Origin of the sequence: Lutibacter agarilyticus, from assembly GCF_900188235.1 — a bacterium.
Taxonomy (GTDB): Bacteria; Bacteroidota; Bacteroidia; order Flavobacteriales; family Flavobacteriaceae; genus Lutibacter; species Lutibacter agarilyticus.
Genome location: NZ_FZNT01000003.1, coordinates 288,357 through 346,027 on the forward strand (window position 1 = coordinate 288,357; position 57,671 = coordinate 346,027).

Annotated in this window: 53 protein-coding genes and 2 tRNA genes (1 of these 55 only partly in view); 25 read left to right on the forward strand and 30 right to left on the reverse strand. The window is 30.6% G+C overall.

What is annotated here, in order from left to right; genetic code table 11:
• Positions 1-1,402 precede the first annotated feature (1,402 nt).
• Genes CHB67_RS06280 through CHB67_RS06290 form a run of 3 tightly spaced genes read left to right on the forward strand, consistent with a single transcriptional unit; the run spans position 1,403 to position 3,866 of the window.
• The gene (locus tag CHB67_RS06280) at positions 1,403-1,633 is read left to right on the forward strand and encodes a uroporphyrinogen decarboxylase (RefSeq protein ID WP_089380905.1); all 231 of its coding nucleotides are present in this window, start codon (positions 1,403-1,405) and stop codon (positions 1,631-1,633) included.
• A gap of 33 nt (positions 1,634-1,666) precedes the next feature.
• Positions 1,667-2,764, forward strand: a complete 1,098-nt coding sequence (locus tag CHB67_RS06285; RefSeq protein ID WP_141119685.1) for a glycosyltransferase — start codon at positions 1,667-1,669, stop codon at positions 2,762-2,764.
• Entirely contained in the window at positions 2,757-3,866 is a 1,110-nt protein-coding gene (locus tag CHB67_RS06290) for a glycosyltransferase (RefSeq protein WP_089380907.1), read from the forward strand. The genes CHB67_RS06285 and CHB67_RS06290 overlap by 8 nt, the downstream gene beginning before the upstream one ends.
• Position 3,867: 1 nt before the next feature.
• Here CHB67_RS06290 and CHB67_RS06295 read toward each other — a convergent pair whose 3' ends face one another.
• Entirely contained in the window at positions 3,868-4,551 is a 684-nt protein-coding gene (locus CHB67_RS06295; RefSeq protein WP_089380908.1) for a cell division ATP-binding protein FtsE, read from the reverse strand.
• Positions 4,552-4,755: 204 nt separating this feature from the next.
• On the opposite strand from CHB67_RS06295, the gene CHB67_RS06300 reads away from it, so the two are divergent.
• Positions 4,756-7,773, forward strand: coding sequence for a tetratricopeptide repeat protein (locus tag CHB67_RS06300; RefSeq protein ID WP_089380909.1), 3,018 nt, complete (start codon positions 4,756-4,758; stop codon positions 7,771-7,773).
• Between the two features lie 52 nt (positions 7,774-7,825).
• The gene (locus CHB67_RS06305) at positions 7,826-9,553 is read left to right on the forward strand and encodes a porin family protein (protein ID WP_141119686.1); all 1,728 of its coding nucleotides are present in this window, start codon (positions 7,826-7,828) and stop codon (positions 9,551-9,553) included.
• A 54-nt stretch (positions 9,554-9,607) separates the two neighbouring features.
• Here the strand turns inward: CHB67_RS06305 and CHB67_RS06310 are convergent, their stop codons facing one another.
• Positions 9,608-11,785 carry an FUSC family protein gene (locus CHB67_RS06310; RefSeq protein WP_176461228.1) on the reverse strand — a complete coding sequence of 726 codons (2,178 nt, stop codon included), beginning with the start codon at positions 11,783-11,785 and terminating at the stop codon, positions 9,608-9,610.
• A gap of 124 nt (positions 11,786-11,909) precedes the next feature.
• Between CHB67_RS06310 and CHB67_RS06315 the strand changes: the two genes are divergently transcribed.
• On the forward strand, positions 11,910-12,563 hold the full coding sequence (locus tag CHB67_RS06315; RefSeq protein ID WP_089380912.1) for a uracil-DNA glycosylase family protein: 654 nt from the start codon (positions 11,910-11,912) through the stop codon (positions 12,561-12,563).
• Here CHB67_RS06315 and CHB67_RS06320 read toward each other — a convergent pair whose 3' ends face one another.
• Complete coding sequence (locus CHB67_RS06320; protein WP_089380913.1) at positions 12,564-12,797, reverse strand: CDGSH iron-sulfur domain-containing protein; 234 nt, start codon at positions 12,795-12,797, stop codon at positions 12,564-12,566.
• Positions 12,798-12,981: 184 nt separating this feature from the next.
• Here CHB67_RS06320 and CHB67_RS17195 point away from each other — a divergent pair, with 184 nt between their 5' ends.
• A complete protein-coding gene (locus tag CHB67_RS17195) occupies positions 12,982-13,812 on the forward strand; it encodes an FKBP-type peptidyl-prolyl cis-trans isomerase (protein WP_176461229.1) in 831 nt (276 codons plus the stop codon).
• A gap of 35 nt (positions 13,813-13,847) precedes the next feature.
• Here the strand turns inward: CHB67_RS17195 and trpA are convergent, their stop codons facing one another.
• The 8 genes from trpA to CHB67_RS06365 form a co-directional block, all read right to left on the reverse strand.
• Positions 13,848-14,609: a tryptophan synthase subunit alpha gene (gene trpA / locus CHB67_RS06330; protein WP_089380914.1), complete on the reverse strand. Its 762-nt coding sequence runs from the start codon at positions 14,607-14,609 to the stop codon at positions 13,848-13,850.
• 114 nt (positions 14,610-14,723) lie between these two features.
• On the reverse strand, positions 14,724-15,905 hold the full coding sequence (gene trpB / locus CHB67_RS06335) for a tryptophan synthase subunit beta (protein WP_089380915.1): 1,182 nt from the start codon (positions 15,903-15,905) through the stop codon (positions 14,724-14,726).
• Positions 15,905-16,561, reverse strand: coding sequence for a phosphoribosylanthranilate isomerase (locus CHB67_RS06340; RefSeq protein WP_089380916.1), 657 nt, complete (start codon positions 16,559-16,561; stop codon positions 15,905-15,907). The genes trpB (CHB67_RS06335) and CHB67_RS06340 overlap by 1 nt, the downstream gene beginning before the upstream one ends.
• Positions 16,562-16,606: 45 nt before the next feature.
• Complete coding sequence (trpC, locus tag CHB67_RS06345) at positions 16,607-17,392, reverse strand: indole-3-glycerol phosphate synthase TrpC (RefSeq protein ID WP_089380917.1); 786 nt, start codon at positions 17,390-17,392, stop codon at positions 16,607-16,609.
• A 54-nt stretch (positions 17,393-17,446) separates the two neighbouring features.
• Positions 17,447-17,800, reverse strand: coding sequence for a four helix bundle protein (locus CHB67_RS06350; RefSeq protein ID WP_089380918.1), 354 nt, complete (start codon positions 17,798-17,800; stop codon positions 17,447-17,449).
• A gap of 20 nt (positions 17,801-17,820) precedes the next feature.
• On the reverse strand, positions 17,821-18,810 hold the full coding sequence (gene trpD, locus CHB67_RS06355; RefSeq protein WP_089380919.1) for an anthranilate phosphoribosyltransferase: 990 nt from the start codon (positions 18,808-18,810) through the stop codon (positions 17,821-17,823).
• Positions 18,811-18,949: 139 nt separating this feature from the next.
• Positions 18,950-19,525, reverse strand: coding sequence for an anthranilate synthase component II (locus CHB67_RS06360; protein ID WP_089380920.1), 576 nt, complete (start codon positions 19,523-19,525; stop codon positions 18,950-18,952).
• A gap of 96 nt (positions 19,526-19,621) precedes the next feature.
• A complete protein-coding gene (locus CHB67_RS06365) occupies positions 19,622-21,013 on the reverse strand; it encodes an anthranilate synthase component I family protein (protein ID WP_089380921.1) in 1,392 nt (463 codons plus the stop codon).
• 216 nt (positions 21,014-21,229) lie between these two features.
• On the opposite strand from CHB67_RS06365, the gene CHB67_RS06370 reads away from it, so the two are divergent.
• On the forward strand, positions 21,230-22,066 hold the full coding sequence (locus CHB67_RS06370; RefSeq protein ID WP_089380922.1) for a GIN domain-containing protein: 837 nt from the start codon (positions 21,230-21,232) through the stop codon (positions 22,064-22,066).
• Positions 22,067-22,085: 19 nt separating this feature from the next.
• Here CHB67_RS06370 and CHB67_RS06375 read toward each other — a convergent pair whose 3' ends face one another.
• Both CHB67_RS06375 and trxB read right to left on the reverse strand, forming a co-directional pair.
• Positions 22,086-23,669: an aspartate:alanine exchanger family transporter gene (locus CHB67_RS06375; RefSeq protein ID WP_089380923.1), complete on the reverse strand. Its 1,584-nt coding sequence runs from the start codon at positions 23,667-23,669 to the stop codon at positions 22,086-22,088.
• Between the two features lie 207 nt (positions 23,670-23,876).
• Positions 23,877-24,824, reverse strand: a complete 948-nt coding sequence (gene trxB / locus CHB67_RS06380) for a thioredoxin-disulfide reductase (protein WP_089380924.1) — start codon at positions 24,822-24,824, stop codon at positions 23,877-23,879.
• Between the two features lie 180 nt (positions 24,825-25,004).
• On the opposite strand from trxB, the gene CHB67_RS06385 reads away from it, so the two are divergent.
• The 3 genes from CHB67_RS06385 to CHB67_RS06395 all read left to right on the forward strand — a co-directional run bounded on the left by CHB67_RS06385 (position 25,005) and on the right by CHB67_RS06395 (position 25,602).
• Positions 25,005-25,340 (forward strand): thioredoxin family protein, encoded by a 336-nt coding sequence (locus CHB67_RS06385; RefSeq protein ID WP_089380925.1) that lies wholly within the window; start codon positions 25,005-25,007, stop codon positions 25,338-25,340.
• Positions 25,341-25,390: 50 nt separating this feature from the next.
• Positions 25,391-25,465, forward strand: a tRNA-Pro gene (locus CHB67_RS06390).
• A gap of 63 nt (positions 25,466-25,528) precedes the next feature.
• Positions 25,529-25,602: transfer RNA gene (locus tag CHB67_RS06395), tRNA-Thr, on the forward strand.
• Positions 25,603-25,693: 91 nt separating this feature from the next.
• Here the strand turns inward: CHB67_RS06395 and CHB67_RS06400 are convergent.
• From CHB67_RS06400 to yiaA, 3 genes are all read right to left on the reverse strand, one after another.
• Positions 25,694-27,034, reverse strand: a complete 1,341-nt coding sequence (locus CHB67_RS06400) for a lysophospholipid acyltransferase family protein (RefSeq protein WP_089380926.1) — start codon at positions 27,032-27,034, stop codon at positions 25,694-25,696.
• Positions 27,031-28,323: an MFS transporter gene (locus CHB67_RS06405; RefSeq protein WP_089380927.1), complete on the reverse strand. Its 1,293-nt coding sequence runs from the start codon at positions 28,321-28,323 to the stop codon at positions 27,031-27,033. The genes CHB67_RS06400 and CHB67_RS06405 overlap by 4 nt, the downstream gene beginning before the upstream one ends.
• Positions 28,324-28,451: 128 nt before the next feature.
• Positions 28,452-28,949: an inner membrane protein YiaA gene (gene yiaA / locus CHB67_RS06410; protein WP_089380928.1), complete on the reverse strand. Its 498-nt coding sequence runs from the start codon at positions 28,947-28,949 to the stop codon at positions 28,452-28,454.
• 165 nt (positions 28,950-29,114) lie between these two features.
• Between yiaA and CHB67_RS06415 the strand changes: the two genes are divergently transcribed.
• The 7 genes from CHB67_RS06415 to trpB (CHB67_RS06445) all read left to right on the forward strand — a co-directional run bounded on the left by CHB67_RS06415 (position 29,115) and on the right by trpB (CHB67_RS06445) (position 36,972).
• Positions 29,115-30,602, forward strand: a complete 1,488-nt coding sequence (locus CHB67_RS06415) for a hypothetical protein (RefSeq protein WP_089380929.1) — start codon at positions 29,115-29,117, stop codon at positions 30,600-30,602.
• A gap of 51 nt (positions 30,603-30,653) precedes the next feature.
• Positions 30,654-32,186, forward strand: a complete 1,533-nt coding sequence (locus tag CHB67_RS06420; RefSeq protein WP_089381111.1) for a phospholipase D-like domain-containing protein — start codon at positions 30,654-30,656, stop codon at positions 32,184-32,186.
• A gap of 102 nt (positions 32,187-32,288) precedes the next feature.
• Positions 32,289-32,894, forward strand: coding sequence for a uridine kinase (udk, locus tag CHB67_RS06425; protein WP_089380930.1), 606 nt, complete (start codon positions 32,289-32,291; stop codon positions 32,892-32,894).
• Between the two features lie 3 nt (positions 32,895-32,897).
• Positions 32,898-33,218, forward strand: coding sequence for an FtsB family cell division protein (locus CHB67_RS06430; RefSeq protein WP_089380931.1), 321 nt, complete (start codon positions 32,898-32,900; stop codon positions 33,216-33,218).
• A gap of 68 nt (positions 33,219-33,286) precedes the next feature.
• A complete protein-coding gene (locus CHB67_RS06435) occupies positions 33,287-34,588 on the forward strand; it encodes a methylmalonyl-CoA mutase family protein (RefSeq protein ID WP_089380932.1) in 1,302 nt (433 codons plus the stop codon).
• Positions 34,578-35,579: a methylmalonyl-CoA mutase family protein gene (locus CHB67_RS06440; RefSeq protein WP_089380933.1), complete on the forward strand. Its 1,002-nt coding sequence runs from the start codon at positions 34,578-34,580 to the stop codon at positions 35,577-35,579. The genes CHB67_RS06435 and CHB67_RS06440 overlap by 11 nt, the downstream gene beginning before the upstream one ends.
• Before the next feature lie 187 nt (positions 35,580-35,766).
• The gene (gene trpB / locus CHB67_RS06445; RefSeq protein ID WP_089380934.1) at positions 35,767-36,972 is read left to right on the forward strand and encodes a tryptophan synthase subunit beta; all 1,206 of its coding nucleotides are present in this window, start codon (positions 35,767-35,769) and stop codon (positions 36,970-36,972) included.
• 231 nt (positions 36,973-37,203) lie between these two features.
• On the opposite strand, the gene CHB67_RS06450 is transcribed toward trpB (CHB67_RS06445), so the two are convergent.
• From CHB67_RS06450 to CHB67_RS06465, 4 genes are read right to left on the reverse strand one after another with little or no spacing between them, the layout of a single operon-like run.
• Positions 37,204-37,971: a hypothetical protein gene (locus CHB67_RS06450; protein ID WP_089380935.1), complete on the reverse strand. Its 768-nt coding sequence runs from the start codon at positions 37,969-37,971 to the stop codon at positions 37,204-37,206.
• Between the two features lie 32 nt (positions 37,972-38,003).
• Positions 38,004-38,744, reverse strand: coding sequence for an MIP/aquaporin family protein (locus tag CHB67_RS06455; protein WP_262494280.1), 741 nt, complete (start codon positions 38,742-38,744; stop codon positions 38,004-38,006).
• 27 nt (positions 38,745-38,771) lie between these two features.
• Positions 38,772-40,268, reverse strand: a complete 1,497-nt coding sequence (gene glpK, locus CHB67_RS06460) for a glycerol kinase GlpK (RefSeq protein ID WP_089380937.1) — start codon at positions 40,266-40,268, stop codon at positions 38,772-38,774.
• Positions 40,269-40,310: 42 nt separating this feature from the next.
• A complete protein-coding gene (locus tag CHB67_RS06465; protein WP_089381112.1) occupies positions 40,311-41,870 on the reverse strand; it encodes a glycerol-3-phosphate dehydrogenase/oxidase in 1,560 nt (519 codons plus the stop codon).
• Positions 41,871-42,167: 297 nt separating this feature from the next.
• Between CHB67_RS06465 and CHB67_RS06470 the strand changes: the two genes are divergently transcribed.
• Positions 42,168-42,935 (forward strand): DeoR/GlpR family DNA-binding transcription regulator, encoded by a 768-nt coding sequence (locus CHB67_RS06470; RefSeq protein WP_089380938.1) that lies wholly within the window; start codon positions 42,168-42,170, stop codon positions 42,933-42,935.
• Between the two features lie 53 nt (positions 42,936-42,988).
• Here the strand turns inward: CHB67_RS06470 and CHB67_RS06475 are convergent, their stop codons facing one another.
• Positions 42,989-44,203: an MDR family MFS transporter gene (locus tag CHB67_RS06475; RefSeq protein ID WP_089380939.1), complete on the reverse strand. Its 1,215-nt coding sequence runs from the start codon at positions 44,201-44,203 to the stop codon at positions 42,989-42,991.
• A gap of 250 nt (positions 44,204-44,453) precedes the next feature.
• On the opposite strand from CHB67_RS06475, the gene CHB67_RS06480 reads away from it, so the two are divergent.
• Positions 44,454-45,071 carry a DUF1684 domain-containing protein gene (locus CHB67_RS06480; protein ID WP_089380940.1) on the forward strand — a complete coding sequence of 206 codons (618 nt, stop codon included), beginning with the start codon at positions 44,454-44,456 and terminating at the stop codon, positions 45,069-45,071.
• A 54-nt stretch (positions 45,072-45,125) separates the two neighbouring features.
• On the opposite strand, the gene CHB67_RS06485 is transcribed toward CHB67_RS06480, so the two are convergent.
• The 7 genes from CHB67_RS06485 to CHB67_RS06515 form a co-directional block, all read right to left on the reverse strand.
• A complete protein-coding gene (locus CHB67_RS06485) occupies positions 45,126-46,409 on the reverse strand; it encodes an ammonium transporter (protein ID WP_089380941.1) in 1,284 nt (427 codons plus the stop codon).
• A gap of 26 nt (positions 46,410-46,435) precedes the next feature.
• The gene (locus CHB67_RS06490; RefSeq protein ID WP_089380942.1) at positions 46,436-46,774 is read right to left on the reverse strand and encodes a P-II family nitrogen regulator; all 339 of its coding nucleotides are present in this window, start codon (positions 46,772-46,774) and stop codon (positions 46,436-46,438) included.
• Positions 46,775-47,081: 307 nt separating this feature from the next.
• The gene (locus CHB67_RS06495; protein ID WP_089380943.1) at positions 47,082-48,098 is read right to left on the reverse strand and encodes an outer membrane beta-barrel protein; all 1,017 of its coding nucleotides are present in this window, start codon (positions 48,096-48,098) and stop codon (positions 47,082-47,084) included.
• A gap of 48 nt (positions 48,099-48,146) precedes the next feature.
• Entirely contained in the window at positions 48,147-49,343 is a 1,197-nt protein-coding gene (locus CHB67_RS06500; protein ID WP_089380944.1) for an ammonium transporter, read from the reverse strand.
• A 39-nt stretch (positions 49,344-49,382) separates the two neighbouring features.
• Positions 49,383-49,721 (reverse strand): P-II family nitrogen regulator, encoded by a 339-nt coding sequence (locus tag CHB67_RS06505; protein WP_089380945.1) that lies wholly within the window; start codon positions 49,719-49,721, stop codon positions 49,383-49,385.
• A 505-nt stretch (positions 49,722-50,226) separates the two neighbouring features.
• Positions 50,227-51,189, reverse strand: a complete 963-nt coding sequence (locus tag CHB67_RS06510) for a DoxX family protein (RefSeq protein WP_089380946.1) — start codon at positions 51,187-51,189, stop codon at positions 50,227-50,229.
• A gap of 6 nt (positions 51,190-51,195) precedes the next feature.
• Positions 51,196-51,735, reverse strand: a complete 540-nt coding sequence (locus CHB67_RS06515; protein WP_089380947.1) for a DUF1599 domain-containing protein — start codon at positions 51,733-51,735, stop codon at positions 51,196-51,198.
• A gap of 66 nt (positions 51,736-51,801) precedes the next feature.
• Here CHB67_RS06515 and CHB67_RS06520 point away from each other — a divergent pair, with 66 nt between their 5' ends.
• The 4 genes from CHB67_RS06520 to cdaA are packed head-to-tail and all read left to right on the forward strand — an operon-like array spanning position 51,802 to position 54,745.
• The gene (locus tag CHB67_RS06520; RefSeq protein WP_089380948.1) at positions 51,802-52,383 is read left to right on the forward strand and encodes an LOG family protein; all 582 of its coding nucleotides are present in this window, start codon (positions 51,802-51,804) and stop codon (positions 52,381-52,383) included.
• Positions 52,383-53,210: a dihydropteroate synthase gene (gene folP / locus CHB67_RS06525; RefSeq protein WP_245813439.1), complete on the forward strand. Its 828-nt coding sequence runs from the start codon at positions 52,383-52,385 to the stop codon at positions 53,208-53,210. The genes CHB67_RS06520 and folP overlap by 1 nt, the downstream gene beginning before the upstream one ends.
• Positions 53,211-53,214: 4 nt before the next feature.
• Positions 53,215-53,925 (forward strand): hypothetical protein, encoded by a 711-nt coding sequence (locus CHB67_RS06530; RefSeq protein ID WP_089380949.1) that lies wholly within the window; start codon positions 53,215-53,217, stop codon positions 53,923-53,925.
• Positions 53,926-53,971: 46 nt separating this feature from the next.
• Entirely contained in the window at positions 53,972-54,745 is a 774-nt protein-coding gene (cdaA, locus tag CHB67_RS06535; protein WP_089380950.1) for a diadenylate cyclase CdaA, read from the forward strand.
• A 6-nt stretch (positions 54,746-54,751) separates the two neighbouring features.
• Here cdaA and CHB67_RS06540 read toward each other — a convergent pair whose 3' ends face one another.
• Positions 54,752-56,515 (reverse strand): ABC transporter ATP-binding protein, encoded by a 1,764-nt coding sequence (locus CHB67_RS06540; RefSeq protein WP_089380951.1) that lies wholly within the window; start codon positions 56,513-56,515, stop codon positions 54,752-54,754.
• Positions 56,508-57,260 carry a tRNA pseudouridine(38-40) synthase TruA gene (truA, locus tag CHB67_RS06545; RefSeq protein WP_089380952.1) on the reverse strand — a complete coding sequence of 251 codons (753 nt, stop codon included), beginning with the start codon at positions 57,258-57,260 and terminating at the stop codon, positions 56,508-56,510. Before truA ends, CHB67_RS06540 begins: the two co-directional genes overlap by 8 nt.
• A gap of 67 nt (positions 57,261-57,327) precedes the next feature.
• Between truA and CHB67_RS06550 the strand changes: the two genes are divergently transcribed.
• Positions 57,328-57,671: the 5' portion of a metallophosphoesterase family protein gene (locus tag CHB67_RS06550; protein WP_089380953.1), read on the forward strand. It continues 151 nt past the right edge of the window; only the first 344 of its 495 coding nucleotides appear in the window; the start codon lies at positions 57,328-57,330; its stop codon lies beyond the right edge, outside the window.

The window sequence follows — 57,671 nt, forward strand, 5'->3', positions numbered from 1 at the left end:
AAAGTAAATATTTATAAAATGAGTTAACGTGCGTAAGTTTTGAGCGAACGTAAATATTAGGAATGGTTTCATAACAATTTTTTACAACCTAAAATAGGTGTTAAAATACATAGCTTTTTATATTCCAAATCCATTGTTAAAGTTTATTATTTCAATCAACTTTAAACAATTTTATATTCAGAATATAACAAACTTAGGTACTTATTATCAATAATTTAGTGATAATTATCAGCTAACCTCTTATTATAGATTTTGAATCTTTTTTTATTTAAGGTTAAATTTTTGTTTTAATTAAAAAAAATAATGATTTATTTAATAAAACCAAATGTAGGATTAATAACTAATTATATGTTACGGAAATCCGTAGTGCATTTATAAATTATTAAAATTTAGATATTTTGAAACAAAAAACCACCCCTAAAAAGAGGTGAAAAATTAAAATGCATACCCTATATAAAATCAAAAAACCTAAACTTTATCACTAAAAAACTATTAAGGATTCAAAAATTGGTCTACACAGGACTTGAAGTACGCTTTTTTAAAGGGGTAAATCATAATTAACAAACTATCTACAACGACTGGTATCGTTTGTTAATACCCATTTTTTATTAATCTATTAATTTTGAATACCAAATTAGTACCCATTTAAATTTAAAAACAATCATCTACTTAATTGTCAAGTGATTACGTCTTATGTTTATGGAGCCGGCGTCTCCACTATTTTTATTTGAACTATTACAATTTCTCTTCATCTAAAGATGAAGGTATTTTTAAACTTTATCTTTTGAAATCATCCTATTCCACTTTTCGAATTAAAAATAGCTATTTTATAGTTCTATCTAACAGATTTCATTTTCTAATTAAATATCATTTACCAACAAATAATAACTAGTTCTAAAAATATATTAAAACTAACTTATTGATTTTAAAGCATAAAAAAACCCACCTCTAGGAGATGGGAAAATTGCTATGAAAAAGAATGTTAATAAAACCATTATTGAGGTTAGGTTTTACCAACGGTCAAATTTAAAGTGAAAAAACTATTTATTCTATGATAATTATCAATTAGCAAAAAAAATAATCAAGGTTAGGTAAATTTTAACTATTTAACTTTATAATACTACTTTTAAAAAACTATTTAGAACTTAAGTAAAAGTAATTAGACTATCTATTTTTGAATAATTAACAAAAAAACATCACTAAAAATCTGTTTTTAGAAAAATTTAACATTAAATATCATTTTCACTTTATAAAACTTCATATCTTTGTACCTGATAAGCATATCTTTATGTTTATCAATCTTTTTCATAGCAATTTTCCTCACTCGAAAGAGTGAGGTTTCTTTTTTATAGACCTTACTTCATTCTTTTATACCTATATTTGCCTCCCAAATTTTAACTATATGTTTTTAGGAATAGAAATTACCGAATGGGTTGGCTACTTAGCTTCCGTTGCGCTCATTATTTCATTTATGATGAAAAATGTAAATACTTTAAGAATTATAAACTCGGTTGGAGCTATTTTGTTTATTATTTATGGAGTAATGCTAGCAACATCTTTACCCATAATTATTACTAATGTTTTTATATTGTTAGTAAACATTTATTATTTAACCATTAGGAAAAATAAATAATAGTATTTTAGTAGTCTAAAAAAATAATTTCTTTTGAAACAAGTAATAGTTTCAGTTACTAACGACATTACTACCGATCAACGGGTACACAAAGTATGCACTAGTTTAACTGAAATGAATTTTAATGTTACTGTTATTGGTCGAAAGCTAAAAAACAGCATTCCTATAAATAGAAAGTATAGCACTTTAAGATTCAAATTGCTTTTTAACAAAGGTGTTTTATTTTATGCGGAATATAATTTGAGGTTATTTTTAAAACTACTTTTTACTAAAAAAGATATTTTATTAGCCAATGATTTAGATACTTTATTGCCAAATTATTTTGCAAGCAAAATATTTAAAACTAAATTAGTATATGATAGTCACGAACTGTTTACAGAAGTTCCAGAACTAATTGATAGAACTTTTGTTAAAAATACTTGGCTGCGAATTGAAAAATTTATTGTACCAAAACTAAAACACAATTACACCGTTTGTAATTCTATTGCTAATTATTACAATTCTAAATATAATACAAACTTTAAAACGCTTAGAAATTTACCTTTTAAAACAACTAATAATTTAAATGGCACATTTCCTTTTAACACTAACAATCAAAAAATAATTTTATACCAAGGAGCTTTAAATAAAGGAAGAGGGCTAGAATTAATGATTGAAACAATGAAGCGCATAGATAACGCTATTTTTGTTATTATTGGAAGTGGAGATGTTGAAAAACAATTAGTTCTACAAGTAAAAAAGTTAAACCTTCAAGAGAAAGTAAAATTCATTTCAAAAATTACACCTAAAGCATTACAAAAACTAACCCCATTGGCTGATTTAGGGTTAAGCATTGAAGAAGATTTAGGTTTAAACTACAGGTTTGCACTTCCAAATAAAGTGTTTGATTATATACAAGCTCAAGTTCCTATTTTAGTTTCAGATTTGATTGAAATGAAACAAATTGTAGAACAATACAATGTTGGTGAAATTATTTTAGACAGAAGTCCAACAGCATTGGCCAACCAAATTACAGCAATGCTACAAAAAGGTAAAAGTTTATATAGTAAACAACTTATAAAAGCCAGTAATGAGTTAATTTGGGAGAAAGAATCTAAAAAACTAATTGAAATTATAAATAATCTTGAATAAATATTTAAATATTATTTCTTTTGATGTGCCTTACCCACCAAATTACGGTGGAGTAATTGATGTTTTTTATAAGCTAAAAGCATTACACAAATTAGGTGTTAAAATTATTTTACACACTTTTGAATATGGAAGAGGCGAAAACAAAGAGCTAAATAAATATTGTGATAAAATTTATTATTACAAAAGAAACTCTAAAATTAAAAGTTCAATATCTAAAATTCCTTTTATTGTTAAAACCAGAGCTAATAAAAGTTTAATTGAAAACCTGAAATTGAATGATTTCACAATTTTATTTGAAGGCTTACACACCACATACCCTTTAGTTATTTCTGAATTTAAAGACCGAACTAAACTAATAAGAATGCATAATATTGAGCATAATTATTACAAAGGACTATCTAAAAGTGAAGAAAACAGTTTCAAAAAAATATATTTCACTTTTGAAGCTGCTAAACTTAAAAATTATGAAAGTATTTTAGATAAAGCTAATTATATTCTTTCTATATCTCCATTAGAACATCTTTATTTTTCAACTAAATTCCCTTCAAAAACAAAATACATTCCTGCTTTTCACCAACATAATTTCATCAAATCATCAGAAGGCATTGGTGATTATGCCCTGTACCATGGTGATTTACGTATTGCTGATAACTTAAAATCCTGTTCCTTTTTAATTGATGTTTTTTCTGAAATTGATTACCCTTTGATTATTGCTAGTAGCACTATTAACAAAAAAATGTCAACACGTATTAAAAAGCATACAAACATTAACTTTATAGATATTACTAATAACAATCAACTAGAAGAGTTACTTAACAACGCCCATATTAATGTACTTCCAACATTTCAAAATACTGGAATTAAGTTAAAATTATTAAATGCATTATACAGTGGTAGATTTTGCATTGTAAACAATGAAATGATTCTTAAAACAGGATTAGAGGATTTGTGTATTATTGCAAATACAAAAAAAGAATTTCAAGAAAAAATTAAAGAATATTCTCTCATAAATTTCAAAAAAGAAGATATTATTAAACGCGAAAAAATTCTTAAAAATCTCAATACAAATACAAGTGCATTAGAAATTTTAAAACTTATTTAGATTAACTTTTCTGCTGTACAACCTCAAATAATTCTCCGCCTTCACACTTTATTGTTTTATAGGGGAATTTTAAAATTAAAGCGTAATCATGTGTAGCCATTAATATGGTTTTTCCACTATTATGAATATCTTGAAGCACTTTCATAACATCAACTGAAGTTGCAGGGTCAAGGTTTCCAGTTGGCTCATCAGCTAATATTAAATCGGGGTCGTTTAACAACGCTCGCGCTATGGCAACACGTTGCTGCTCACCACCTGAAAGTTGAAAAGGCATTTTAAAATCTTTGGTTTGCATTTCAACCTTTGTTAAAACCTCCATTATTTTAGTTTTAATTTGCTGCTCATCTTTCCAACCAGTTGCTTTCAATACAAATTTTAAATTTTCAAAAACATTGCGATCATTCAACAGTTTAAAATCCTGAAATACAATTCCTAATTTTCGTCTTAAAAAAGGAATTTCTTTTTCTTTTAGTGTATTTAAATTAAAGCCTACAATACTTCCCGTTCCTTTTTCTAGCGGTAAATCGCCATACAAAGTTTTCATTAAACTACTTTTACCACTCCCCGTTTTACCAATTAAATACACAAAATCACCTTCATTTAAAGATAAGTCTACTTGAGACAATACTAAATTTTCACGCTGAAATATTTCTGCATTTTGTAATGATAGAACCGTTTTTGACATTGACACCTTGATTTTCAACAAATCTAAATATTTAAAAGTAAAATTTCAACATAAACATAGTTTATAATAGAATCTGATACCGGAAACTCATTTTTTCAACAAAAATTGTTGAAATCCTTTCATAAAAAAAGTACATTATGAAGGCAATTTCAAAAAAATATCACGTTATTAGATTATACAATTAAACTTACAATTTTAAAAAATATGCAGTATAAAAAAATTGTTTTACTTATTTTTTTGTTTTTGATAACCCTTTCTATATCAGCACAAAAAACAGCAATTTACACCAACAACCTTAAAGATTACAATCACGCACTTGAATTGTATCAAAATAACTCTTTTGTAGCAGCTCAAGAAAAATTCAATACCGTTAAAATTCAATTTGAAGATACTTCTGAATTAAAAGCTAACTGTGAGTATTATGCAGCAAACTGTGCTGTTAAGTTAGGTCAACCTAATTCTGATAAATTGATGCAACAATTTGTTGATAATTTTCCAACAAGCACCAAAAGAAATAGCGCTTTTATTGATGTTGCAGATTATTATTTTAAAGTAGGAAAATACTCTTATGCAGCAAAATGGTATTCAAAAGTAACTACCACCAATTTAAGTTTAAATAAAGAAGAAGAATTCAATTTTAATTACGGCTATTCATTATTTGCTTCAAAGAGTTATGCAACTGCTAAAGAATATTTTTTAACACTTTTAGACTCTCAAAAATATGGAGCGCAAGCAAAATATTATTACGGCTTTATAGCTTACAATCAAGATGATTTTGATACTGCAGGAAAATATCTAGGTGAAGTTGAAAACAACACAGCTTTTAAAACTAATGTTTCTTATTACTTGGCCGATATGAACTTTAAGCTGGGTAATTTTCAAAAAGCAATTGATTACGGACTGCCTTTGTTAGAAAAAGCAAAAAAATTGGAGCATTCTGAAATTTCAAAAATTGTTGGTGAGAGTTATTTCAACCAACAAAAATATGAAGAAGCAATACCTCATTTACAGAATTACAAAGGTAAAAACAGTAAATGGAATAATACCGATTATTACTTATTAGGGTATGCTTTTTTTAAACAGCATGATTTTGAAAGCGCCATTAACAATTTCAATAAAATTATTGATGGAAAAAACGCTGTTTCGCAAAATGCCTTTTACCATTTAGCCGAATGTTACTTAAAATTAGATGAAAAACAAGCTGCACTAAATGCTTTTAAAAATGCTTCAGAAATGGAATTTAGCCCAGAAATAAAAAAGGATGCTTGGTTAAATTATGCTAAATTAAGTTATGACATTGGAAATCCGTATAAGAGCGTTCCCGAAGTTTTAAAAGAATATTTAGCATTGTATCCAAGTTCTAAACCTGTTGCAGAAATAAACGATTTAATTATTAGCGCCTATGTTTCTTCTAAAGATTACACAGGGGCTTTGGATCATTTAACCAGTAAAAAAACTACTAAAGAACAGGCAACTTACCAAAAAGTGGCATTTTATTATGGAACAGAACTTTTCAACAACAATTCCTACGAACAAGCCAAGGAAAATCTTGAAAAATCCTTAACAGTTTCAGCCGATAAAAAAATTAAAGCACAAGCAACATTTTGGAAAGGTGAAACAAATTACCGATTAAATAATTTTGCCGCTGCCATAGAAGATTTCAACAAATTTACTGCAATGCCTGAAGCTTCACAAACTGCTGAATTTGAAAATCTAAATTACCATAAAGCTTATGCTTATTTCAAACAAAAAGACTACTCAAATGCTACTAAGGAGTTTTTAAAATTCATTGATAAAAATACTGACAACGATTTAAAAAGAAATGATAGTTATTTACGCTTAGGTGACGGCTATTTTGTTACTTCAAACTATGCTAAAGCAATTGATTACTATTCAAAAGCTTTAAAAACGGGTGAAGTTGAAAGTGATTATGCACAATTTCAAAAAGCCATTAGTTTTGGATTAACTGGAGATGAAGATGCTAAAATTAATGAACTAAACATCTTTTTAAGAAAACAACAAAAATCTATTTACACCGACGATGCGTATTATGTTTTAGGAAATTCTTACTTAAAAAAAGGCAACAATAAATTAGCCATAGAAAATTACGACCACCTAATTTCAAAATTAAAAAGAAGTCCGCTTATTTCAAAAGCACTGCTTAAAAAAGGGATTATTTATTACAATTCCGACAAAAACGAACAAGCCTTAGCAACCTATAAAAATGTGGTTACTCGTTTTCCAAATACTGCAGAAGCAATGCAAGCTGTAAAAAATATTCGTCAAATTTATGTTGATTTAGGGCGTGTAGATGAATATGCAAACTGGGTAAAAACTATTGATTTTGTAAATGTATCAGATGCTGAATTAGACAATGATATGTATGAATCTGCTGAAAAGCAATACCTACAAAACAATCATAAAAAAGCAATTCAAAGTTTTGAAAAATACTTGCTGCGGTTTCCTAAAGGACTACACACAATAGCTGCTCACTTTTATTTAGCACAATCCTTGTTTTCTGAAAACAAACACACTAAAACAATTCCGCATTATAAATTTGTAATTGATCAAGAACAAACTGAATTTACAGAAGATGCATTGTCTAAATTAGCATTGGTTTATTTAGAAGCAACTCAATGGAACGAAGCAGTTAAAACCTTGGAAAGGTTAGAAACTGAAGTAAATTTACCGCAAAACATTACGTTTGCGCAAACCAACTTAATGAAAGGTTATTATGCTGAAAAAAAATACACGAAAGCGGTTGAATATGCCGAAAATGTTTTAAAAAACAACAAACTTGAAGATCGCATAAAATCTGATGCTTATACTATTATTGCACGTTCAGCCATAAAAAATGGCAGTGAAAACAAAGCCCGTGATGCGTACAAAAAAGTTGAAACAATTGCTTCAGGAGAACTTATGGCGGAAGCTCTTTTTTATAGTGCGTATTTTGAAAATTTAGACGGAAGCTATCGCGTTTCAAATGAAATAGTTCAAAAAATAGCTGCCGATTATGCTGCTTATAAATATTGGGCTGCCAAAGGTTTAATTGTAATGGCTAAAAACTATTATGAATTAAATGATGCCTACCAAGCCTCTTATATTTTAGAAAGTGTTATAAAAAACTTTGAACAATTTAACGATGTTGTTGAAGAAGCTACTACTGAATTGAACCGAGTAAAAACTGAACAAGCAAAAACAAACGAATCAATTAAAAATTAAAATGAATACAAGTTTATACCTTTTAATTATTCAAATTCTAAAAAAACACCACATGCGAAAGCTATTTATAACTTCAATATTACTTTTATTCACAATTGTTTCAATTGCTCAGAAAACAAAAAAAGACACCTTAAAAACAGAGGAAATAACGGTGGTAAAACCATACACTCCAACTATTTCAGAAGCGTTTAAAGTAAAATCAAACCCCACTATTAACGATCAGAATTTTCAAAAAGAAACCGTGAATTACAGTATTTTCTCTGTTCCTGTCGCTAGTACATTTACACCTTCAAAAGGAAAAGCACAAGGGTTAAAAAGAGCTCCAAAAGAGCGTTTGTACGAAAATTATGTTTCTGCCGGATTTGGAAATTACACAACACCTTTGTTTGAAGCTTTTTTACATTCAGGAGATAAACGTTACAATGATTATGGAGTATTTTTAAAATACCAATCTTCACAAGGAGGAATTAAAGATGTTTTATTAGACGACAATTATTCAGATATACAAGTAGATTTATTTTACAAACAGTTTGAACGCGATTTTGATTGGAAAATTAACGCTGGTTACAACCGCGAACTTTATAATTATTATGGCTTACCAACTTCTATTACTTTTGATGACAACGTACTTGATAATATAGATGAAAAACAAGTATACAACAGTATTTATTTAGGAGGTTCAATTAATTTTGAGGATGCTATTTTTAATAGTGGAACTATTGAAATTATCAACTTTTTTGACGCATACAACTCTAATGAATTACGATTTTTAGCAAAACCTACTTTTGAATTCCCTCTTTCAACTGAAGCTATCCATGCTGAAGTTTTAGTAGATTACATCAATGGAAAATTTGATCAAAGTTATGCGTCTTCTAATGAACTTACTTATAGTTTTTTGAACTTGGGAGTTACTCCTAATTTTGAAATTTTAAAAGACGATTTAAGCATCAATTTAGGTGTAAAACTATATTACACATTCGATTTAGAAAATAGCAGCAATCAATTTAAAGCTTATCCAAATGTTACTGCTTCATACAAAGTGGTAAATGATATTTTTATTCTTACAGCAGGTGTTACTGGAGATTTAATTCAGAATTCTTATCGTAATTTCACGCAGGAAAATCCGTTTGTTTCACCAACATTAAACATACAACAAACCGATCAACAATACAACGCTTTTATAGGAGCAAAAGGAAAATTAGCTTCAAATATTGGGTACAATGTAAACGTTAATTATATGAACGAAAAAGACAAAGCCTTGTTTACTCAAAACCAAACTTTAACAGATGGAACTATTTTAGCAATCAACGCTTATGAAGCTGGAAACTCTTTTAAAGTAGTTTATGACGATGTAAGCACCATTAACGCTTCCGCAGAAGTAAACGTGGAAGTTTCTAAAGAATTTCAACTTAATGTTGGACTAAATTATTCAAACTATACAATTACAAATGAATTAGAGGCATGGAATTTACCTGAATTTACAGCTAGGCTTTCTGCAGCTTATAAAACTGAAAAATGGCATGTTGGCACTCTATTATTTTTTAGGGGAACTACTAAAGATTTTGTAATTTCTTATGGCGATTTACCTGTAAACGGAAGCATCGTAAAAAACGAATCTTATGTAGATTTGAATTTTAACGGAGGTTATATTTTTTCAGACAGACTTTCAGTATTTGGAAAAATTAACAACGCTGTTAGTAAAAGTTACGAACGTTTTGTAAATTATCCTGTGCAATCCATTCAATTGCTTGCAGGTGTTACTTATAAATTCGATTTATAATTTAAGCCCTTTTATTTATGAACTTTTAAATTTTCATTTTTACTCTTGATATTGCTAAAATTTTACCACCCTAATGGCTGCTAGCATTTTCTCAGACAAGTTATACAGCCATTTTACCTGCTCAGAAACTAGGTGAGTTTCTTTTAACTGCTCTGCCATTTCAGTAGACACTTCAATACCTTGAGCTATCTCTTCATCTCTTTTATTCGATAATTTTTCAAAAGAGTTTTCATATAAAAGATGTGCTTTTTTAATATTTGAACTTTTAACTTTTTCACTTTCATTTTCTTCTAAGAGTTCTATTGAAAGTTGTAAATTCAGTTTTATATTTTCAATAAACACCTCAAAATACACAGGAACTTCAGAAGTTTTATTATGTCTTATAAAAGTTCCTAAGGATGATAATGATGACAAAAAAGTGTTGTTTACAACAACTAATTTATAAATAGTTCCAACATCCTTTTGTTTAGACTTCGGATCTTGATTCATTCGTTCAAAAGCCGCATTTAAATTCCCAATTGCTAAAAAAGCTGCTTTTCTAGATAATTTATATGTTGTTGTAACATCTCCCTTTTCATGATAAAAAATCGAAATTTGCTCTAAAAACTTCTTATTATTTTTTAACGCATCAGTAATATATTCACCTACATTTTGAAATTCCCAAGAAGGCCACAAAAAATAGATGGAAGCAAATGATAAAAACGCACCTATAAGCGTATCAAAAATTCTAAACTTAATAACAGATAAAATATTTGGCTCTAACAAGGCAAAAACAAAAATTACATTTAAGGTTATAAAAATGGCCGCGTTTCGGTAATTTTTCTGCATAATTGAAAGCGCTATAGGCAATGAAATTATTGAAATTACAGCATAAATTATGGTGTTTTGTGTTACTAAAATAATGGCTATTGCAATTGCAGCACCTATTAAAGTACCTATAACTCTGTTTATTGAACGCTGTTTTGTAAGACCGTAACTTGGTCTCATAATGACAATAATTGTTAACATAATCCAGTACGGATTTTGCATTTCAAAAATCTTACCTATTAAAAACCCAATTAAAAAAACAATTGCCAAACGCAATGAATGCTTAAAAATAGGCGATTTAAAACTGAAATTTTCTTGTAATTTTTTTAAATCGTAATCTTGTGGTGTTATAAATTTATCTGAATCACGGCTAATTGTAATTTTATTATTATATGAATAATTTCCTAAAATTCGTTTAAGACCTGTTATATTTTGAACCTGTTTTTCTTGATATTTTTTTAAATTTGAAAGCATTAAAGTACCTATTCTAGACTTAGGTAAACCTACTAAAATTCGGTAATAATCAATTTCTCTTCCAATGTCACTTAACTGTTGATCTAACTTTTCAGAAATTGTTAGTTTCTCTTCTTTTCGTATAACTTTTGAAATATGATCTAGCTCATTGGCCATTTCAAAAATAAGATCTTTAAAAATCGCTACTTTATCTTGGTGCTTTTCAAAAACCACATCAAAATTTTCATAATCAACTGGATTAGAAATTGCCAACTCCAAAATATCAACCAATTCTGAAAAGAATAATTGCTGCCTTCTAATTCTATTTGAAAACTCCGACTCTTTACGACTTTGTAAAATAATAGTTCTTAAAATTTCTAATAAATCTGTTATTTCAGTTTGAAGTTGAAATAGTTTTTTATACAATTCAGTTCTGTTAGAAGTGCGCATCAATAATTCACCTCGTACTCTTAAAAATTCTGCTGTTTTTTCTGTTACTTCACCAAATAAAAAATCGGTTTGTGCCCTTGGAAACAAAAACAATCGTACCATTGAAAGCGACACATACCACAAACCACCTAAACCAACTAACAATGCATGTGTTACTACACTCGTTTCATTATAATCATGTGAAAAACTTAAAACAATGGCAAACAATCCTCCAAAAGCAATTAATGAAGCTCTAAACCCAAAAACAGAGAGATAAGAAATAAAAAAAACTATAACACCCAATAACGGAAGTAATAGCCAAAAATAATTTATTAAAGAACCGAACAATAAAGTAACAAGAACTGATAACAAAACAGCTAACAAAATTCCATAAAAATTATGCTTAACACTCCCGGGAATATCAGCCGGAGAACAAAATAAAACACCTAAAGCAACACTAACTCCTAAATTAATATCATTTAAATAATAAAAACTCAAAAAAATGGGTAGTATTATAGCTATTGCCATAACAATAGCTTTCATAAAGTTTAAACTTTTAAAAAATCGATTTAAAGTAGTAAGCATTTAGTTGAATTAATCCACAAATTTACATAGTATTTTTTATTCCGTAGATTTATACTATTAATATAATGTAAAATATTTAACAATGTTTCTTCACAAACATCCTTACAAACCCTTTATACCTAAAAATGCTACAAAACTAATTGTTGGTACTTTACCGCCTCCACGTTTTTATAAAGGAATATTAAAACCGGGTGATGTAGATTTTTGCTACGGAAGTATTGATGGACAATTATGGAAAATTTTAAATGAAATTTTTAACTTAAATCTCTTATTTGAAAATAGCGAAAATGCCATTCAGCAACGAAAAAATTTCCTAATAAAAAATAACATTGGTATTTGTGATATTGTTGCAAATTGCGAGCGTAAAAAAATAGACGCTTCAGATTTAGGTATGGAAAATATTGAACTTAGAGATATGCTTTTCTATTTAAAAGAGTTTCCAAAAATAAACACTTTACTTTTAACCAGAGGAAATAGTAAAAATGGTCCCGAATACCATTTAAGAAGACTTCTTAAAAAAGAAAAAATTATTTTCGAATCAATTTCAACTGAAACTCCAAAAATACATCAATTCAATATAAATAAACGTACAGTTAAAGTAGTTTCACTAACAGCCCCATCAGGAGCTGCAAACCGAGCTGTTGGTAGCAATCCTGAATATAAATTACTAAAACAACTAAACCCTAAATTCAACACGTTTAACTTTAGAGTAATCCAGTATAAAAAATACTTTTAACTATTTATGTGATCCGTCGCAAAAAGGACCTTTTTTAGTTTGCTTACAAGTACATAAATATTTCGTTTCAGTTTTTTCAGCAGTAAATACATTAGGAGCCATTCCAGATCCTTTGTGTTTTCCATCACAAAACGGCTGACTTTCAGATAATCCACAAGTACACCAAGCATATTTTTTACCAGCTTCTAATTCAACTGCCAAAGGATTATCTCCTCCTCTTTTAGGTAAATCCATATTAATTTGTTTTAGATTATTTATTAAATATATCACTCTAAAAGCTCCCGTGCAAATCTTCCTTTAAACTAAATTCTTAATACAATGTTAAAAGCCTTATTTTATAAATAATAATATCCTGAAAATAAAATAAAAAACTACCATTTAAGTTATATTTGCAGCTTAATAATTTTAACTATTTAATATGAAGTATTTTATATCCCTACTACTTTTAGTGTCTTTTATTTCTTGCAATAAAGACGAAGAAAATGAATACCTTGGACAAACTGAAGATGACATTATTCAATATATCGAAGACAATAATTTAGATGCCACAAGAACTAAAAATGGAGTTTATTACGTAATTGACGAAGAAGGTGAAGGATCCTTTCCTTTTGAAGACGCCTATGTAACCGTAAAATATACTGGCTACTTTTTAGATGGTAAAGAGTTTGATGCTAGTGGAACTAATGGTGCTATGTTTGACCTTTTAGCCGTAATACCAGGATTTTCTGAAGGTATTGTTAATTTTAACAACGGAAGTTCAGGAACAATGTTTATCCCTCCAAGTTTAGGATATGGAGCATCAGGTGTTAATGGATTTATACCTGGAGGAGCTGTATTAATTTTCGATGTAGAAGTGGTGAAAATTACAAATCCACAAACTGAAGTTGACATTATTGATTACCTTGAAACTAATAATTTAGAAGCTGAAAGAAGCGACACTGGATTATATTATATTATTGAAGAACCGGGAACTGGAGATCCAATTACAGAATCTTCAATTGTTACAGTTGCTTATACAGGCTATTTTTTAGACGGTGTAGAATTTGATGCAAGTAGTAATTCTGGTGTGCAATTTAGCCTTCAAAATCTTATTTCAGGCTTTAAAGAAGGATTAACTTATTTTAAAGAAGGTGGTAAAGGAACTTTATTGCTTCCTCCTGAATTAGCTTATGGAGATGAAGGTTCTGCAACTGTTCCTAGAAGTGCCGTATTAATATTTGAAGTTGATGTGAAATCACTAGATAATTAATCATAAAAAAAGCCTCATTTAAAATGAGGCTTTTTTTATTTTATCAATGAAATAAACTTATCTATTTTATCAACGCCATGTTCCGTTAGGTGTTTCACAAAAGCCGATCCAATAATAGCTCCTTTTGCACTAACAGTCGCTTGTTGAAATGTTTCAGCATTTGAAATTCCAAAACCAACAATTTGCGGTGCTTTTAAATTCATAGCAGCAATTCTATTAAAATAATCACTTTGTGTACTTCCGAAGGAATTTTGAGCTCCTGTTACACTCGCTGAACTTACCATATAAATAAATCCGTTAGAAATACTATCAATAAAACGAATACGCTCCTCAGAAGTTTGAGGCGTAATTAAAAATACATTGATTAAACCGTATTTTTCAAAAATAGCCTTATAATTTTCATTATAATCTTGTACGGGTAAATCTGGAATAATCAATCCGTCAATACCAATTTCAGCACATTTTTTACAAAAAGCTTCTACTCCGTATTGCATCATTGGGTTAAAATACCCCATAATAATCAAAGGAATTGAAACCGTTTTACGAATATCTTTTAATTGATTAAATAACACTTCGGAAGTCATTCCGTTATCTAAGGAAGCTGTAGAACTTGCCTGAATTGTAGGCCCATCGGCTAAAGGATCACTAAAAGGCAACCCAATTTCAATCATATCTACACCGCTTTTTTCTAAATTTTCAATTACAGTAACTGTGTCATTTAAATTGGGATATCCGGCTGTAAAATAAATGGATAATAATTTTTTATCTTCTTGTAATTTTTGATTAATCCTGTTCATTTTTATCTCTTATTATGTTTCGTCACCCTGAATTTATTTCAGGGTCTCATCATAGTTGATGACTCAAAATGCATTTGATGCGATGCTAAATCAAGTTCAGCATGACGAGATGCTTTAAAACTTAAAATATTTAATATACGTATCTAAATCCTTATCTCCTCTACCCGATAAATTCAACACCACAATGTCGTCTTTTTTAAACGCTTTCTTCTTGAAAACAGCCAAGGCATGAGAACTTTCAATTGCAGGAATAATTCCTTCTAATTCACATAATTCCAATCCTGCATTCATTGCTTCATCATCGGTTACTGAAATAAAATCGGCACGTTTACTTTCACACAAATGCGCGTGTAAAGGTCCAACTCCTGGATAATCTAAACCTGCTGAAATAGAATACGGCTCAGTAATTTGACCATCTTTAGTTTGCATTAATAAGGTTTTACTTCCGTGAATAACACCTTCATTTCCTAAAACACTAGTTGCAGCACTTTCACCTGAATCTACTCCTAAACCAGCAGCTTCAACAGCTATTAAACCCACTTCTTTTTCATCTAAATAATGATAAAAAGCACCTGCAGCATTACTACCACCACCAACACAAGCAATAACATAATCCGGATTTTCTTTTCCTTCTTTTTCTTTTAATTGCCATTTCATTTCTTCGGAAATAACAGATTGAAAACGCGCCACCATATCTGGATATGGGTGCGGCCCAACCACAGAACCAATAATGTAATGTGTATCTACCGGGTTGTTAATCCAATCTCTAATAGCCTCATTTGTTGCATCTTTTAACGTTCTACTTCCTGACAACGCAGGTACTACCGTTGCTCCTAACATTTTCATACGCGCTACATTTGGCTCCTGACGTGCAATGTCTATTTCTCCCATATACACAATACATTCAATACCCATTAAAGCACAAACCGTAGCGGTTGCAACGCCGTGTTGCCCTGCACCAGTTTCGGCAATAATTCTATGTTTACCTAAACGCTTTGCCATTAAAATTTGCCCAATAGTATTGTTAACTTTATGAGCACCTGTATGACATAAATCTTCTCGTTTTAAATAAATTTTTGTATTGTATTTATCAGATAAACGCTTTGCAAAATACAAAGGTGTTGGTCGTCCAACATACTCTTTTAACAATTCGTCAAACTCTTTTTTAAAAGAATCCTCTTGCATTATTTTTAAATAATTCTGACGTAATTCTTCTACATTTGGATATAACATTTCAGGAATATAAGCGCCTCCAAACTGTCCGTAATATCCGTTTTCATCTACAAAATAACTCATCATAAGTTTTGTTTAAATTCTTTAATATTTGCTATATTTTTTAATGCTGGCTCCATTTCAAAACCACTATTTATATCAACTCCTATGCATTTTTTTGATTCCTGCCTATGCAGAAATGACACTATTGCTTGTGCATCATTTTTAGTAATTCCGCCACTTAACATATAAGGCAATGCTCCCTTATAATTATCTAAAACCTCCCAATTAAACTTAACACCATTACCTCCGTATTCTTTTCCTTTGGTGTCGAATAATAAAAAATTACATACATTTTGATAAGCTTCTGTTTTAGAAAAATCAAAATTATCGTCTACTGAAAAGGCTTTCAATATTTTAATTGGATAAGATTCTGAAGAGATCTTTCGACTTCGCTCAAGATGACATTCTCTTAATTTATCACAATATTCAGGTGATTCATTTCCGTGTAATTGCACCGCATCTAATTTATGTTCTTCAACAATATCTAGTACATTTTCAATTGTCTCATTTACAAAAACCCCTACTTTTTTTATTTCAGAAGGAATTTCAACTTTAGGAAAATCCGTTACAAAACGCTTCGATTTATCGTAAAATATAAACCCCAAATAATCTGGCTTTAATTTTACTAGCTCCGAAATATTTTCGGCATCACGCATTCCACAAACTTTAACTTTCATTTTATTATTCTCTTTTATTTTAGCTTCAGACTTTTGACTTTCTAATTACCCAATCTGATCAATAAATTCTTTACAAGCCTGACCTGGATTTTCAGTTTTCATAAAGTTTTCACCAATTAAAAACCCTTGAAAACCGTATTCTTTTAATCCTGTTATAACTCTTGGATCACTTAATCCACTCTCAGAAACCTTAATACAACTATCAGGTATTTGACTTGCCAATTCAATTGAATGTTCCAAATCAACCTTAAACGTTTTTAAATTTCTATTGTTAATTCCAATAATTTTATTGTCTAATTCTAACTTATCTAACTCTTCTTGATTGTGAACTTCATACAGCACATCTAATCCTAAATCTTCTGCTAACTTCCCGTAATTCTTCAATTCTTCTTTGGTTAAACAAGCTGCAATTAATAATATTACATCGGCGCCAATTGCTTTAGCTTCCACAATTTGAAATCCATCAACAATAAAATCTTTTCTTAAAATTGGAGTTGTATCTTGTACCGAACGTGCTTTCATTACGTCCATAATATTTCCACCAAAAAACTGCATATCAGTTAAAATAGATTGTGCAGCTACATTGGCATCTAAATATCCATTAGTAACTTCTTCAATAGTTGCTTTGTCGTTTATAATCCCTTTTGAAGGAGACTGACGTTTAAATTCAGCTATAATTCCTGTTGAACCAACACTTAATAAACTCTTTTTTAAAGATAAAGGTGTGCGTTGAAAATTAGGACTTTTAACCAGTTTTTCAATTTGAACTTCTTTTCTTAATTGTGCAACTTCTTGCTTTTTATGTGCTATTATTTTATCTAAAATATTCATTTTTATAATTATGAATTTTCAATTATGAATTACTAATTATTATTTCTTTCCCAATTATGAATTTCGAATTGTTTTTTGAATGCTTGCTATTATTTTTAATAACTCTTCAATATCTATAATTAACGAATTGAATTGCTCTTCTGTTAAATAATTTGTATCCTTTAACAATCTAATCCAATAATGTGATTCTCTAGCCTCTTTATATGCGATTGTTAATTTTGCAAAAAAATCTTTTCTACTTTGTCCTCCAATCGCTTCTTCAACATTTGCTCCTATTGAAGTTCCTGAACGTAACAACTGTTTACTTAAAACAAATTCTTTTTTTTCTGAAATTAAATATTTATAAACTTCAACAATACGAATTGCAAAACTGTAACTTTTTACTTGAACAACATTATCATTTTTCATAATTCGTAATTCGTAATTTTTTAGTTCTCTATCAATTTAGTTAAACACGCTTTTGCTTTTAAACCAAATAATGAATCTTTTGCTTCTTCAAAAGCGGCTTCAAAAGATTTTAAAGGATCTAATATTTTTAAAGCAAATGCTGCATTTGCCAATACTGCATTATTTTGAGCTTCGGTACCTTCGCCATTAATAATTGCAATAAAAATAATTGCCGACTCTTCAACAGTAGTTCCTCCAAAAATTTCTGATTGTTCTAATCTTTGTAACCCTAAACTTTCTGGTGTTATAATTTGCTCATCATTTCTTGTAAACAACTTAAAACCACTTGTTAACGAAATTTCATCGTAACCATCTAAACTATGAACAATCCCATAATTTTTAGCAGTTCCTTGTAATAAATAATTGTAAATTCGGGCAACTTCTAAATTAAAAACACCTACCATTTGGTTTTGCGGACTACTTGGGTTTACCAAAGGCCCCAACATATTAAAAAATGTTTTCATTCCCAATTCTCTACGAACAGGACCAACCGCTTTCATTGCAGGGTGAAATAATGGTGCGTGTAAAAAACAAATGTTTGCTTTATCAATCTGACTTTTTAAAACAACTTCATTATTGGTGAATTTATACCCCAAATACTCTAACATATTTGATGAGCCACTTACTGATGATGCACTATAATTTCCGTGTTTTGCTACTTTATTTCCAGTACCCGCAACTATAAATGAGGTTAATGTTGAAATGTTAAACGTATCTTTTCCATCTCCACCAGTACCACATAAATCAATAGTATTAAATTCTGACAAGTCAACTTTTACAGCTAATTCTAATAATGCCTCTCTAAATCCTGCTAATTCATCAACTGTTATAGGACGCATTAAAAACACGGTTAAAAAAGAAGCTATTTGAGCATTGTTAAACTTTTCAGCAGCAATCTCAATTAATATTGATTTTGCCTCTTCTTTTGTTAAGCACTGTTGTTCAAATAATTTGTTTAATGTATTTTTCATTATAATTCTTTTATCTTTTAAAAGAAGATATTAGTATAAGTATTCTTATTTCGCTATGACTTATTTTCGGTGATTGAACAGAGTTGAAATCACATTTTTTCTATTTCAACTGCCACTTCTACTCCGCGCAGTGACCCAATTATTTATTTGCTTCTATAAAATTACGAACCATTTGTTCACCTGTAGGCGTTAAAATTGATTCTGGATGAAATTGTACCGCGCTAATATTATATTTTTCATGTTGAAGACTCATAATATCGCCAAACTCATCTTCAGCCGTTATTTCTAATTCCGCAGGAAAATCTTTTTTTGAAGCCATCCAAGAATGGTAACGAGCCGCTTCAAATTCTGCAGGAAAATCCTTATAAATTACAGCATCTTTTTTAGTAATATTCATAGTTGTTGCAACTCCGTGAAACACTTCATCCATATTTTCTAAGCTACCACCAAAAACTTCAGTAATTGCTTGTAAACCTAAACAAACTCCAAAAATTGGTTTTTTACCTGCGTAGGTTTTTATGGTTTCCTTTAAGATTCCCGCTTCATCAGGTATCCCAGGTCCCGGAGATAAAATAATTAAATCGTATGCAGCAATCGCTGAAATTTCAATTTCATCATTTCTAAATACAGCCGGATATTCGCCAGTAATATCTTCAACCATATGAACCAGGTTGTATGTAAATGAATCGTAATTATCTAATATTAAAATCTTCATTGTTTCTATTTCTATTTTCGTCACCCTGAATTTATTTCAGGGTCTCATCATTGATAAGTAGATTCTGAAACAAGTTCAGAATGACGGATTTTTATGTTAAATTTTTTCTGCTAGAATTAATGCTTTTTTCAAAGCAGCTAATTTGTTATTTACTTCTTGTAATTCTCCTTCTTCGGTAGATTTCATTACAATTCCTGCACCTGCCTGATAATACAACGTGTTGCTTTTACTTACAAATGAACGAATAGCAATTGCCAAATTTACGCTATTATCTAAACCTATAAAACCAACAGCACCACCATAAAAACCACGCGTTTGATTTTCATAGGTGTCAATTAATTCCATTGCCTTAAATTTTGGTGCTCCACTTAATGTTCCGGCTGGGAATGTATCTCCTACAATTTCAATTGCTTTTCCTTTTGGCTTCCCCTGTACGGTTGAAACCAAATGAATTACGTGACTAAAATACTGTACTTCTTTAAAAACCTCCACATTTACATTGCTAGCGTGTTTACTTAAATCGTTTCGCGCTAAATCTACCAACATTACGTGTTCTGCAGTTTCCTTTTGGTCGTTTGATAATTTCTCACCTAACAAAATATCTTTCGCCATATCTCCCGTTCTTCTAAAAGTACCAGCTATTGGGTTGATGATGGCTTTTTCAGCATCAATTTTAATTTGTGCTTCTGGTGAAGACCCCATTAATTTAAAACTTCCGTAGTCAAAATAAAATAAATAAGGTGAAGGATTTATGGAACGTAACGCTCTATACACATTGAAATCATCTCCCGAAAATGATTGTTGAAACTGACGTGATAATACTAACTGAAATACATCGCCACGTTTACAATGCATTTTTGCTTTCGCTACATTATTTTTGAAATATTCATCGGTGATATTTGATGATTCTTCTCCTGCAATTTCAAATTTATACAAACCGTACGTACGCGAATTTATCAAAGCCTCCATTTCATGAATTCGTGATTCTTCGCCTTCTTCAATATTTTCAATCAAAGTTAATTCATCATTAAAATGATTGATAGCAATAATAAAACGGAAAAAACTAAACTGTAAATCTGGAATTTCAGAGGGTGCTTTTTCAGCCTTTAACTTTATGGTTTCAAAATATTGAATTGAGTTGTAAGAAATGTATCCGTAAAACCCGTTGTATGATTTTAGCTCTTCATCACAATCAACATCTACAGTACTTTTATAGTCTTCAAAAATTGAATAAAAATCGCGGTTAATTTCTTTAGTATCCAACTCCTTTCCTTTATAACTATAGGTAAAGTTATTTTGATCGGCCTTTAACGTAATAATTGGATCTGCACATAAAAATGTATAGCTCTCTTCTTTACTATGATAATCTGAGCTTTCTAACAACAAGCTATTAGCATATTTATCTCTAATTTTTGAGTATAAACCTACGGGCGTAACCGTATCTGCTAACTGATGTTTTGAAATAGTTTTAAATTTTAGTTTCTTCATTTTTTTGGCATAAAAAAAGACTTACCGCGAGATAAGTCTTTTGTTTAATATTATTTATTAAATACAAATTCCCTCGCTTATTAAATAAGAGAGTTCCACCACCAATTTGTATTTAAACTGTTTTTTTTCATCTGTTCGACAAATTTAACATAGATTTTTGATTATGCAAACTATTCTTTGAAAAATTAATTTATTAAATTTGATAAAAACTACAAAATGACAAATTCACATAAAACAACCGTATTCATTATATTATTATCAACCCTTATTTCTTCTGCACAAGTAAAACTAAAAGGGGATAAAATTGTGACTACTGAAGATAGAAACATTTCTGAGTTTACTACTATAGAGGTTATTGACAATCTAAACGTTTTTTTAGTTTATAATGAAAAGCAGTCTGTTGAAGTTGAAGCCGATTCTAATCTTCAAAATAGTATTTTAACTGAATTAAATAATGGAATACTTACGATTAGAACTAGTGCAATTATTGGGCGTAACAAAGCTTTAAATATTCACTTAAAAGTAAATAAAAATATACAAGAAATTAATGCTTATAACAATGCTAAAGTTAACTCGAAAAACACCTTAGCTATTAATGATTTAACCATTAACTCTTATGATGATGCCGTATTTAATTTGAAATTAAATTTAAAAAATATTGAAATCCATGGCACAGAAAAATCAAGGTTAAATCTTGAAATTTTAAGCGAAGTGGTTGCTGTTAGAATTGAAAATTCTTGTAATTTAACTGCTATAATTGATGCTAAAGAAACCAGTATGGTTGGTTTAGACAATGCGATTACAACACTAAAAGGAACCTCTAATTCTTTAGAAATAGAATTTTCTGGAGACTCTTCTTATAAAGGAAAAGATTTTATAGCGGCTAACGCTATTGTTAAATCTAATAACAATGCTAAATTATATGTACACGTAACCAAAGAATTAAACCTGCTTGCTAATAATTCATCTGAGGTGCATTTGTATGCAAATCCAGCAATAGCACTTCATGGTTTTTATGACAAAGCGCTAATTAAAAAAAGAGAGTTAGACTAAATTAGTTTCTATACACGTTTTATAATACGCTTAATATTTGAACCACTATTATTAAAAGTACCATTGCAATAGGATATACTGTTGCATACGCTACAGCAGGAGCATCTGTATCAACCAAATTATCAACAGCAGCTAAACCAGGAGTACTTGTCATACTTCCTGTTAGTGTTCCTAATAAAGTTAATAAATTCATTTTCATAACATAGCGCCCAACAATAGTAACTAGAATCATAGGTACTAAAGTTATTAATATACCATAACCAAATAGTTCCACACCATACTCTTGAAAAGTAGTCACTAAACTAGAACCTGCGCTTGTACCAACAGCCGCCAAAAAGAATAGCAACCCAAATTGTCTCAATAATTGGTTAGCACCTCCAGTCATTGTCCACATAATTGGTCCTGTTTTACCAGTACGACCTAATATTAACCCAACCATTAAAATACCACCTGTTAACCCTAAACTAAATGAAAAATTACCAAAATTAAGACTTAATTTACCTACTAAAATTCCAATTAAAATTCCGGCAGCAATTGGAAAAAAGTCAGTACTTGACAGTTTACGATCATCATCCCCAAAAATACGACTTACATTTTTCATATTTCCTTGATTACACACCACTATTAATTTATCACCAAATTGCAAGGTTGAAGAAGGACTTGGAGAAATATTAATCCCAGATCTTCTGATACGCGTAACAGTGGCATTGTAGGTGTTTAATATATTTAACTGACCTAATGTTTTTTTAACCACTTCTTTATTTGTTACCAACACTGAACGCACTTCATAATTTTTATCAGATGGGATTTCCTCATCTGTTTCAGGACCTACTAAAATTGTAACTCTTTCTAAAGCGTCTAGTGTACCCACAGCCTTTATAATATCTCCTTTTTGCAATACTAATTCTCGAGAAGGAGCAATTACATTATTTTCATGCATGACCCTTGAAATAACCGCTTTTGTCATAAAACGAATATTTATTTCACCCAAACTTTTCCCAATTACATTTTCATTTTCAACAACATAATATTTTCGTAAAATTTCAGGATAATCCAATGCCAACTCTTCTTTGTACTTTTTTTCTTCGGAAGCAATTTTAACTCGTATCAATTTCGGCATTAAATTAACAAAAAGAATTACACCAATTACTCCAAACGGATAACCAATACCATAACCTATAGATGCCATTGGAGAACCTGTTGTATCAATGGCTGCTGCCAAACCTGGCGTACTGGTTAACGACCCATTTAATAATCCTATACTCAAACTTTTATCAATACCTCCAAAATAAGACACACAAAAAGTAATTGCACCTGCACTAATAATTAAAACCGCTGCTAACAATGCTAAATGCCTCCCATTTTGCTTAAAAGATTCAAAAAAACTTGGTCCTGCCTGAATTCCTATCGTAAAAATAAAAAGCACCAAGCCTAAATATTGAAAATCTTTTGGTATTTGATACCCGTAATGGCCAAAAACTAATGCGACAAATATTACTGCCGAAATATCTAATGAAATTCCTTTAATTTTAATTCTACCAATAATAAACCCTATTGCAATAATTAAAAATAGCACAAAATAACTATTCGATAATAAATTCATTCTTTTAAATTTTTAATAACAAAATTAATTAGTTATTCAAGTTAACAACCTTTTATTTTTTGAATTAACGAAAACGATTACATTTTACAGAATAACAAAAAATGGTTTCAGACAAATATAATCATTAAAAATAAGCAGCATAAAACCTTCATTTATTCATAAAAAAAGCCCAAGTAAACTTGGGCTTTTCAATATTATTTATAATTATTATTCTAAGGAACCTAAATAACGTTCAGCGTCTAAAGCAGCCATACAACCTGTGCCGGCAGCGGTAACAGCTTGTCTATATTCTTTATCTTGCACATCTCCAGCAGCAAAAACTCCTGGTATATTAGTTTTTGTAGATTTCCCTTTAGTAATTAAATAACCTGTTTCATCCATATCTAAAGCACCTTTAAAAATATCGGTATTTGGTTTATGACCAATGGCTATAAACACACCAGTTACATCAATTACTTCTTTTTCACCTGTTTGATTATTTACAGCTCTTACACCTTCAACAACATTAGAACCCAAAACCTCATCAATTTCAGTATTGTATTTTACTTCAATATTATTAGTTTTAGCAACTCTATGTTGCATCGCTTTTGAAGCTCTCATATAGTCTTTACGCACCAACAATGTAACTTTATTACAAATATTTGATAAATACGTAGCTTCCTCTGCTGCAGTATCTCCAGCTCCAACTACAACTACATCTTGTCCTTTATAAAAGAAACCGTCACAAGTAGCACAAGCAGATACACCTCCACCAATTAAACGTTGTTCACTTTCTAATCCTAAATATTTAGCTGTTGCTCCTGTTGAAATAATTAAAGTTTCCGCTTCAATTTGAATCGTTTCATCAATAGTAACTTTATGAATACCTCCTACTTCAGAACTAAAGTCTATTTTAGTCGCCATTCCAAATCTTACTTCAGTACCAAAACGTTCCGCTTGATTTTTTAAATCTTCCATCATCGCTGTTCCATCGGTTCCATTTGGATAACCTGGAAAATTATCAACTTCTGTAGTTGTTGTTAATTGACCACCCATTTGCATTCCTGTATACATTACCGGTTTTAAATCTGCTCTTGCGGCATAAATTGCTGCTGTATATCCTGCAGGCCCCGAACCAATAATTAAACATTTTATTCTCTCTATAGTATCAGACATGATAATTTCTTTTTATTTTTAATAAGAAACAAATTTATGGGAAATAATAAGAAATTAACACGATTGTTTATAATTTTTCACAATACAATTATAAGAAAGAACAATACATACATTTCTGCAATTTTAACTACATTTACCCTTAAATATTAGTCTACTTTTACCAACTTCAATATACAATAAATGTCTATCAAAGAAATTACAAACTTAGCGTCTATTCAAAAAATAATAGCTTCAGAATTAGCAGTTTTAGTATATTTCAACACACAAACTTGTAGTGTTGGCGAAGCATTTTTACCCAAAGTTGAAAAAATAATACAAAAATATTTTCCGAAAATAACATTTTTAACTGTTGATCTCAATTTTTCTCCTGAAATTTCAGCACATTACAGCGCTTTTGTAGAACCCACTATTTTAGTGTTTTACGACGGAAAAGAGACTGTTAGAAAAAGTAGAAATATCAGTATTTTTGAATTAGAGAAAGCAATTGAGAGACCTTACAAATTAATTTTTGAATAATTACTTGTAAAATGTTTTTTTAGTTTTATATTTGCAAACCGAAAATCATTCGGGGTGTAGCGTAGCCCGGTTATCGCGCCACGTTTGGGACGTGGAGGCCGCAGGTTCGAATCCTGCCACCCCGACAAAAAGACAAAAAAGTCTTGCAAGTTAATTCCAAATTAATTTAATTTGCACAAAATTAAAAAGCCGATGTAGCTCAGCTGGCTAGAGCAGCTGATTTGTAATCAGCAGGTCGTGGGTTCGAGTCCCTCCATCGGCTCAAAAAATCATCTTCATTTGAAGATGATTTTTTATTTCCTAATAGTTCACTGAATACATCAAAACCTTTCACACGCGATAAAACATACGGTTTAATTTTTCAAACTAGCTTTTGCAATTTCTATATTGGTTAAAATTTCATCTCTTAATTTTAAAATACTTCTTTTTTTATCTTTTTTCACAAAAAAGTAAAAGTGAAATACACGCTTAAACCCTTTAACTTCAACCCAATAATACATAGCAATATATCCAGCTATTAAAAAAACAATTATTAGAAATAATATCTCCCAGAATTCAACATTAAAATAGTATCCAATTAATTTAAGTTGTAACCAATAAAATAAAGGAAACGTAAAAAGACCAACTATCATTTGTACAGAAGCTTTGTATTCTATATCAAGCTTTGAAGTATTAAACAGCACAGAAGGAAGAATATAGGGAATGTAATTAGTTAGTAAGCCAAAAATGTAAATTGGTGCTAACAATAGAAATTTCAAAAAATAACTAACACAAACTACATTTTTGTTTTTATAAAGAAATTTATCGGTGAAAAATTTAGGTGTTAGCTTTTCACTAGCAATTTCATTAAAAAAAAGATGCACTTTTGACTCGGTACTTTTATAGAGTTCTGAATTTGTTTTACTAAGCAGCCGTAAGGATTTTGAAATTTGCGCCCGTACATCTAACGATTGTTTTGGATTTAGTTGTAAATCAGACTTAGGATTATTAAATGTTGTGTAAAACTTATGACTTTTCAATAAAAATTGTTCTTGTTCTTCATTAGATGTGTTTGGTATGTTTCTTTCTAATAATGTTTGGATACGACCAGTAAGTTCTAAAACAGATTTACGTTCATTTTTCAAATAATCTTGTTTGTAAGTCGACACAGGAATAGGCTCACCAATAGTTACCGAAACCATACTTCTAAATTGAATAGCATCAGAATAGTCCAATGAAATTGGTAATATTTTTAAATTTGTATCATTATCTTTTAATAAATTATAACTCAAAGCAATTCTAGCAGTACCCGTTTTAATTTCACGTAATTTGAGTTCATAATAACTACTTCCTTCAGGGAATATTAAAATAGTTCCCTTTTTATCCAAATACTCATAACATTTTGAAAAGGAATAATTATTATTTGGTGTCACTCCGGGATTTACATCTTTTTTTCTGAAAATTGGAATTACATTAAAATACTCTAAAAATTTCCCAAAAAAGGAATTTGTAAAAAGCCCTGCGTTACCTAAAAACCCAATTTGTTGTTTCATTAATGAAGCAATAATTAAAGGATCCGTTAATGTATTTGGATGATTCGCTACAATAATTAGGGGGCCATCATGAAGCATATGTTGTTTTCCTGAAACAACTATTTTCTTGAAAAAGAAAAATAAGGACAACCTTACAAGTTGCTTTAGCAAGTGATAGATCATTGCATATTTTTTTTAAGATTTGCTAATTGAAGCATTACAAAACCACTAATAAAAAAGATAGACATAAAAAGCATGCTGTTTCGCATACTCCCTGTTAATTGATCAATTAATCCATAAGATAATGATCCAATTACAATTGCCAATTTTTCTGTGATGTCATAAAAACTAAAATAAGAAGCAGTATCTTTAGTTTCAGCTGGAATAAGTTTTGAATAGGTTGATCTGGAAATGGATTGAATTCCACCCATTACAAATCCTAAAAAGGCTGCCAACCCGTAAAAAGAAACTTTATCTCTTAAAAAATATCCAGCAATACAAATACAAATCCAGAAAATTAAAGTAGTACTAATAGCAAAACCATTCCCTTTTAAATTAGATAAATACGCAAAGAAATAAGCCCCTGCAATTGCAATTATTTGTATAATAAGTACAACAAGTATCATTTCATCAGCACCCAAACCAATCTCCTTATCAGCAAACAACGGAGCTAATAACATAACCGTTTGAACGCCCATGCTAAACAAGAAAAATGATGTTAAAAAACGATTCATAACGAATTTTGATTTCACCATTTTAAATACTTTTCGCAATTCTTTTGTTCCATTTCCTAAAATACTCCAAGATATTTTTTTACGCTGCCCCCTATCTTTTAAATAGTAAAATGAAATTTGAGAAAATCCCATCCACCAAACTCCAACTAAAATAAATCCAAATCGAGTTGCTGAGCTTCCACTTTCAAAACCAAAAAATTCATATTTTTGAAATAAAATTAAATTTACAATTAACAAAATAACACTTCCAACATACCCCATTGAAAAGCCTTTGGCACTTACTTTATCCATATATTTATTTGAAGTAATTTCAGGTAAAAAACCATTGTAAAAAACCAACGACCCTGCGTAACCAACACTTGCTAACACAGAACAAGCAATTCCATATTCAACATTTTCACCCGTAAAAAAATAAAGACCAATACACGATAAGGATCCCAAATAGGTGAAAAATTGCATAAATCGCTTTTTTAAACCTCCATAATCAGCAACACCAGATAACACCGGAGAAATAAAAACAATAATTAAAAATGAAAATGATATTGCAAATGAATACAGTACAGAGTTTTTAATCGTTAAATTAAAAAACTGAATCATTTCTCCTCCAAAAAAATCTTGTGTGGTACCTAAATAGTAAATAGGAAATATTGCTGTAGTTACTATAAGGTTGTAAACCGAATTTGCCCAGTCAAATGAAGCCCATGCATTTATCAATTTTTTATTGTTTTTTTCCAACATAAGAAAGATTTTAGATGGTAATTTTTAGTTTTCTAGTCGATTAAGATACTTAAATAAAAGTAAGTATAGAATTTAGATAAGACTTTTACAAAATAAGTCTTATCTAAATTTTATAGTTTATAGATAATTTAATTAATAACTAACTCTTTATTATCAATATAACTTTTATCTCGTGTGTTTTTTTGAACAGCTATAGAAGCGTACAAGCTTAAGGTATAAGCCATTCCATAAAAACCTTTTTCACTAAGTAATAAATCGGCATTCCACAAACCAATTAGCAACAATAAAATAGCACTTATTGCCGAAAACCAGCTTATTCCATAATACAAATCAGTAACTTGTAATCCTTCCAACCTATCTCTAACACTTTTTTGAACAGATATTGCCGAAAATAACCCAAAAAGCAAAATGGTAAAATAATAACCTCTTTCATTTAATTGCATATCTGAATTCCATAAACCAATGCAGTAAGCCAAAATACCCACAAAAAGGGCTACCCAAGACGCTCCAATAAAAGCAGGGGTAGGTTTTTGATCAAATTTTTTGATTTCTTTTTTTTTCATAGTTTTTGACGCTGATTTCGACTCTTTTTCTTGAGTTGTATCACTTTTAAAATTGTAATCCATAATATTTAGTTTAATTGTTTATTATTTTTATCTATGGGTCAAAATTCAATAAAATTATATTACTACTAAAACCTAAAATTTAACAAAACTTACGATTAAAAAGATACATTATACCCAAATAAACAATAATTAAGATATATTTGATTAAAATAACTTACGATATAAATGAGCGTATTGCACACCATAATTTCTACCTTACCCCAAGAGGACAAGAAGGATTTTCTAAGAAATTTAAAAAGAAAGAATAAAAGAAACGACACTAAAAACATTGAGTTGTTTACACTTTTAGACGCTCCAATTGAGCGAACTAAACTCGACGAAATTATATATAGCAAACCTTCAAAAGGAGCTTACCATGCATTGTGCAAGCGACTACACGATTCGCTGATCGATTTTATTGCTACCAAGAGCTTTAAAAAAGAATCTTCAGAAGAAATGAATGCCTTAAAATTAATATTGGCTAGTCAATTTTTTTTTCAACAAAACAAAATCAACATAGCGTTTAAAACATTAGGTAAAGCTGAGTTAATTGCTGTTAAATATTCATTATTTAGTATTTTAAATGAAATCTATCACACCCAAATGCACCATGCACATTTAAATAAAACGTTAAAGCTACAGCACGTAATTAGTAAATACCAAGCAAATAAGTTAAATATTCAGCAAGAAGAAAATTTAAACCTATTTTATGCAACTATTCAAGCTGAATTGAATCAAAGTAACCCTGAAGTTCCCAACATTATCAATAGAAATTTACAATTATTTAATATTTCAATAACTAAAAACTTAAGCTATCAATCTCTGTTTAAAATATTGCAAATAAGCAATCAAATTGCTCATGTTACAAGAAATTATCATGCTATTTTACCATTTATTAAAAACACTTGCAAGGCAATAGACGCTTCTGAAAGGTATTCAGAAAAACATTTATATGATCATTTACAGGTATTATATTATTTGGCAAATACTTATTTCAGGATTAAAAACTTTAAGGAAGCGACTAACTTTCTAAAAGAAATGCATACCAATATGCTTTTGGAAAAGAGTAAGTATTATACCATATTTTATCCACAATATATACTATTAGAAAATTTATTGTTAATTTACACTGGAAATAATAAAACTGCAATTAGAAATTTACAAGAGTTTAATTTTGAAAAGCACAAAACCACACCTGAGTATTCTCTTGATTTAAAATTAACATTGGTAGTTTCATTATTTTTAAATAAAAACTACAAAGAAGCTTTTAATATTTACAAAGGTTTTTACCACAGCGATCAATGGTATATCTCAAAAGTTGGATATATTTGGGTAATTCAAAAAAACTTGATTGAAATCTTATTACTTATAGAATTGGATTATGTTGAGCTTGTAACATCTAGATTGAATAGTTTTAGAAAAAAACACAGAGCACATCTAATAAATCACAAAGAATCAATAATTTTAAATTTCATTAAACTAATTTCAATTTACTTTTACAAAACAGAAGATATTCATTCAGAAAAATTCAAGGAAAAAGTAGCCCTTTTGTTAAAAGTTAAAACAATAGAAGAAGATATTTTTACAATTAGCTTTTATGCCTGGCTGAAGGCTAAAATAAATAAATCGGAAGTTTACAAAACAAGTCTAGAATATATTAATGATTTATTATAAGCCTTTTATAAGATAAACCTTCAACTAATAATTATTTATATGATATTACAAATGAAGACAAGTTTTAAAATTAAAAATATTTTATGGATTCTTTTTATTGGATTATTAGCCTGTTCAGAAAAAAAAGAAACAGCAACCGATTTTTGCTCACAAATTCATAGAAATGAAGATATAACTCTTTCAACTGAACTTGAAGATGTCGCCGAATTGATGAAAACAAAAACAGGCGTATATGTTTTAGAAGACGGAAGTGGCTCTATGGTTGCCAGAGCTTGGCTATGTGAATATGCTGAAAAGAGCATTGACATTCAATACTTCATATTTTCAACAGATAATATTGGACTCATAGCTTGTGATTATTTAATAAGAGCTGCAGATCGAGGTATTAAGGTGAGAATTATTGTTGATGATATTATGGTAAATGCCGATATTGAAGATTTACTAACGTTTAGCTCTCATGAAAATATTACCGTAAAAATATACAATCCCGGTGTTAATTTAGGTAAGAATATTTTTAATAAAATTCAAAAATTTACAACAGATTTTAGAAATGCAAACCAACGTATGCATAACAAAACATTTATTGTTGATGGCAAAGTGGTCATTACTGGCGGAAGAAATATTGCCGATGAATATTTTGATTACGACCACGAATATAATTTTAGAGATAGAGATGTTTTAATATTAGGTAATGAATCAAGTGAAGTACATAAATCATTTGAAGATTTTTGGAATAGCTCTTTAAGTCAAAATGTAACAAGCATACTTAAACAAGATTTAGAAACTACTTATTTAAAAAATAGATTTGACAAACTACATGAGTACGCATGTAATCCAGAAAATTTTTGGCCACAAATAAGAAAAAGAATAGCAGATTTACCAGCAACATTTAATAACATTAAAAATTCAGGGAAATTAGTTTGGCTAGATGATATAACGTTTATTTCAGATATCCCAGGTAAAAATGACGGACAAAGCGGTTTAGGTGGCGGAGGTAATTCAACTAGCGCACTGATTGATTTAATTAAAAACGCTAAATCTTCCATTAATATTCAAACTCCCTATTTAATTACTACTGATTTAGGTAAAAACCTACTTAAAGAAGCTGTTGACCGTGGAGTAAAAGTTAGAATCTTAACAAATAGCTTGGCTTCAACAGATAATATAGAAGCCTTTAGTAGCTACCAAACAGATAGAACTAAATTATTAAAAACCGGAGTCCGAATATTTGAATTTAGGCCTGATGCTGCAGAGCGAATTAAAATAATGACTGGAGAATTACAAGAAAAACTAGATCACAAACCAATATTTGGGCTTCATGCAAAATCTATGGTAATTGATAATAAAACAACAGTTATTGGCACTTTTAACCTAGACCCTAGAAGTGCAAATTTAAATACAGAATGCATTGTAATAGTTAATTCTACTGAAATAGCAAAAGGAGTTTTAGAAGGCATGGAAGAAGAATTTAAACCTACAAATTCTTGGGAAACAACATTGGATTTCAATCCAGATTCAGAGGTAACTAAATTAAAACGCCTAAAAACCTGGACTCGAAAAATACTCCCTAAAGAAATTTTATAAACCCCGTTAATTATGTTTATTTAAAAAAAATCTAAATTTCACATCAATCATCTATATCCTATTATATTTGATTAAATTTGCACAAATTAAACAAGAAATTACATGCTTATAATTGGAATTGCCGGAGGAACAGGGAGTGGTAAAACAACAGTTGTGAATCAAATTTTAAATGAACTACCCGCTGATGAAGTTTGTGTAATTTCACAAGATTCTTACTATAAAGAAACCCATCATTTAACTTACCAAGAGCGTACAAAAATAAACTTTGACCACCCAAAAGCTATCGATTTTGATTTACTTGTAAATCATATTTCCGATTTAAGAAAAGGAGAAATTATTGAGCAACCTGTTTATTCATTTGTAACGCATGACAGGGTAAAAGACACCCTAATTACACACCCTAGAAAAGTGGTGATTGTTGAAGGTATTTTAATTTTTAACAGTAGAGAGCTACGCGATTTATGCGATATTAAAATATTTGTTCATGCCGATGCTGATGAACGATTGATAAGAAGGGTTCGTAGAGATATTGAAGAACGAGGAAGAGATGTAAATGAAGTTTTAACACGTTACCAAAACACATTAAAACCAATGCATCAACAATTTATTGAGCCTACAAAAAATTACGCAGATATTATTATCCCGAACGATCGATATAACACCGTAGCTATTGATATTGTTAGAACTGTAATTAGTCAGAAACTTTAATTTATGACGTTAAAGCAGTTAAAAAATAAGCCCGTTTTTAAAGTCTTAACCAATAGATACTTTATTATTTTAACTATTTTCATTGTATGGATGTTATTTTTTGATGAAAACTCTTGGCTTAATCACAGAGAGTTTGATGAAGATATTAACAAATTAAAAAGCGAAAAAGAGCACTATAAATCTGAAATTCACAAAGACAGTTTACTTGTAAAAAAACTAGAAGATAAAAAAGAATTAGAAAAATTTGCAAGAGAAAAATACCATATGAAAAAAGACAATGAAGAAGTCTACTTAATTGAGTACGACACGCTGCCAAAAGATTAGCTTCAGTTTAAGTCTACTTTCAAAATTCATTTTATTATTTTTGAGGTGTAGTTAATACAAAATAGCATATGTGTGATTTTATTATGAATGATTTTGAACCAAGCTCAGCCGCTGCTTGGAAACAAAAAATACAGTTTGAGTTACAAGGTGCCGATTATAACAAAACATTGTTAACTAAAACTAACGAAGGAATCACCATAAAACCATTTTACCATTTAGATGATTTTGAAAAAATTACAATCCCTTCCGCAGAGATAAATCCTAAAATTTGTAAAAAAGTTGTAATTTCAAATGAAAAACAAGCAAATTTAGAAGCAATAAAAGCATTTAGAAATGGGGTAAATTCTTTAAAATTTGTTGCAGATACTATTTTTAATATTGATGAAGTATTTCGAAATTTATTAAACAAGAATATTGAGTTTCACTTTCAACTTAACTTCCTTTCTGAAGAATTTTTACTGAAACTAATCGAATTCCTAAGCAATGAAATGAGCTATTTAAACATAGATATTATTGGGAATCTTGCCAAAACAGGTAACTGGTATAAAAATCTAAACACCGATTTTAAAACTATTGAAAACTTACTTCAAAAAAATAATTCAAAATTTATTTTAAGCGTAAATGCCAACATTTATCAAAATGCTGGTGCAAATACCGTTCAGCAAGTTGCTTACGCATTGGCGCATGTAAATGAATACTTCACAAAATTTGATGCCAATATTGCCTCTAAAATTCAATTCAATTTTGCTACAGGTAGTAATTATTTCTTTGAAATTTCTAAAATTAGAGCATTCAGATATTTATACAATTTAATTCTATCAAAGTACAACACTTCAGCAAACGCTCAAATATATTCAGAACCAAGCCTGCGAAATAAAACACTATTTCATAAAATTACAAATACGTTTCGAAGCAATACGGAAATTGAGAGCGCTGTTTTGGGAGGTTCAAATACTATTTCTAATGAATTTTCTTCCGAAGAACTACTACAAAACAACTTGCTAAAAAACACGCAACATATAGTTAAAGGTACTTATTATATTGAAGCTATTACAAAACAAATTACGGAAAAAGCCTTGACCATTTTTAAGGAAATTGAAAAAAGTGGTGGATTTTTATCACAATTAAAAGAAGGTACTATTCAACGAAAAATAAAGGAAAACGCTCAAAAAGAACAAACTCAATTTGAGTCTAGAACTTTAGTTTTGGTCGGCGCTAATAAGTTTCAAAATAAAATTACCTCACTAAAAGAAGATGTAGATAAAAATCTACTTCAAAAAAAGAAAGCTCGTAAAACATTAATCATCCCAATAACAACAAAACGATTATCTGAAAAATTGGAACTAAAAAAATTGAAAAATGAAGCGTAAAGATTTTTCAGACTTAAAAATTGAAACTCAGAATGAAAAAGACGTGTACTTTGAACATGAAGAGTTTATTGCGGGGACAGCTCCTTTTTTAAGAGGTATTTACCCAACTATGTACCTTGAAAAACCTTTAGAAACCAAAATACTTGTTGAATTTTCTTCACCTCAAAAATGCAATACTTTTATAAAAGAACATATTACAAAAGGCTATAAATATTTTACTTTTCACATTAATTCCAACAACACCAATCCAATTGATGAAAAGGAAACTGGAGGCATACTCATATCCAACACAGAAGATGTAAAAACATTATTCAACGAAATTAAATTACAAAATTTAGAAATCACCATTTACACAGAGAATAATACTCTTAACGTAATTAAACTACTTAACTTAGGATTAAGGGAATTACAAACATCTCTTGAAAATTTAAACTTCAATATTCAATTAAATACTTCAGCAAATATTATTGATGTTTTTGAGTATTTTATTCAACATAACATTAAAAGTATAGAGATTTCAAACACACGTTCAATAGAAAATAAAACTCCTGAAGCTGATTTGGCAGATTTATTATTTACTTCTTATGTATGTATTCAGCATCATGTTTCCAAAGGCAACACAATTGACAGCATCGCTAACAAGATTTCATTCAACTTAAAACTCGGCAACAAGCATTTTATTGAAATAGCAAAAGCAAGATCCGCAAGAATGCTTTGGGCAAAAATAATACATTTATTCAACCCTAAAAAACAAGCATCTTACGCTTTAAAATTACACGCAACAATTGAAAACGCAACAACTATTTTACCTGCTATTTTTGGAGGTTATCAAAGTGCAACTTCTTTTGAAACTGAGCAATTAGTTGCGCTTGAAGAAACAGGCATTACAAAAACGGTTGACCCTTGGGCTGGTTCTAATTATATGGAGCAAAAAACCGCTGAAATTACATCTAAAGCTTGGCTGTTATTTGAAGGGCTAAAAAATAAATAACCAAAATATTTAAAATATCCGATAACAATAACTCAAAACTAACAAACTGCAACCCCGCTATTAATATGATCTAATTATTTTAAATTTAGTTCAAAAAAAATCTTATCTTAGAAACTGTTTTTAAACCGCCTGTAAATAATTTTTACAGAAACTAATTCCAAAAATACAGTTATAAAATAATAGAAAAATGTCAGAAAATTATTTCAAAAAGTACCCAAACAAAGAAGGTTTTTTTAATGAATATGGTGGCGCATTTATACCCCCACAATTAGAAGAAGAAATGAAAAAAATTAATGATGCTTATTTTTCAATAAGCAAATCTCATAAATTTATTTCTGAACTTCGAGATATTCGTAAACACTTTCAAGGAAGACCAACCCCTGTGTATCACTGCCACAGGTTATCTCAAAAATATGGAGGTCAAATTTATTTAAAAAGAGAAGATTTAAATCATACCGGAGCTCATAAGTTAAACCATTGTATGGGCGAAGCTTTACTTGCAAAGCATTTGGGAAAAAAGAAATTAATTGCTGAAACCGGAGCAGGACAACACGGAGTTGCTTTAGCTACAGCTGCCGCTTATTTTGGATTGGAATGTGAAATTCATATGGGTGAAGTTGATATTGCTAAAGAGTATCCAAACGTTTTAAGAATGAAGATTTTGGGCGCTACAGTTGTACCAGTAACACACGGTCTAAAAACTTTAAAAGAAGCTGTTGATAGTGCTTTTGGCGCATATTTACAGGACCCTATAAATACAATTTACTGTATTGGATCTGTAGTTGGTCCACACCCATTCCCTATGATGGTTCGCGATTTTCAGCGTGTTGTAGGCATTGAAGCTAAAGATCAATTTTTTGATATGACTGGAGAACTTCCAGACAATGTTGTTGCTTGTGTTGGTGGAGGAAGTAATGCAATGGGAATTTTTTCAGCTTTTTTAGAAGATGAAGAATGTAAATTATACGGTATTGAACCGGGAGGAAAATCGCTAGAAACTATTGGTGAACATGCCGCTACTATGACTTTAGGCTCCCCTGGAATTATTCACGGATTTAAATGTTATACACTGCAAGATGAAAACGGCGAGCCTGCTCCTGTACATTCAATTGCAAGTGGATTAGATTATCCTGGTGTAGGCCCTGAACATAGCATGTTAAAAGACTTAGAAAAGGTTACTTACGACTGTATTTCTGACAAAGAATGTATAGATGCCTTTTTTGAATTAAGCAGAATGGAAGGTATTATTCCTGCGCTTGAAAGTGCCCATGCGGTTGCTTATGCCTTAAAATTAGCAAAAGAAAATCCTAAACAATCTATTTTGGTTAATTTAAGCGGTAGAGGCGATAAAGATTTAGATTATGTTGTTGAAAATTACGGAATTCCTAAATAAATAAGGCTTTTCCTATTTCTTATTAAAAAGAGGTTAACTAAAATTTCAGTTAACCTCTTTTATGTTTTATTATGAATTGAAGATATAAGGCTACAGAAGATTAGATTTCATAGGCCAAACAAATTCACAACCATTGTTCAATAAAAAAAAGCCCACAATCGATTGTTAAAATCTGAATTATGGGCTCTTCGAACGTAAAATATTTAATGTAATTAAATTTTATTCTCGTTTTTAAAACAGTTTTATTGCAAACTGAATTCTTGCTATTTTAGTAGAAGGATTCCACATCGTAGTCGCCTCTACAGGTATTCTTAAAGTTGAAACTTTTAATATTTTTGAAGCTGTTATACCTACATTTACAATATCAAAGTTTTGTTCTCCATCACCATAAAGGTGTGTGTCACCATTAAAAGAAAAACCTGCACCAACAAAGGCATTTAAATCTACTTTCGAATCTTGAACTAAAGGATATGCCACTTGTACATAAGTTGAATAACGTTGCTCAAAATCTCCATTAGTATTTTGAGAATCTACACTTCCAAATAACAAAACATCAGCTTCTAAAGTTAAAGGGAATTTCTCTCCAAAATTATACGACGTTCTTAAATCCAATAAGTGTCTAGAAGTTTCTTTATCGTAATCCCAAATATCAGGATTTACTAAACCTCTTGTATTAAATAAATCCCATAACCCAATAGAAAATCCATTCTTAGCAAACTGCACATAATAATCTATTTCTTTATAATGAGTTCCATCACTTTCATTTGAGATAGCCATACCACCCCAAAAACCAGCTGTAAAGGTTTTAGATTCATTCAGTGTAAAAATTGTTTGAACAGAAAACATAGGTTTATCTGTAATTACCAAACCTCTCCATAAATGATTTGATTTTAAACTTACCGTAAAATCAACAGGACTATCCTTCAATTCAGTTTCTTGAGCGACGCTAATTTGAACAGATAAAACCGCGACTAATACTACTAATATTATTTTTTTCATTATTTTAATTTTAATATTCTATAAATCCATTTTTAGACTAATGTAACGTACAATAGAGCAGCTATTACAGCTCCAATAATTGGACCTACAACAGGAATCCAAGCATAACCCCAGTCGCTCCCACCTTTTACCGGTAAAATTGCATGCATAATTCTTGGCCCTAGATCTCTAGCTGGATTGATAGCATATCCTGTTGTCCCTCCTAAAGACAAACCGATCACCCACACAAGAAACGCAACAGGTACCGCTCCAATAGAACCTAAACCTATTATTGCTCTTGCATCTACATCTCCAAGAATATCTAGACTTGGACCCGCTAAATAAAATATTACAAATACTAAAACAAAAGTTCCTATAATTTCACTTATTAAGTTTGAAAAAGTATTTTTAATTGCTGGCCCTGTACTAAAACAAGCTAATTTACCACCTTCATCTTCAGTTGACTTAAAGTGATCTTTATAAAAAATCCACACTAATAAAGCTCCTAACATTGCCCCAATCATTTCTCCTGCAATATATTCAGGAACTAAATCCCAAGAAAGTTTCCCTGCTGTTGCCAAAGCAACCGTTACTGCTGGATTTAAATGCGCTCCACTATAAGGACCCGCCACTATTACACCTACAAATACGGCTAAGGCCCAACCTGTAGTTATTACAATCCACCCTGAATTGTTTCCTTTTGTTCCGTTTAATACAACATTAGCTACAACTCCGTTCCCTAATAAAATAAGCAACATAGTCCCTAATATTTCTGCTACTAGAATTGACATAATTTTAATTTGTTTGATTAATGGTTGATTTTACTCTTCGATCCAATTTTGAGCACATTTTACTGCTTTATGCCAGTAATGCAACATCTTTTCGACTTTGTCTTCTGCTAATTGCGGAAGAAACTCTTCATCTACAACCCACTGAGATTGAATATCATCAACACTATCCCAATAACCCACTGCTAAACCAGCTAAATAAGCCGCTCCTAAAGCAGTTGTTTCTAATGTTTTTGGTCTTATAATTTTAAATCCAAATAAATCTGATTGAATTTGCATTAACAAATTACTTGCTGCCGCACCACCATCAACTCTCAATTCAATACTTTCTTCACCAGCATCAGCTTCCATAGCTTTTACAATATCGTACACTTGAAAAGCAATTCCTTCTAACGTTGCACGAGCAATATGAGCATCTGTTGTTCCTCTTGTAATTCCCATCATAGTTCCACGAGCATATTGATCCCAATAAGGAGCTCCCATTCCCGTTAAAGCTGGCACAAAATACACACCACCATTATCTTCTACAGTTTCTGCTAAATGATTTATACCAGGAGCTGTTTTTACTAACTTTGCACCATCTCTTAACCATTGGATTGCAGCACCTCCAACAAACACACTTCCTTCTAAAGCATAAGTGGTTTTCCCTTTAATTTTCCAACCAACAGTGGTTAATAAATTATTTTCAGAATAAACAGCCTTTTCACCGGTATTCATTAACAAGAAACAACCTGTTCCGTAGGTATTTTTAACCATTCCAGGTTTTGTACACATTTGACCAAACAATGCAGCTTGTTGATCACCAGCTATACCAGCAATAGGAATTTTAGTTGAGAACAACGTTGTTGCTGTTTCCCCATAAATTTCACTACTCTGTTTTACTGTTGGCAAAATAGCCTTTGGAATGTTAAACAATTCTAATAATTCTGCATCCCACTCTAAAGTGTGAATGTTTAACAACATAGTTCTACTTGCATTTGAAACATCAGTAATAAACATATTACCTCTTGTTAATTTCCATACCAGCCAAGTATCAACTGTTCCAAAGCATAATTTACCTGCTTCAGCTTTTTCTCTTGCCCCTTCTACATTATCAAGAATCCATTTTAATTTTGTAGCAGAAAAGTAAGCATCTAAAACTAAACCTGTTTTCTTTTTAATCATATCAATATGACCAGCATCTTTTAACTCATCGCAATATTTAGCAGTTCTTCTATCTTGCCATACAATTGCATTATATATTGGCTCACTAGTTTCGCGATCCCATACAATTGTAGTTTCTCTTTGATTAGTGATTCCTATTGCAGCGATTCCTTCACCAGAAATACCTTCTTGAGCTGTAACTTCTGCAGCAACTGATATTTGTGAAGACCATATATCATTTGGATTATGCTCTACCCATCCTGGTTTTGGGAAAATTTGCTCAAAAGGTTTTTGAGATACTCTTACAATTTCTCCGTTATGATTAAATAAAATCGCTCTGGAAGAGGTCGTTCCTTGGTCTAAGGATAAAATTAATTTATTTTTCATTTTTATGTTTGGTTATTATGGTTATTAAATTTGAATTTATATTTATAAAATATAATTAGAGGTTACCTCTATGTAGTCACCTACTTGCTTTTTTTCCCAAGCCTCATCTTGCTTTAATTCTGCTGCCATTATTTTTGCAACTTGCGGAGCCATTTTAATACTCTCTATAGCATCTAACAATTGACAGCGAGTTCTACGAGCTAGAAAATCTTCAACAGTACGCGCCATTTCGTGTTTTACAGCCCACACTACTTGAGCATTAATAACATCAAGAGAAGTACTAATCGATTCACTCATTCCTTTTTCTTTCGACAATTTCAAAATTGCATCTTCATCACTTCCGTAGAAATACAAAGGGTTATTATAATCTACATCTTCTTTATACCCCTTAATTCTCATATGTTTAGTCTTTGTTTCAATATGCGACCAGCCATTTCTTTTCTCAGTTTTGTCTACCAAATCTTCCCCCATCTTCCTGTAAGTTGTCCACTTACCACCAACCATTGTAAGCAACCCCGATTTAGATTCGAAAATTTTATGACTTCTTGAAATTTCTTTCGTTTTGTTTCCTTTTCCTTTTGAAGCTGCCAAAGGTCTCAATCCTGCAAAAACACTTAAAACATCAGTTCTCTTAGGCGCCTTTGTTAGATAACGAGCAGCTGTTTTTAAAATAAATTCAATTTCTTCCTCTAAAGCTATAGGCTCTAATGATTCTTTTTCAATAGGAGTATCTGTTGTACCCACCACAACTCTATTATGCCAAGGTACTAAAAATAGAACCCTACCATCATCTGTCTTTGGAATCATAATTGCGTCATTATCTGGCAAAAATGATTTATCTAATACCAAATGAACCCCTTGACTTGGAGCAATTGTTTTTTCAGCATTGGGTGAATCCATCATTAAAACATCATCAGCAAATACACCTGTTGCGTTCACAACTTGCTTTCCTTTTATTTCGTAATCTTTTCCAGCTTCTTGATCTGTAAATTTCACACCAGAAACAATCCCATTATCATCTTTTATTAACCCGTTTACATCACAATAATTAATTACAATAGCTCCATTTCCAACAGCAGTTTGTAATGTGTTAATTGCCAACCTTGTATCATCAAATTGACCATCAAAATAAACTACACCCGCTGATATTTTTTTTGAATTAATTGTTGAAATACGTTTAAGAGTTTTAGATTTTGAAATTCTTCTAGATCTGCCCAAGCTATATTTTCCTGCCAATAAATCATACAATGTTAACCCTACCGTATATTGAAGTTCATCAAACAACCCGTGAGTTGGAATTATAAAAGACTGACTTTTAACTAAATGAGGTGCGTTTTGAGTCAACAAACCTCTTTCAACAACAGCCTCTCTTACTAAACCAACATCACCTTGCGCTAAATAACGAACACCACCATGAACTAATTTTGTACTTTTACTCGAAGTCGATTTCGTAAAGTCTGATTTTTCAAGTAAAACTACTGAATATCCCCTAGCTGAAGCTTCTAGAGCAATACCAATTCCTGTAGCTCCACCTCCAATAATTATAAAATCATACATCTTATTTTCACTACTAACTCTATCGATCATTTCATTTCTCTCCATGACACTATCTTTTATCTTTTTTTTGGTACTAAATTGTTTTTTACACTGTAAACATAAAACAAAACGAAACAATACGAAAGTTATTTTTTGTTTTTTTACAAGAATAATGATATTTATCATAAAAACGAAACGAAAGTTAACTTCAAAAAAAACCAAACTAACCTAAAACTAACTACATATCAATGAATTAAACAAATATATCTAGTGATTATCAACTCAAATAAACAAAACAGTACACATTATATCTTCGGTATGTTTCATTTATAATGTATATTTGTCTTATAAAAAATTGAGAAAATGGTCTTAAATATTGCAGAACGACATAAATTAATCCTAGACAAACTAAAAACGAATGGATTTGTAACAGTAAATGATTTAAGTCAAGAATTTAGTGTTTCGTTAGTAACAATACGAAAGGATTTAAAACTATTAGAAGAAAGAAACTTATTATTTCGCACACACGGAAAAGCCATTCCCGCTGATCCATATATTACAGAACACCATGTTAATGTAAAAGAAAAGCTACAGACAAAAGAAAAAAATTTGATTGCAATTGCAGCCGGACTCACTTTAGAGCCTTTTGATAGTATTATTATAGCATCAGGAACTTCGGTTATTGAATTTGCAAGAAATATTAAACCCGTTGAAGGACTTACGGTTTTATCAGCTTCTCTAAACACCTCTTTAATTTTGTCTGAAAACCCAAATATTGATGTTATGCAACTTGGAGGTATTGTAAGGGCTAGCTCATCTTCAGTTGTTGGCCCCATTGGAGAGAAAATGCTCGCCGAATTTACTTTTACCAAACTATTTTTAGGTGTTGACGGTATAGATTTAGACTACGGACTAACAACAACCAGCTCCATGGAAGCTTCTTTAAACAAAGAAATGATAAAGGCAGCCCAAAAAATAATTGTTCTTGCAGACTCCAGTAAATTTGGAAGAAAAGGATTTGGAAGAATTTGTGGTCTTGACGATGTAGACCAAATTATTACAGATAGCGGCATTGAGACTAAAACAAAAAATAAACTTTTTGAATTGGGTATTGACGTTACCATTGTATAAAAAGAGACACTATCCTATAAAGTGTATAAACTTATTTATAGGATAAATTTCCTTTAAGTAATCCTTAAAGATTTACGCAACAAAATCATTAATAAAACCGCCACCAATCCTAAACCACCCATTAAATACCAATTGGCTGCATAGCCAAACCTATCAATAATTTCCATACCTATTTTTGCACTAAAAATATGCGCAAAAGAAAAAGCCATAGAATATAACGCTAAATATCGCCCTTCTTTACCACTAGGAGCTCTATTCATTGCAAAATTATTAGTAAAAGGAAACGCTAACATTTCCCCTACAGTTATAAATAACATTCCTATTATTAAAACCCCTGTCCAAAGTGAAATATTTAATATTAAAAAACTAAATGAAAATAACATCAAACTCCAGGTTATAATTTTCATTTTATTCAATAGTTTTTGTTCAATATAATGGATTAAAGGCATTTCTAATAAAAATATTAAAAATCCATTTAGCGACATTATCAAACCTATTTGCACTTCGGTTAACGAATGTATCTCCTTATAATACAAAGGCATGGTGGTAAATAATTGTAAAAATATAAAACCCATTAAAAAAACTACAGCCAAAAATATCCAATACGGTTTGTCTTGATAAACAGAAGTAAAACTACCACTTTTAACTTCCACCTCCTCAACCGTTTTAGCATGAAATTCTTTTTGCTTCAGCACAAAAAGCATCAATACAACAGCCGAAACACAAGTAATTCCATCAACCCAAAAAAGACCTAAATAATTAAGAGACGCAATAATTAGACCTCCTAAAAAAGGTCCAAATGAAAAGCCTAAATTAATTGCCAACCGTATTAGCGTTAATGATCGCGTTTGATTTTTAGGCTTACTATATGCTTTTAAAGATACAAACATAGCGGGTCTAAAGGTATCTGCAACTGTCATAGTCATAAAAATACCAATAGCAAATCCTTCAAATGAATTTATGTATTGCAAGCCAATAAACAAAAATCCGGTTAACAATAAACTCCAAATCATTACTCTGTAAAAACCAAATTGATCTGTTAACTTTCCACCTAAATAAGAACCCAACAAAGAACCTAAACCAAAACTGGTCATAATCCACCCCACTTGCCCAAATTCTAAATTTAAATCTTCTGTTAAATAGAGCGACAGAAATGGCAGCACCATAGTTCCTGCCCTATTTATAAAAGTAATTAGTGCCAACCACCAAACCTCTTTAGACAACCCACTAAACGAATCTTGGTATGATATTAATATTTTTTTTACCATTTCTATAAAATTAAAAAACCCAGCGCTTGGCTGGGTTTAAAATGATTTTTTATTATTTATTTTTAAATAACTATAACACATATACAACCCTGCAGTTTTTACAAACCACTTTCTTTACGGTACTATATAATTTACAATTATTCATTACTTCAATTTATTAAAGTTCAAAACTACGAAAAAAAATGAAACAAAAAACTTTAATCAACCTCATTAAAATAATTCGTATTTTAGTTTATTAAAATTTCAAAAAATGAAACACATTTATTTCTTCATATTATGCATCATCCTATTCAACAGCTGCCACACTCCAAAACAAACATACGAAGATACTATTAAGCAATTTCAATATGAATTAAATACGCAATATGCAGATGCCTCTGAATCACCTTTAACTAAAGAAGATTTACCCACTTTTAGAGGGTTAGATTTTTTTACTATTGATAAAAACTATCAAATTGAAGCTAAATTAGAATTAACTCCTAATTCACCCATTTTTGAAATGCAAACTACTACAGATAGATTGCCATTGTTTAAAATTTATGGAATTGCATATTTTACGCTGAATGGTGAAAAATGCACCTTGAATTTATATCAAAGTCAAGATTATTCAAACACAATTAATCATCAAAATTTATTGTTTTTACCTTTTAACGATCTAACAAATGGAATATCAAGTTATAGCGGCGGACGCTTTATTGACTTAGAAACATCTTCAGCAGAGAACAACACAATAATTATTGATTTTAACAAAGCGTACAATCCTTACTGTGCTTACAATCATAAATACTCTTGCCCCGTTCCACCTTCAGAAAACAATTTACCAATTGCAATTACAGCTGGTGTAAAAGATTATAAAAAACACCATTAAAAAAGCCTTCATTAACAAATCAACGAAGGCTTTTCTAATAAGAATAAAATATTATTAATGTTGATTTAAACGAAAATCAGGATAAGCATCCATTCCATGTTCGTGAATATCTAAACCATCTTGCTCTTCCTCTTTACTCACACGTATTCCCGAGGTACTTTTCAACGTTTTAATAATTGCATACGCACTAATTAAACAAAAAGCACTAACCGCGAACACACCTACTAGTTGATAACCGAATTGTTTCCAACCAGCAAGCTCACCAAAAACACCTACAGCTAAAGTTCCCCATACACCACAAATTAAATGAACTGCTATAGCTCCAACTGGATCATCTAATTTCAATTTATCAACTAAAGCTACACCTAACACAATTAATCCACCAGCAATAAACCCAATTACCATAGCATCTGTAACACTCATAATATCAGCTCCTGCAGTAATTCCCACTAAACCTCCAAGCACACCATTTAAAAACATCGACAAATCATATTGTTTGTATTTAAACAATGAGACTAAAAATGCAGACAATCCACCTGATGCAGCTGCTATACAAGTTGTTACCAATACCAAGGAAGTTTTTCCTGGATCAGCTGAAAGTACAGAACCTCCATTAAAACCAAACCACCCTAACCATAATAAAAACACACCTGCAGTTGCAAAAGGCATATTATGCCCTGGTATTGCTCCAACAGAACCATCTTTCTTAAACTTACCAATTCTAGCACCTAATAACCAAACTGCAATCAAAGCAGCCCATCCTCCTACTGAATGCACTAAGGTTGAACCCGCGAAATCATAAAAACCAGCTTCTGAAATTAGTTCACCAGCAGCGTTTACTTCGTTTCCAAGTGTTGAAAGCCATCCGCCTCCCCATTGCCAAGAACCCACAATTGGATAAATTAAACCAACGTAAATAATGGTAAAAATCATAAAAGCACCTAATTTCATTCTTTCAGCAACAGCACCTGAAACTATAGTAGCAGCAGTAGCAGCAAACATAGCTTGAAAAAGGAAATCTGTCCAATAGGTATAACCCCCGTCAGCATAAGCTGCTGTTAAACCGTTTTCTGGTAAGTTTAACCCAAATAAATCGAAAAAATAATCAGGCACAACCCCAGCAATAAAAGAACCTGGGTACATTAAATTAAAACCTATTAGCGTGTATAACACTAAACCCATTGAAATAATAAATACGTTTTTAAATAGAATGTTAATTGTATTTTTTTGACGTGTTAAGCCAATCTCTAACAATGAAAATCCTAAATGCATTAAAAATACCAATGAGGTACAAATCATCATCCATACGTTATTTACTGTAAATAATGTATTCTCCATAATATAACTATATTTTTATTTAAATCTTATTTAAGTGAATCTGATCCACGCTCTTTTGTCCTTATTCTATAAGTTTCTTCAACATCAGAAACAAATATCTTACCATCACCAACAATACCCGTGTAAGCAGAATTCAACAACGCATCAATAGTTCTTTCTAAAAACGGATCTGAAACTACAATTGATAAATATCTTCTTTGGATATCAGAAGTACTATAACTAACACCTCTATATACATGACCTTGTTTTTCATTCCCTACTCCGGTCACATCCCAGTAGCTAAAAAAATTAACTTCAATTTCATGCAGCGCTTCTTTAACTTCATTGAATTTAGATTTGCGAATAATCGCCTCAATTTTCTTCATAATTACTTAAATATTTAGTTAATCGAACCCAAAAATATATTTTTTATTTGTTACCCCCTAATTTTTATAGGGGTCAATCCTAATTTTTATACATATTTTTATTTTCACCCCTATTTGTTAAATAATATTTAAATTAAAGCAATAATTTACATATAAATAAAAAACACCCAATGAATAAATTCATTGGGTGTTAAACCAAACCTAATATTAGAATTAATAACTATTAATATGAATTTTAACCTATTTCACTTATTAAATTAAAATGTCATACAAAATAGCATATTCTTATTTTTAAAATTGTGTTATCCTAGAACGCATATATTGCAGCAACTAAGAAAGAAGATAAATTATCAGATGGCATTCCATCCGCATCCATATAAGGCATAGAATCACTCCAAGAATCTAATCTAATTTCTGGCTTAATTGTCAAGTTCTCAACACTATAACTCCCCGTTAAAGTAAGACCTAAAACACTTTCTTCTGCAGGATTTGCATCCCCATGCAAACCAAAATACTCACCTCTTAAACCAACCGAGAAAGCATCAGAAGTAGCTAATTGAGGGTATAAAGCAACTCCGTAGAATCCAGACCCATCATTATCATTATAAGCTGCATTAATTCCGAAGAAGAAAGAATCTGTAACATCAAATCCACCAGTATAATCAATTTCAAAACCTAAACCACCGCTATTACCACTGTCATAATATAAGTTAAGATATTGACCTTTGAAACCTAATTGAGCACCAAGTGCATATTCACCCGACATAGAAGTATCATTTGTATCCCAAGGATTAGTAACAGCCAACATTAAGCTAAAATCTTCAGACAAAGCAAAATCAGCTTTTATACCAACGTGAGAAAAAGGACCGCTAGAGAATAAATATGATGTACTGTAGTTGAAATTTGCTACAGGAGAAATAACCTCATACCCTAAGAACGTATTAAATCTACCCATTGTAAGCGTTGTCTTATCAGAAACATTGTAGTACACATATGCTTGATTAACAATACCATCAACAATATCAGAATTAAAAGTTGCGCTTGCACCTCTTGGCCCAGTAACTAGATCAAGTACTGCTCCTACTTTTTCACCTTCATAAGCAAAAACTACGTTCCCCATACCAACTGCAAATCCTGAATTTTCTGCAAAAGCAGTTCCAAATGATTGACCATCATTATCTGGAGCTGATAAATACGCTTGATAATACGCATCTACAGAACCACTTATTGTAAATTTCTTTTCTTCTTTTTCTTCTTGCGCATTCATTATTCCTACTGAAAATACCGCAATTAATACTAGTACTATTTTTTTAATTGTTTTCATAATTCCTGTTCTTGTTTTTATTTAATTTAATGTTCTTGAAAATTTTGATTAGTTGTATACGTTTGATTTATGCTCGTGTATATCTAATCCGTCTACTTCTTCTTCTTTAGAAACTCTAAGACCAATTGTTTTCTTCAAAACAAACAACACTATAAATGCTGTAACAACCGCCCAAGCACCAATTGCTAACACACCAATTGCCTGCACTCCTAATTGAGCAAATCCACCACCATAAAGTAAACCTCCATCAGTTGCAAATACACCAACCAATAATGTACCTAAAGCACCACAAACACCGTGAACTGAAACAGCACCTACTGGATCGTCAATATTTAATTTTTTATCAATAAAGTCAATTGAGAATACTACAACAGCACCTCCTATAATTCCAATAATTAAAGCACCTACCGGACTAACAGCAGCACAACCAGCTGTAATTGCTACTAAACCTGCTAAAGCACCGTTCAATGTCATTGAAATATCAGGCTTACCATAAGAAATCCAAGACACAATCATTGCCGTTACTGCACCCGCAGCAGCAGCTAAATTGGTAGTAATTACGATTCCTGCAACAGCATTTGCACTATCTCCAGAAATTGCCAATTCAGAACCAGCGTTAAAACCAAACCAACCTAACCATAGGATTAACACCCCTAAAGCTCCAATTAATAAGTTGTGACCTGGGATTGCATTTGATTTTCCGTTTGTATATTTTCCAATTCTTGGACCTACTAAAATTGCACCAACTAAAGCAGCCCATCCACCAACAGAGTGCACTACAGTTGAACCTGCAAAATCAATAAAACCTAGTTCAGTTAACCAACCTTCACCTTGCCACACCCAGTGACCAGAAATTGGATAAATAACTACAGTCATAATAAATGAGAAAATGATATATGTTGAAAATTTTGTTCTCCCCGCTACAGCTCCAGAAACAATTGTTGCTGCTGTTGCTGCAAAAACGGTTTGAAAGAACAAATTGTGCATATCTTCCGAATTGCTATAAAATAAAGTTGGAGAACCTATAAAAGACCCTATTGTTTCTCCATACATTACCGTGTAACCAATGGCCCAAAAACCAATAGTACCGATACAAAGGTCCATAATATTTTTCATAATAATATTCCCCGCATTTTTTGATCTGGTAAAACCAGTCTCAACAAGCGTAAATCCTGCTTGCATAAAAAACACTAAAATCCCGCAGATTACTATCCACATTAAATCTAAAACAGCGTTAGCTTCCATAATATTCTTGTTTAAATTGTTTGTTCGTTTTATCTAAATTTATTTTACAGCTTCGATGCCCTTTTCTTTCGTTCTTATTCTATAAGTCTCCTCAATATTTGAAACGAATATTTTACCATCACCTACTGAACCTGTAAAAGCAGACTTTAAAACTGCATCTACAGCTATCTCTAAAAATGGGTCTGAAACTACTATTGATAAATACCTGCGCTGTATATCAGTAGTACTATAACTAACACCTCTATAAACATGACCTTGTTTTTCATTTCCTACTCCAGTTACATCCCAGTAACTAAAAAAATTAACTTCTATTTGATGTAAAGCATCCTTAACTTCATCAAATTTTGATTTTCGAATAATAGCTTCGATTTTCTTCATAATAAAAATGATTTTTATAATTGATTTCGAGTCAAAAATATATTTATTTTATTTTACCCCCTAATTTTTTAGGGGGTAAAATATTATTTTTATGTTTTATAGATTTTTACCCCTGTTTTTTTATAGGTATAATAAAATTATGTTAATTTTTATATTATTAACAAATTAATAAATAAGAATGTTTTCCAAGAAAATGAAAAAGAATAAGTTCAGTAAAAAAATTACTATGCTATTTTAACATAAATCAACATCAATTTTAACCTTCAAGCAACTAAAAAAGCGATGATGGTTAATCTAGTGAATAAAAAACGACAATTATTCACTCTTTTTTTAAGATTGAACAATGAAAATATTAAAAAATTAAACTAAATAGTATAAAAGAATCGTAGGATAGTATAAGGAAAAATAAAAAATAGTTTAGATTTTATAACAAGAAACATCTAAAACCTGAAAAATTTAGAAAAAAATAAAGCGAAACAGAATAATAGTAATCGCTTAATTGGATTTAGAATGTAATTTTAGCAGCATCAGACCAACTCCATTTGCCTGTTACGGTCCCTTTATTTAAGATAAGAACTCCAGGATTTGATCTAATAATTGTTTTAAGCATTGTTTCATCTCCAAAAAGCATCTCAAAATTTAAATCGTAGTCTGTTTTAATCTTTTGATAATCTTCATCCATAGAAGAAGACAATAAATAAACGGTATACCCATTATTAATTGCAACATCAGAAACTGTTTTAACACCTGTAAATCCTTGCAAATCACTTTTAGATAAATTGTAAGCAACTACCAACATTATTTTATCATTAGCAAGAACAGCATCTGTCAAATCTTCACCATCAACAGATTCTAGATAAAAATCATGAATTGGAGGTTCTTCTTCACCTATATACTCCATCCCTTCAGGAATACTTTTACCAATAGCATAAGGCCTAAAATCAATTATTGGTAAATGCACCAATACATGGTATGTAATATATAAAAAGGTGGAAAATGATAAAAAAGTAATCCATTTACCTGCGCTCAGTCCAAAAACAGGATGAATAAGCTTTACTTTCAAAACCAATAACAACACAAAAGCTATTAAAATAATGTTTTTATAAAACGTACCCCAAGCGGTTAATTTAACAGCATCTCCAAAGCAACCACAATCTGTCACCTTATCATAATAAGCAGAATACCAAGTTAAAAATAAAAACACCAACATAATACCTAGCAAACTCCAAGCAGTAAATTTTGGAAAATAACCAACTAACAGCATAACTCCCAACATAATTTCAGCCAAGATTAATAAAATTGAGAATGGCAGTGCATACGGAATTAAAAATTCCAAATTCAATACATCAGCACCAAAGTATTCTTGAAACTTGTATGCAGAACCTAACGGATCTACTAGTTTTACAAATCCAGAAAAAATAAATGTTATGGCAACAAATAATCTAACTATAAATACAATGGCTTTCATATACTACTAATTTTCGTTTAAATGAATTAAAGCAAAAACAGCATAATTTATCATATCCTGATAATTTGCATCAATTCCTTCGGAAACAATTGTTTTCCCTTTGTTATCTTCAATTTGTTTTACACGTAATAGTTTTTGAAGAATTAAATCGGTTAAAGAACTTACACGCATATCGCGCCAAGCTTCGCCATAATCATGATTTTTATCTTCCATTAACTGCTTTGTAATTGCAATATGCTTGTCGTATAAAGCAACTGCTTCTTCTGTTTCAATATCTGGCTGTTCTACAACGCCTTTTTCTAACTGAATTAGTGCCATTACAGCATAATTAATAATTCCTATAAATTCAGAAACTTCACCTTCATCAACTTTTCGAGTATCATTCTGTTGCAACTGACGAATGCGTTGCGCTTTTATAAAAATTTGATCGGTTAACGATGGTAAACGTAAAATTCTCCAAGCACTTCCGTAATCTTGTAACTTATTAATATATAAGGAGCGGCATTTTTGAATAACCGCGTTGTATTGTTTTGAAGTTTGTTGCATGTAACTATTAATTATTTCCGTAAATTTCGAACAAATTTAACGAATTAAAAAATCAATTATCTATTAATGAAAAATATTGCTGTTTTTTGCGGGTCGAGTTTAGGTTTTAATGAAGTTTATAAAAATGATGCGGTAAAATTAGGGCTTCATTTTGCCAAAAATAACATTGGAATGGTTTATGGAGGTGGAAAAATTGGTATGATGGGCGTAATTGCCGATACTATTTTGGAAAACAAAGGAGAAGTTATTGGTGTAATTCCGGGTTTGTTACGAAAAGAAGAAGTTGCTCACGAAAACATTACCCAAATGATTGTTACCAAAACAATGAGCAAACGCAAGGTGAAAATAAGCAAATTGGTACATGGCTACATCGCATTACCCGGCGGATTTGGCACCTTAGATGAAATTTTTGAAGCACTAACATTAAACCAATTAGGTATTGAAAAAAAACCTGTAGGAGTATTAAACACCAACGGATTTTTTAACTATATGTTAAAACAACTAGATGTAATGGTAATTGAAGGTTACTTAAAACAATCAAACAAAGACATGTTAATTGTTAGCGATTGTGTTAACGACTTGGTTTTAAAAATGATGAACTATAAAGCACCAGAAATGACAAAGGTAATTAATAAGGTAGTAAGATAATGAGCACTATTAATTGTAACGGAACATTAATTGATCTTTCTTCGCCAAAAGTTATGGGTATTTTAAATATTACGCCCGATTCTTTTTTTGATGGTGGCAAATATTCAAATGAAGAAGCTATTATTTCACAGGTTGAAAAAATGCTAACTGATGGCGCTACTTTTATTGATATTGGAGCTTACTCATCAAGACCAGGCGCTAAACACATTTCAGAAGAAGAAGAATTAAACCGAATTGTTCCCGTAATTCAATTATTAGTTAAAGAATTTCCTAACATAATTATTTCAATAGACACCTTCCGAAGTATTGTTGCTGAACAGTGCATTAAACACGGCGCTTGTATAATTAATGACATTTCCGCAGGAAGTTTGGATACCGAAATGTTTTCAACCATCGCAAAATTACAAGTACCTTATATTATTATGCATATGCAAGGTTCACCTCAAAATATGCAGAACAATCCTACTTACACAAATATAACGCAAGAGGTATTATACTATTTTTCAACTAAAATTTCAGAATTACGTGCTTTAGGCGTAAATGACATTATTATTGATGTAGGCTTTGGCTTTGGAAAAACCATAGACCATAATTATGAACTTTTAAAAAACCTACCATTATTTAAAAATTTAGAAGTCCCAATGCTTGTTGGTATTTCAAGAAAATCAATGCTGAACAAACCTTTAAACATTTCAGCAGAAGAAGCATTAAACGCAACAACTTCGGCAAATACAATTGCATTGCTAAATGGCACAAACATTTTACGTGTACACGATGTAAAAGAAGCAACACAAGCCATTAAAATAGTTGAACTATTAAATAATTAATTGAATGAAAAAATTACTTCCACTTTTAACTTTACTATTTTTAATAAGTTGTTCTAAACAAGAATTAAAAATTCCTACGTTAAATATTTCAGGATTACAAGAACTTCACAATCACTCACAGGTTTGGTTATTTTTTGAAGTTAAAGGAAATGACACCATTGCAAAAGTAAATCGAAAAAATACCATAAGCACCACGCATTGGATTTATAATATTGACAAACGCCTATCTTTAAAAACGATTATTCCAACCTTAACCAAATTAAAATACAAACATGCTAACGGAGTACATTCAAAAGAAGGTATGCACAACTACTTTAGCTACTCTGATACGATTTCAAAAAAATTAACTTTTTTTGAATTTGATGCTACGGAATATAAAACAGACAGTATTTTATCAAAATACTATTTAAAAACGAATAGTGATACTTATAACAAATTCAACAATATCAGCATTACCTTCAACCCAAACAACACTTTGATTAATGATGCTAAAATGGAAAAAGGTGAATTAAAAGACACACTACTTGATTTTATAGATTTTTCTTCGGAAGGAAAACAAACAATGTTGCATTTAAATTTTAATGAAGATTTACTGTATCAAGATTATTTATATTACAGTACAATGATTTCATCTTTAAAAGCACCACACCTATTAATTAATAATTTAGAGTTTATTTTTAACCCAACAAAAGTTCCTGATTGCGATTGCGAATAACTACTTTGTGTGTGATCTTTTTCATACTTTTACAAAAACCTTTTGAATGCTCGACTTTTTAGACTTTTCTATTTTAGATGCCTTAGACATTGTTTTAGTAGCTGTACTATTATATTATGTGTACAAATTATTAAAAGGAACAGTTGCTATTAATATCTTTATTGGAATCACCTTAATTGTTTTAATTTGGAAAATTACCGAAGCCTTGCAAATGAAAATGCTAAGTGGCTTGCTTGGAACTTTATTAGGATTAGGCGCTATAGCGGTACTTATTGTATTTCAACCTGAAGTTCGGAAGTTTTTATTAATGCTAGGTTCTACAAATTTTTCCAACAGACGCAACTTTTTAAAACAGCTAAAGTTTTTGAAAACAGAAATTCACACCACAATGAATGTTGAAGCTGTGGTAAAAGCTTGCGATGCTATGGCAAAAACAAAAACAGGTGCATTAATTGTATTGGAACGTACACACAACTTAGATTTTGTAAAATCTACTGGCGACCAAATGAATGCCGAAATTAACCAGCCTATTTTAGAGAGCATCTTTTACAAAAATAGTCCGCTACATGATGGCGCTATGATTATTAAAGAAAATTTCATCATTGCAACTCGAATTGTGTTACCACTTTCAAACAAACACCTTCCTTCTAGATTTGGTTTAAGACACAGAGCTGCCATTGGAATTACAGAAAAAACGGATGCACTTTGCTTAGTGGTTTCTGAAGAAACAGGTAAAATGTCTTATATAAAAGATGGTGAATTTGTGTTTTTTAAAAATAACAATGAATTGATTGAAACAATCAGATACGACTTAAATTAAAACCGTTTAAGCAATTTCATTAGCAAACTGCATATTGTATAGGTTTTTATAGTAGCCATCTTTTTTCAACAGCTCTAAATGCGAACCTTGCTCAACAATTCCACCTTGATCCATGACTATTATTTTATCCGCTTTTTTAACCGTTGTTAACCTATGTGCGATAATAATTGAGGTTTGATGTTTAGTTATTTTATCAGTTGCTTTTTGAATTAATTTTTCTGAATACGAATCAATAGATGATGTTGCTTCATCTAAAATTAGTACACTTGGCTTACTAACATAGGCACGTAAAAAAGCAATTAACTGTCGCTGACCCGAAGACAACATAACACCACGCTCTTTTACATTATATAAATAGTTATTAGGTAAACTCATAATAAAATCATGAATTCCTATTTCTTTAGCAGCTTTTTTAACTTCCTCCAAAGTAATTTCATTGTTGCTCAATACAATATTGTTATATATTGAATCAGAGAACAAGAAAACATCTTGTAGTACAACCGCAATTTCTTTCCTTAATGAAGGCAATGTATATTGTTCAATATTATGATTGTCTATACAAATTTCTCCTGAATCAATTTCATAAAAACGATTCACCAAATTTATAATGGTAGATTTCCCTGCTCCAGTAGCACCAACAATGGCCACAGTTTCACCAGCCTTTACGTTAAATGAAATTCCCTTCAACACTTCTTCACCTTTAATATAGCTGAAATGCACTTTTTTAAACTTTATATCTCCGGCAAAATGCGTTGCTTCAACATTTCCTGTTTTGGCTATCTGACTTTCAGTATCTAGTATTTCAAAAACACGATCTCCTGCCACCATTCCCATTTGAAGTGTATTGAATTTATCTGCAATTTGCCTTAAAGGTCTAAACAACATTTGAGACATCATAATAAAAGCAATAATTTCACCAGCATTTGTACCTCCATTATTAACCACATCTAAACCTCCAAACCAAACTAACAATCCAACAGCAATAGATGACAATATTTCAGCAATTGGAAAGAAAATAGAATAATACCAAACTGTTCTTACATGCGCTTTTTTATGCTTCTCATTAATTTTTACAAAATTCTCGTATTCAATTTTTTCACGATTAAAAAGCTGTACAATGTTCATTCCTGTAACCCGCTCTTGAACAAAGCCGTTTAAATTTGCTACCTGAGACCGAACATCTTGAAAAGCAGACTTTATAGCAATTTGAAAAACTTTTGTAGCATACACTAAAATTGGAAGGATTATAAAAGCAATTAAAGCTAATTTCCAATTCATCCATAACATTACCAAAGCAACCACAAACATTTTTAGAAAATCGCTGATAATCATAAACAAACCACCTCCAAAAAACTGCGCAATAGTTTCCGTATCACTTACCAACCTAGTCACTAATTTACCTACTGAAGATTGATCAAAATAAGCCATTTTAAATTGCAACATATGTTTTTGCAATTTCACACGGATGTCTTTAATAATATGTTGGCCTAACCAATTTACTTTGTATATAAATATGAATTGTAAAAAAACTTCAGCTAACAAAAAACCACACATCAACAACGAGAAATACAACAACCCATCTTTATCTTTATTTTCAAAATAATTATTTACAATTTCTTGTAATAATATTGGCTTGGCTACAGAAACTAACGACAATAATATAGCTGACAACGTACCTACAAAAAATTGCCAACGGTAGTTCTTAGCAAACCCCATTAGTCGTTTAAATATTTTTGCATCAAAAGCCTTTCCTGTCACTTTTTTACTCATGTATAAAAATTGTTTTTGGATAAGTTACTTGCGTTAAAAATAACCCTTGTGGTGGCGCAGATGTTCCTGCATTACACCTATTTTCACTTTCTATTATTTGTTTAAACTCATTGATTGAAGTCTTCCCTAAACCAATATCTATTGATGTTCCAACTATAGCACGCACCATATTTCTTAAAAAACGATCAGCGGTAATATAAAAAACTAAAGACTTCCCTTCTTGCTTCCAAATAGCTTTCGTTATATCACAGTTGTACGTTTTAACATTGGTATTAGAACGTGAAAAACATTTAAAATTAGTGTAAGGTAGCAATATTTCAGCTGCTTCATTCATTTTAGCAATATTTAACGTTTTATTATTTAACTGCCATGTTGTTTCTAATTTAAAAGGATTTCTTCCTAAATAAATTCTATATTCATAACTTCTGCTTGTGGCTGTAAAACGCGCGTGTGCATCATCAACTACATTAAAAATATTCAACACAACAATATCATTTGGTAAAAGTGAATTTACCTTATAAATAACTTCGTTAACATTAATTGACTCTTCAACATTAAAATGGGCGAAAATTTGAGCAGCGTGAACACCTGTGTCTGTCCTACCAGCTCCAACAATATCTATTGGCGTTCGCAATATTATTGAAATAGCCTTATTCACACATTCTTGTACTGAAATAGCATTTGGTTGCCACTGCCAACCATGATAACTTGTGCCTTTATATGCTATTTCTAAAAAATATCTCAATTGAAATGTTATTTTTGTACAGATGCAAATATACAGCATATTTGTGAGTTAAGAATTTTACTTTTCTATGAAAAAAATTTTATTATTATCAGACACGCACAACTATATTGATGCACAAATTTTAAAATTTGTAAAACAAGCCGATGAAGTTTGGCATGCAGGAGATATAGGTAATATTGAAGTTATTGATGCTATTAAAGAACTGAAGCCTGTTAGAGCTGTATTTGGAAATATTGACGATACTATTGTAAGAAGTGAATTTCCTTTAAATAATAAATTTACTATTGAAAAAGTTTCGGTTTGGATTACTCATATTGGTGGTTATCCTAACAAGTATGATCCAAGAATTAAAGAAGAAATACAAAAAAAACCTCCACTACTTTTTATCAGTGGCCATTCACATATTTTAAA

What these genes read in the sequence shown, in the direction of transcription:
- CHB67_RS06515 (WP_089380947.1), bottom strand. Translation starts at nt 51,735, where the DNA reads ATGCAACAAACTTCAAAACAATACAACGCGGTTATTCAAAAATGCCGC.
- CHB67_RS06315 (WP_089380912.1), top strand. Translation starts at nt 11,910, where the DNA reads ATGTTTCTTCACAAACATCCTTACAAACCCTTTATACCTAAAAATGCT.
- CHB67_RS06320 (WP_089380913.1), bottom strand. Translation starts at nt 12,797, where the DNA reads ATGGATTTACCTAAAAGAGGAGGAGATAATCCTTTGGCAGTTGAATTA.
- CHB67_RS06310 (WP_176461228.1), bottom strand. Translation starts at nt 11,785, where the DNA reads ATGAAAGCTATTGTTATGGCAATAGCTATAATACTACCCATTTTTTTG.
- CHB67_RS06370 (WP_089380922.1), top strand. Translation starts at nt 21,230, where the DNA reads ATGACAAATTCACATAAAACAACCGTATTCATTATATTATTATCAACC.
- glpK (WP_089380937.1), bottom strand. Translation starts at nt 40,268, where the DNA reads ATGAAAAATAAATTAATTTTATCCTTAGACCAAGGAACGACCTCTTCC.
- folP (WP_245813439.1), top strand. Translation starts at nt 52,383, where the DNA reads ATGAGCACTATTAATTGTAACGGAACATTAATTGATCTTTCTTCGCCA.
- CHB67_RS06365 (WP_089380921.1), bottom strand. Translation starts at nt 21,013, where the DNA reads ATGAAGAAACTAAAATTTAAAACTATTTCAAAACATCAGTTAGCAGAT.
- CHB67_RS06505 (WP_089380945.1), bottom strand. Translation starts at nt 49,721, where the DNA reads ATGAAGAAAATCGAAGCTATTATTCGAAAATCAAAATTTGATGAAGTT.
- CHB67_RS06280 (WP_089380905.1), top strand. Translation starts at nt 1,403, where the DNA reads ATGTTTTTAGGAATAGAAATTACCGAATGGGTTGGCTACTTAGCTTCC.
- CHB67_RS06540 (WP_089380951.1), bottom strand. Translation starts at nt 56,515, where the DNA reads ATGAGTAAAAAAGTGACAGGAAAGGCTTTTGATGCAAAAATATTTAAA.
- trpD (WP_089380919.1), bottom strand. Translation starts at nt 18,810, where the DNA reads ATGAAAAATACATTAAACAAATTATTTGAACAACAGTGCTTAACAAAA.
- CHB67_RS06430 (WP_089380931.1), top strand. Translation starts at nt 32,898, where the DNA reads ATGACGTTAAAGCAGTTAAAAAATAAGCCCGTTTTTAAAGTCTTAACC.
- CHB67_RS17195 (WP_176461229.1), top strand. Translation starts at nt 12,982, where the DNA reads ATGAAGTATTTTATATCCCTACTACTTTTAGTGTCTTTTATTTCTTGC.
- CHB67_RS06420 (WP_089381111.1), top strand. Translation starts at nt 30,654, where the DNA reads ATGAAGACAAGTTTTAAAATTAAAAATATTTTATGGATTCTTTTTATT.
- CHB67_RS06375 (WP_089380923.1), bottom strand. Translation starts at nt 23,669, where the DNA reads ATGAATTTATTATCGAATAGTTATTTTGTGCTATTTTTAATTATTGCA.
- CHB67_RS06415 (WP_089380929.1), top strand. Translation starts at nt 29,115, where the DNA reads ATGAGCGTATTGCACACCATAATTTCTACCTTACCCCAAGAGGACAAG.
- CHB67_RS06530 (WP_089380949.1), top strand. Translation starts at nt 53,215, where the DNA reads ATGAAAAAATTACTTCCACTTTTAACTTTACTATTTTTAATAAGTTGT.
- CHB67_RS06475 (WP_089380939.1), bottom strand. Translation starts at nt 44,203, where the DNA reads ATGGTAAAAAAAATATTAATATCATACCAAGATTCGTTTAGTGGGTTG.
- CHB67_RS06405 (WP_089380927.1), bottom strand. Translation starts at nt 28,323, where the DNA reads ATGTTGGAAAAAAACAATAAAAAATTGATAAATGCATGGGCTTCATTT.
- CHB67_RS06465 (WP_089381112.1), bottom strand. Translation starts at nt 41,870, where the DNA reads ATGGAGAGAAATGAAATGATCGATAGAGTTAGTAGTGAAAATAAGATG.
- CHB67_RS06300 (WP_089380909.1), top strand. Translation starts at nt 4,756, where the DNA reads ATGCAGTATAAAAAAATTGTTTTACTTATTTTTTTGTTTTTGATAACC.
- CHB67_RS06385 (WP_089380925.1), top strand. Translation starts at nt 25,005, where the DNA reads ATGTCTATCAAAGAAATTACAAACTTAGCGTCTATTCAAAAAATAATA.
- CHB67_RS06450 (WP_089380935.1), bottom strand. Translation starts at nt 37,971, where the DNA reads ATGAAAAAAATAATATTAGTAGTATTAGTCGCGGTTTTATCTGTTCAA.
- trpC (WP_089380917.1), bottom strand. Translation starts at nt 17,392, where the DNA reads ATGAATATTTTAGATAAAATAATAGCACATAAAAAGCAAGAAGTTGCA.
- trpB (WP_089380934.1), top strand. Translation starts at nt 35,767, where the DNA reads ATGTCAGAAAATTATTTCAAAAAGTACCCAAACAAAGAAGGTTTTTTT.
- CHB67_RS06400 (WP_089380926.1), bottom strand. Translation starts at nt 27,034, where the DNA reads ATGATCTATCACTTGCTAAAGCAACTTGTAAGGTTGTCCTTATTTTTC.
- CHB67_RS06490 (WP_089380942.1), bottom strand. Translation starts at nt 46,774, where the DNA reads ATGAAGAAAATTGAGGCGATTATTCGCAAATCTAAATTCAATGAAGTT.
- trxB (WP_089380924.1), bottom strand. Translation starts at nt 24,824, where the DNA reads ATGTCTGATACTATAGAGAGAATAAAATGTTTAATTATTGGTTCGGGG.
- udk (WP_089380930.1), top strand. Translation starts at nt 32,289, where the DNA reads ATGCTTATAATTGGAATTGCCGGAGGAACAGGGAGTGGTAAAACAACA.
- cdaA (WP_089380950.1), top strand. Translation starts at nt 53,972, where the DNA reads ATGCTCGACTTTTTAGACTTTTCTATTTTAGATGCCTTAGACATTGTT.
- CHB67_RS06485 (WP_089380941.1), bottom strand. Translation starts at nt 46,409, where the DNA reads ATGGAGAATACATTATTTACAGTAAATAACGTATGGATGATGATTTGT.
- yiaA (WP_089380928.1), bottom strand. Translation starts at nt 28,949, where the DNA reads ATGGATTACAATTTTAAAAGTGATACAACTCAAGAAAAAGAGTCGAAA.
- CHB67_RS06305 (WP_141119686.1), top strand. Translation starts at nt 7,826, where the DNA reads ATGCGAAAGCTATTTATAACTTCAATATTACTTTTATTCACAATTGTT.
- CHB67_RS06350 (WP_089380918.1), bottom strand. Translation starts at nt 17,800, where the DNA reads ATGAAAAATGATAATGTTGTTCAAGTAAAAAGTTACAGTTTTGCAATT.
- CHB67_RS06520 (WP_089380948.1), top strand. Translation starts at nt 51,802, where the DNA reads ATGAAAAATATTGCTGTTTTTTGCGGGTCGAGTTTAGGTTTTAATGAA.
- CHB67_RS06500 (WP_089380944.1), bottom strand. Translation starts at nt 49,343, where the DNA reads ATGGAAGCTAACGCTGTTTTAGATTTAATGTGGATAGTAATCTGCGGG.
- CHB67_RS06295 (WP_089380908.1), bottom strand. Translation starts at nt 4,551, where the DNA reads ATGTCAAAAACGGTTCTATCATTACAAAATGCAGAAATATTTCAGCGT.
- CHB67_RS06340 (WP_089380916.1), bottom strand. Translation starts at nt 16,561, where the DNA reads ATGAAAGTTAAAGTTTGTGGAATGCGTGATGCCGAAAATATTTCGGAG.
- CHB67_RS06495 (WP_089380943.1), bottom strand. Translation starts at nt 48,098, where the DNA reads ATGAAAACAATTAAAAAAATAGTACTAGTATTAATTGCGGTATTTTCA.
- CHB67_RS06360 (WP_089380920.1), bottom strand. Translation starts at nt 19,525, where the DNA reads ATGAAGATTTTAATATTAGATAATTACGATTCATTTACATACAACCTG.
- CHB67_RS06435 (WP_089380932.1), top strand. Translation starts at nt 33,287, where the DNA reads ATGTGTGATTTTATTATGAATGATTTTGAACCAAGCTCAGCCGCTGCT.
- trpB (WP_089380915.1), bottom strand. Translation starts at nt 15,905, where the DNA reads ATGAGTTATTTTGTAGATGAAAACGGATATTACGGACAGTTTGGAGGC.
- CHB67_RS06480 (WP_089380940.1), top strand. Translation starts at nt 44,454, where the DNA reads ATGAAACACATTTATTTCTTCATATTATGCATCATCCTATTCAACAGC.
- CHB67_RS06440 (WP_089380933.1), top strand. Translation starts at nt 34,578, where the DNA reads ATGAAGCGTAAAGATTTTTCAGACTTAAAAATTGAAACTCAGAATGAA.
- CHB67_RS06470 (WP_089380938.1), top strand. Translation starts at nt 42,168, where the DNA reads ATGGTCTTAAATATTGCAGAACGACATAAATTAATCCTAGACAAACTA.
- CHB67_RS06510 (WP_089380946.1), bottom strand. Translation starts at nt 51,189, where the DNA reads ATGAAAGCCATTGTATTTATAGTTAGATTATTTGTTGCCATAACATTT.
- trpA (WP_089380914.1), bottom strand. Translation starts at nt 14,609, where the DNA reads ATGAACAGGATTAATCAAAAATTACAAGAAGATAAAAAATTATTATCC.